50 protein-coding genes, 1 tRNA gene, 1 other RNA gene and 1 CRISPR repeat array (2 of these 53 only partly in view) are annotated in these 57,671 nt (G+C 60.9%); of the genes, 16 read left to right on the top strand and 36 right to left on the bottom strand.

The genetic code is table 11. The annotated features are described in order from the left end of the window. Positions 1-155 carry the 5' end (the start) of a nucleotide sugar dehydrogenase gene (locus BMY52_RS01850; RefSeq protein WP_090250090.1) on the bottom strand. The gene continues 1,126 nt to the left of window position 1, outside the view, so 155 of the gene's 1,281 nt are visible here — the first part of the coding sequence; the start codon lies at positions 153-155; its stop codon lies off the left edge, out of view. A 185-nt stretch (positions 156-340) separates the two neighbouring features. Here BMY52_RS01850 and BMY52_RS01845 point away from each other — a divergent pair. Then, positions 341-417: transfer RNA gene (locus tag BMY52_RS01845), tRNA-Arg, on the top strand. Positions 418-457: 40 nt separating this feature from the next. After that, on the top strand, positions 458-994 hold the full coding sequence (locus tag BMY52_RS01840) for an invasion associated locus B family protein (protein WP_177169801.1): 537 nt from the start codon (positions 458-460) through the stop codon (positions 992-994). 56 nt (positions 995-1,050) lie between these two features. On the opposite strand, the gene bfr is transcribed toward BMY52_RS01840, so the two are convergent. Then, on the bottom strand, positions 1,051-1,533 hold the full coding sequence (bfr, locus tag BMY52_RS01835) for a bacterioferritin (RefSeq protein ID WP_090250085.1): 483 nt from the start codon (positions 1,531-1,533) through the stop codon (positions 1,051-1,053). Positions 1,534-1,687: 154 nt separating this feature from the next. Continuing rightward, positions 1,688-1,906 carry a (2Fe-2S)-binding protein gene (locus tag BMY52_RS01830; RefSeq protein WP_090250082.1) on the bottom strand — a complete coding sequence of 73 codons (219 nt, stop codon included), beginning with the start codon at positions 1,904-1,906 and terminating at the stop codon, positions 1,688-1,690. 359 nt (positions 1,907-2,265) lie between these two features. Here BMY52_RS01830 and BMY52_RS01825 point away from each other — a divergent pair, with 359 nt between their 5' ends. The 3 genes from BMY52_RS01825 (at position 2,266) to BMY52_RS01815 (ending at position 4,665) form a co-directional block, all read left to right on the top strand. Beyond that, positions 2,266-3,564: a citrate synthase gene (locus BMY52_RS01825; protein ID WP_090250080.1), complete on the top strand. Its 1,299-nt coding sequence runs from the start codon at positions 2,266-2,268 to the stop codon at positions 3,562-3,564. Between the two features lie 48 nt (positions 3,565-3,612). Beyond that, on the top strand, positions 3,613-3,813 hold the full coding sequence (locus tag BMY52_RS01820) for a YgaP family membrane protein (protein ID WP_090250078.1): 201 nt from the start codon (positions 3,613-3,615) through the stop codon (positions 3,811-3,813). Positions 3,814-3,960: 147 nt separating this feature from the next. Continuing rightward, the gene (locus BMY52_RS01815) at positions 3,961-4,665 is read left to right on the top strand and encodes an MBL fold metallo-hydrolase (RefSeq protein ID WP_177169800.1); all 705 of its coding nucleotides are present in this window, start codon (positions 3,961-3,963) and stop codon (positions 4,663-4,665) included. Positions 4,666-4,755: 90 nt separating this feature from the next. Here BMY52_RS01815 and nifM read toward each other — a convergent pair whose 3' ends face one another. The 15 genes from nifM to nifH all read right to left on the bottom strand — a co-directional run bounded on the left by nifM (position 4,756) and on the right by nifH (position 19,015). Next, a complete protein-coding gene (nifM, locus tag BMY52_RS01810) occupies positions 4,756-5,607 on the bottom strand; it encodes a nitrogen fixation protein NifM (RefSeq protein ID WP_090250075.1) in 852 nt (283 codons plus the stop codon). Between the two features lie 32 nt (positions 5,608-5,639). Then, positions 5,640-6,095, bottom strand: a complete 456-nt coding sequence (locus BMY52_RS01805) for a nitrogen fixation protein NifZ (RefSeq protein ID WP_090250533.1) — start codon at positions 6,093-6,095, stop codon at positions 5,640-5,642. 59 nt (positions 6,096-6,154) lie between these two features. Next, complete coding sequence (nifW, locus tag BMY52_RS01800; protein ID WP_090250530.1) at positions 6,155-6,487, bottom strand: nitrogenase-stabilizing/protective protein NifW; 333 nt, start codon at positions 6,485-6,487, stop codon at positions 6,155-6,157. 46 nt (positions 6,488-6,533) lie between these two features. Next, a complete protein-coding gene (gene nifV, locus BMY52_RS01795) occupies positions 6,534-7,682 on the bottom strand; it encodes a homocitrate synthase (protein WP_090250528.1) in 1,149 nt (382 codons plus the stop codon). A gap of 309 nt (positions 7,683-7,991) precedes the next feature. Continuing rightward, a complete protein-coding gene (gene nifS, locus BMY52_RS01790; protein WP_090250073.1) occupies positions 7,992-9,200 on the bottom strand; it encodes a cysteine desulfurase NifS in 1,209 nt (402 codons plus the stop codon). A 3-nt stretch (positions 9,201-9,203) separates the two neighbouring features. Further along, positions 9,204-9,878 (bottom strand): Fe-S cluster assembly protein NifU, encoded by a 675-nt coding sequence (gene nifU / locus BMY52_RS01785; protein WP_090250069.1) that lies wholly within the window; start codon positions 9,876-9,878, stop codon positions 9,204-9,206. Between the two features lie 27 nt (positions 9,879-9,905). Then, positions 9,906-10,205 (bottom strand): ferredoxin III, nif-specific, encoded by a 300-nt coding sequence (gene fdxB, locus BMY52_RS01780; protein ID WP_090250066.1) that lies wholly within the window; start codon positions 10,203-10,205, stop codon positions 9,906-9,908. 53 nt (positions 10,206-10,258) lie between these two features. Next, positions 10,259-10,762, bottom strand: coding sequence for a NifB/NifX family molybdenum-iron cluster-binding protein (locus BMY52_RS01775; RefSeq protein ID WP_090250064.1), 504 nt, complete (start codon positions 10,760-10,762; stop codon positions 10,259-10,261). Continuing rightward, a complete protein-coding gene (nifN, locus tag BMY52_RS01770; protein ID WP_090250061.1) occupies positions 10,716-12,134 on the bottom strand; it encodes a nitrogenase iron-molybdenum cofactor biosynthesis protein NifN in 1,419 nt (472 codons plus the stop codon). Before nifN ends, BMY52_RS01775 begins: the two co-directional genes overlap by 47 nt. 1 nt (position 12,135) lies before the next feature. Beyond that, the gene (gene nifE / locus BMY52_RS01765) at positions 12,136-13,554 is read right to left on the bottom strand and encodes a nitrogenase iron-molybdenum cofactor biosynthesis protein NifE (RefSeq protein ID WP_090250059.1); all 1,419 of its coding nucleotides are present in this window, start codon (positions 13,552-13,554) and stop codon (positions 12,136-12,138) included. A 198-nt stretch (positions 13,555-13,752) separates the two neighbouring features. Further along, complete coding sequence (gene nifX / locus BMY52_RS01760) at positions 13,753-14,463, bottom strand: nitrogen fixation protein NifX (RefSeq protein WP_090250057.1); 711 nt, start codon at positions 14,461-14,463, stop codon at positions 13,753-13,755. 37 nt (positions 14,464-14,500) lie between these two features. Further along, a complete protein-coding gene (gene nifT, locus BMY52_RS01755; RefSeq protein ID WP_090250054.1) occupies positions 14,501-14,710 on the bottom strand; it encodes a putative nitrogen fixation protein NifT in 210 nt (69 codons plus the stop codon). Positions 14,711-14,882: 172 nt separating this feature from the next. After that, positions 14,883-16,454 (bottom strand): nitrogenase molybdenum-iron protein subunit beta, encoded by a 1,572-nt coding sequence (nifK, locus tag BMY52_RS01750; RefSeq protein WP_090250051.1) that lies wholly within the window; start codon positions 16,452-16,454, stop codon positions 14,883-14,885. A 105-nt stretch (positions 16,455-16,559) separates the two neighbouring features. Next, entirely contained in the window at positions 16,560-18,011 is a 1,452-nt protein-coding gene (gene nifD / locus BMY52_RS01745) for a nitrogenase molybdenum-iron protein alpha chain (protein WP_090250049.1), read from the bottom strand. A 119-nt stretch (positions 18,012-18,130) separates the two neighbouring features. Then, positions 18,131-19,015: a nitrogenase iron protein gene (nifH, locus tag BMY52_RS01740; RefSeq protein WP_090250046.1), complete on the bottom strand. Its 885-nt coding sequence runs from the start codon at positions 19,013-19,015 to the stop codon at positions 18,131-18,133. Between the two features lie 174 nt (positions 19,016-19,189). Here nifH and BMY52_RS01735 point away from each other — a divergent pair, with 174 nt between their 5' ends. Further along, on the top strand, positions 19,190-20,014 hold the full coding sequence (locus BMY52_RS01735) for an NAD(+)--dinitrogen-reductase ADP-D-ribosyltransferase (RefSeq protein WP_090250045.1): 825 nt from the start codon (positions 19,190-19,192) through the stop codon (positions 20,012-20,014). A gap of 4 nt (positions 20,015-20,018) precedes the next feature. On the opposite strand, the gene BMY52_RS01730 is transcribed toward BMY52_RS01735, so the two are convergent. Genes BMY52_RS01730 through purL form a run of 3 tightly spaced genes read right to left on the bottom strand, consistent with a single transcriptional unit; the run spans position 20,019 to position 25,341 of the window. Beyond that, positions 20,019-20,747 (bottom strand): glycosyltransferase, encoded by a 729-nt coding sequence (locus BMY52_RS01730; RefSeq protein ID WP_090250042.1) that lies wholly within the window; start codon positions 20,745-20,747, stop codon positions 20,019-20,021. Between the two features lie 28 nt (positions 20,748-20,775). Continuing rightward, the gene (locus BMY52_RS01725; RefSeq protein WP_090250040.1) at positions 20,776-21,432 is read right to left on the bottom strand and encodes a TIGR04282 family arsenosugar biosynthesis glycosyltransferase; all 657 of its coding nucleotides are present in this window, start codon (positions 21,430-21,432) and stop codon (positions 20,776-20,778) included. 12 nt (positions 21,433-21,444) lie between these two features. Next, positions 21,445-25,341 (bottom strand): phosphoribosylformylglycinamidine synthase, encoded by a 3,897-nt coding sequence (purL, locus tag BMY52_RS01720; protein WP_090250038.1) that lies wholly within the window; start codon positions 25,339-25,341, stop codon positions 21,445-21,447. 277 nt (positions 25,342-25,618) lie between these two features. Here purL and ssrA point away from each other — a divergent pair. Next, positions 25,619-25,972: a transfer-messenger RNA gene (ssrA, locus tag BMY52_RS01715) on the top strand. Between the two features lie 276 nt (positions 25,973-26,248). Here ssrA and BMY52_RS01710 read toward each other — a convergent pair. Beyond that, a complete protein-coding gene (locus BMY52_RS01710) occupies positions 26,249-27,817 on the bottom strand; it encodes an ATP-binding protein (protein WP_090250036.1) in 1,569 nt (522 codons plus the stop codon). Between the two features lie 35 nt (positions 27,818-27,852). Here BMY52_RS01710 and BMY52_RS15320 point away from each other — a divergent pair, with 35 nt between their 5' ends. Next, complete coding sequence (locus BMY52_RS15320) at positions 27,853-28,287, top strand: hypothetical protein (protein ID WP_177169799.1); 435 nt, start codon at positions 27,853-27,855, stop codon at positions 28,285-28,287. Positions 28,288-28,407: 120 nt separating this feature from the next. Next, positions 28,408-31,182: a CRISPR direct-repeat array (repeat unit 29 nt; unit sequence CGGGTCATCCCCGCGCCTGCGGGGAACGG). Positions 31,183-31,288: 106 nt separating this feature from the next. Here BMY52_RS15320 and cas2e read toward each other — a convergent pair. The 8 genes from cas2e to BMY52_RS01665 form a co-directional block, all read right to left on the bottom strand. Continuing rightward, a complete protein-coding gene (gene cas2e / locus BMY52_RS01700; RefSeq protein ID WP_342707673.1) occupies positions 31,289-31,579 on the bottom strand; it encodes a type I-E CRISPR-associated endoribonuclease Cas2e in 291 nt (96 codons plus the stop codon). A gap of 7 nt (positions 31,580-31,586) precedes the next feature. Continuing rightward, the gene (gene cas1e / locus BMY52_RS01695; RefSeq protein WP_090250029.1) at positions 31,587-32,507 is read right to left on the bottom strand and encodes a type I-E CRISPR-associated endonuclease Cas1e; all 921 of its coding nucleotides are present in this window, start codon (positions 32,505-32,507) and stop codon (positions 31,587-31,589) included. Positions 32,508-32,531: 24 nt separating this feature from the next. Beyond that, positions 32,532-33,224, bottom strand: a complete 693-nt coding sequence (gene cas6e / locus BMY52_RS01690; protein WP_090250026.1) for a type I-E CRISPR-associated protein Cas6/Cse3/CasE — start codon at positions 33,222-33,224, stop codon at positions 32,532-32,534. Then, the gene (gene cas5e, locus BMY52_RS01685) at positions 33,224-33,979 is read right to left on the bottom strand and encodes a type I-E CRISPR-associated protein Cas5/CasD (protein ID WP_090250023.1); all 756 of its coding nucleotides are present in this window, start codon (positions 33,977-33,979) and stop codon (positions 33,224-33,226) included. Before cas5e ends, cas6e begins: the two co-directional genes overlap by 1 nt. Before the next feature lie 9 nt (positions 33,980-33,988). Beyond that, complete coding sequence (gene cas7e / locus BMY52_RS01680; RefSeq protein WP_090250021.1) at positions 33,989-35,062, bottom strand: type I-E CRISPR-associated protein Cas7/Cse4/CasC; 1,074 nt, start codon at positions 35,060-35,062, stop codon at positions 33,989-33,991. 27 nt (positions 35,063-35,089) lie between these two features. After that, positions 35,090-35,746 (bottom strand): type I-E CRISPR-associated protein Cse2/CasB, encoded by a 657-nt coding sequence (gene casB / locus BMY52_RS01675; RefSeq protein WP_090250018.1) that lies wholly within the window; start codon positions 35,744-35,746, stop codon positions 35,090-35,092. After that, positions 35,743-37,425, bottom strand: coding sequence for a type I-E CRISPR-associated protein Cse1/CasA (casA, locus tag BMY52_RS01670; protein ID WP_090250016.1), 1,683 nt, complete (start codon positions 37,423-37,425; stop codon positions 35,743-35,745). The genes casB and casA overlap by 4 nt, the downstream gene beginning before the upstream one ends. 153 nt (positions 37,426-37,578) lie before the next feature. Further along, positions 37,579-40,293: a CRISPR-associated helicase/endonuclease Cas3 gene (locus BMY52_RS01665; protein ID WP_090250014.1), complete on the bottom strand. Its 2,715-nt coding sequence runs from the start codon at positions 40,291-40,293 to the stop codon at positions 37,579-37,581. A 210-nt stretch (positions 40,294-40,503) separates the two neighbouring features. Between BMY52_RS01665 and ilvD the strand changes: the two genes are divergently transcribed. Next, positions 40,504-42,195 (top strand): dihydroxy-acid dehydratase, encoded by a 1,692-nt coding sequence (ilvD, locus tag BMY52_RS01660; RefSeq protein ID WP_090250526.1) that lies wholly within the window; start codon positions 40,504-40,506, stop codon positions 42,193-42,195. A gap of 118 nt (positions 42,196-42,313) precedes the next feature. Here ilvD and BMY52_RS01655 read toward each other — a convergent pair whose 3' ends face one another. Further along, entirely contained in the window at positions 42,314-43,768 is a 1,455-nt protein-coding gene (locus BMY52_RS01655) for a TrkH family potassium uptake protein (RefSeq protein ID WP_218140374.1), read from the bottom strand. A 604-nt stretch (positions 43,769-44,372) separates the two neighbouring features. Here BMY52_RS01655 and kdpF point away from each other — a divergent pair. The 6 genes from kdpF (at position 44,373) to BMY52_RS01625 (ending at position 52,301) form a co-directional block, all read left to right on the top strand. Beyond that, a complete protein-coding gene (kdpF, locus tag BMY52_RS15970) occupies positions 44,373-44,459 on the top strand; it encodes a K(+)-transporting ATPase subunit F (protein ID WP_090250011.1) in 87 nt (28 codons plus the stop codon). Positions 44,460-44,538: 79 nt separating this feature from the next. Further along, positions 44,539-46,251, top strand: a complete 1,713-nt coding sequence (gene kdpA / locus BMY52_RS01645) for a potassium-transporting ATPase subunit KdpA (protein WP_090250007.1) — start codon at positions 44,539-44,541, stop codon at positions 46,249-46,251. A gap of 13 nt (positions 46,252-46,264) precedes the next feature. Further along, positions 46,265-48,289 (top strand): potassium-transporting ATPase subunit KdpB, encoded by a 2,025-nt coding sequence (kdpB, locus tag BMY52_RS01640; protein ID WP_090250003.1) that lies wholly within the window; start codon positions 46,265-46,267, stop codon positions 48,287-48,289. Positions 48,290-48,301: 12 nt separating this feature from the next. Then, positions 48,302-48,904, top strand: a complete 603-nt coding sequence (kdpC, locus tag BMY52_RS01635; RefSeq protein WP_090250001.1) for a potassium-transporting ATPase subunit KdpC — start codon at positions 48,302-48,304, stop codon at positions 48,902-48,904. After that, complete coding sequence (locus BMY52_RS01630) at positions 48,901-51,579, top strand: sensor histidine kinase (protein ID WP_090249999.1); 2,679 nt, start codon at positions 48,901-48,903, stop codon at positions 51,577-51,579. The genes kdpC and BMY52_RS01630 overlap by 4 nt, the downstream gene beginning before the upstream one ends. After that, entirely contained in the window at positions 51,576-52,301 is a 726-nt protein-coding gene (locus BMY52_RS01625; protein ID WP_090249996.1) for a response regulator, read from the top strand. The genes BMY52_RS01630 and BMY52_RS01625 overlap by 4 nt, the downstream gene beginning before the upstream one ends. A 123-nt stretch (positions 52,302-52,424) precedes the next feature. On the opposite strand, the gene BMY52_RS01620 is transcribed toward BMY52_RS01625, so the two are convergent. From BMY52_RS01620 to parS, 3 genes are all read right to left on the bottom strand, one after another. Further along, entirely contained in the window at positions 52,425-54,635 is a 2,211-nt protein-coding gene (locus BMY52_RS01620) for a PepSY domain-containing protein (RefSeq protein ID WP_090249993.1), read from the bottom strand. Between the two features lie 278 nt (positions 54,636-54,913). Then, positions 54,914-55,378 carry an RES family NAD+ phosphorylase gene (locus BMY52_RS01615; RefSeq protein WP_090249991.1) on the bottom strand — a complete coding sequence of 155 codons (465 nt, stop codon included), beginning with the start codon at positions 55,376-55,378 and terminating at the stop codon, positions 54,914-54,916. Next, entirely contained in the window at positions 55,378-55,935 is a 558-nt protein-coding gene (parS, locus tag BMY52_RS01610) for a type II RES/Xre toxin-antitoxin system antitoxin (RefSeq protein WP_090249988.1), read from the bottom strand. The genes BMY52_RS01615 and parS overlap by 1 nt, the downstream gene beginning before the upstream one ends. Before the next feature lie 168 nt (positions 55,936-56,103). On the opposite strand from parS, the gene BMY52_RS01605 reads away from it, so the two are divergent. Further along, positions 56,104-56,856 carry an MBL fold metallo-hydrolase gene (locus BMY52_RS01605; RefSeq protein WP_090249986.1) on the top strand — a complete coding sequence of 251 codons (753 nt, stop codon included), beginning with the start codon at positions 56,104-56,106 and terminating at the stop codon, positions 56,854-56,856. A 28-nt stretch (positions 56,857-56,884) separates the two neighbouring features. Here the strand turns inward: BMY52_RS01605 and BMY52_RS01600 are convergent, their stop codons facing one another. Continuing rightward, positions 56,885-57,637 carry an RES family NAD+ phosphorylase gene (locus tag BMY52_RS01600; protein ID WP_090249982.1) on the bottom strand — a complete coding sequence of 251 codons (753 nt, stop codon included), beginning with the start codon at positions 57,635-57,637 and terminating at the stop codon, positions 56,885-56,887. Continuing rightward, positions 57,637-57,671, bottom strand: partial view of an MbcA/ParS/Xre antitoxin family protein gene (locus tag BMY52_RS01595; RefSeq protein ID WP_090249980.1) — the 3' portion only. Its footprint extends 337 nt past the window's final position; 35 of the gene's 372 nt are visible here — the last part of the coding sequence; the start codon falls outside the window, past its right edge; its stop codon occupies positions 57,637-57,639. The genes BMY52_RS01600 and BMY52_RS01595 overlap by 1 nt, the downstream gene beginning before the upstream one ends.

Raw genomic sequence — 57,671 nt, 5'->3', positions numbered from 1 at the left:
GTGACCTCAGCGGTGTAGTCATGCCCCTCCTTGAGGGTTCTGATACGCCGTTCGCTGATATCAAAACCAATGGTGCCGGGATAGTGACGGGCAAACCCCAGGGCCACGGGCAGTCCCACATACCCCAATCCAATCACGCCGATCTTTTCGCTCATGTGAGCATCCTTCCAGGCCGTTTCCTCGAAGCCGGAAAGATACCGCAAATGCCTCGGTCGCGCGACCGTGCAACACGGATCGGCACCCTGCACTTTCAGGCTCCCGGGATCTTGGCTATCCTATGCACTCCTTGCGCCGGCCCCTGGCACGGCGGGCATTCTCTCTCATCATCCAGGTCCAATATGCCCCGGTAGCTCAGCTGGATAGAGCGTCCCCCTCCTAAGGGGAAGGTCGCAGGTTCGAACCCTGCCCGGGGCGCCATTCCTTCAGGCAGCCATCCTGCCCCACCATGGAGTTTCCAATGTCGAACCACAGTCCACGGTCCCGCACCCAACGAACACGACACTTCACCCTGCTTTCCGGCCTGGCCGCCCTGGCACTGATGGTGCTGCCCACGGGCGCGAGCGCCAACGAGCCCACCCGTACCACCCACCAAGACTGGCAGAGTGTCTGCCTGGAAGTGGACGGGTCCGAGCGCTGCCAGATCCAGCAGACCCTGGAAATGGAAGGTGCTGAGGGCCGCGGGCCGGCCATGCAGGTGAATATCCGCGACATGCGCGATGGCACCCGGATCATCGAGGTACTGCTGCCACTGGGATTGGATCTGCGAGGCGGCATCGTCATGCAAGTGGATGATGGCACCGAATACAACGCCCCCTTCCTGACCTGCTTTGAGCAGGGTTGCCTGACGGCGCGCCCACTCGACCCGGAACTGGAAGAAGCCATGCGCTCGGGAACCAACATGCGGGTGGGTTTCCGCCCCTTCAACAATGAGCAGATCATTGTGGCGGACATTTCCCTGATGGGCTTCACGGCCGCGAGCCGTCAGATCAAGTAAACCAAACCGCACGCCCCTTCTCCCCCCACGGGGAGAAGGGGGACGCAAAGGACCTGTCAGGGGTTGGGCTGATCACCCATCATCTGCTGCTCGTACTGCTGCAGACCAATGCGGTTAATCAGCCCCAACTGGGTCTCGATCCAGTCGATGTGCTCTTCCTCATTGGCCAGAATGCCGGCGAACAGGTCACGACTGACGTAATCCCCCACCTCGTTGCAGTAGGCCACCGCCTCCTTGTACACCGCGTGCCCCTCGTGCTCGAGCTTGAGGTCGCACTCCAGGCATTCGCGCGTATTTTCACCAATGTAAAGCCTGCCCAGATCCTGCAGGTTGGGCAACCCCTCCAGAAACAGGATGCGCTCAATGAGTTGATCGGCATGCTTCATTTCGTCGATGGACTCGTGATACTCGTACTCATCCAGCTTCGTCAGCCCCCAGTCCTTGAACATGCGGGCATGCAGAAAATACTGATTGATGGCTGTCAGCTCGCCCTTGAGTGACTTGTTAAGGTATTCAATGACCTTGGGATCCCCTTTCATGGAATGATCTCCCTGGGTTGTTGTTGACGGTTATCTTGGCGGCTTGGACCCCGCGTGGGTTCCTCGCCCTCGATGATCATGCACAGTCCATGCAAAGAGCCTGACCCCCACCCGCCCTGACGCGGCTGGCGCCGATTCCCGCAGGCCAGGGAGGTCATACCGAAGTATGGCACTCGGGGAGACACAGGGGAGCAGCCACCACGGGGGCCGCCATGAGCGTGTCGCGAAGCACACCATTGATGGAAACCGCACACTTCTTGCACTCCGTGCATACTCCCAACTCGGCACGAAGAGCTGCCATGCTGTGCGCTCCCTGCTGCACCGCCTCGCGGACCCTTGTATCCGTCACACCCTTGCATAAGCACACATACATGGCGGCTCGCTCTCCGGTTTATTTCCTACTAATTTAGTCTGAATCTAGGCCCTCGGCGAATGGGTTGTCAACTCGCGCGGCACTCACACAACTTGCACATGCCCCCCGAACCCGCTAGAAAGCACAAACTGCACCAAAATCAGCAAGCTTGCAGCCCCGGGACGATGGATCTGGCATACTTCTTGTTGAATATCACCAAACCGCCCCGCGGATCCCTTGCGCAAGAAATCATGGACGCTGGGTGCTGCGTCGCAATAAAGTGTGCGCTCGGGGGCCGCCCAGTGGGCTGGTCGCGAAACACAGATCAGGGGCCTGGCCCCGAGACCAATCATCTGAACAACGGACGACGAGGACAACCCATGACATCCCGTACCGTCACGGTTATCGATAACGCCACCGGCAAGCAGGTGGAACTGCCCGTGCTCGAAGGCACACAGGGGCCCGGCACTGTGGACATCCGGCCCTTGTCCCAGGAACTGGGCTATTTCACCTATGACCCGGGCTTCATGTCCACGGCCAGTTGCCGCAGCGACATCACCTACATCGACGGTGATCAGGGCATCCTCATGTACCGGGGCTATCCCATCGAACAACTGGCGGAGCACAGTACCTACCTGGAGACCTGCTACCTGCTGCTCTACGGGGAACTGCCCACCGCGACCGAGTTGGAGACCTTCAGCCGCATCATCCAGAAACATTCCATGCCTCACCAGGCAATCCGTCGCTTCTATGATGGCTTCCGGCATGATGCCCACCCGATGGCCATCATGGTCGGTGTGTTCGGTGCCCTGTCGGCCTTCTTCCACGACACCACCGACGTGCATAATCCGCGTCACCGGGAGATCGCTGCCCATCGCATGATCTCCAAGATGCCCACCATCGCTGCCTGGTCCTATAAATATGCCATTGGTCAGCCCTTCCTGTATCCGGACAACGAACTGGGCTATTCGGAAAACTTCCTGCGCATGATGTTTGGCGTGCCCACGGAACGTTACGAACCCAATCCAGTATTTGCCAAAGCGCTGGACCTGATTCTGATCCTGCATGCGGACCACGAGCAGAACGCTTCCACTTCCACGGTTCGCCTGTCCGGCAGTTCCGAGGCCAACCCCTTCGCCGCGGTCTCCGCCGGTATTGCCTCCCTTTGGGGCCCCTTGCATGGCGGTGCCAACGAGAAGGTGGTCCGGATGCTTGAATCCATTGTCGAAAGTGGCCAGTCGGTGGAGTACTTCGTCAACCGCGCCAAGGACAAGGATGACTCCTTCCGCCTCATGGGCTTCGGCCATCGGGTGTACAAGAACTATGACCCCCGCGCCAAGATCATCCGCAAAATGTGTCACGAGCTGCTGCGGGAAATGGGTGCGGAGAACGAACCCCTGTTCGAGGTGGCCATGGAACTGGAGCGTATTGCCATGGAGGACGACTACTTCAAGGAGCGCAAGCTCTACCCCAACGTGGATTTCTATTCGGGCCTGATCCTGCGGGCCATGGGCATCCCGCTGAACATGTTCACCGCCATCTTCGCATTGGCCCGCATCGTGGGCTGGAATGCCCACTGGTGCGAGATGATGCAGGATCCCGAATCCCGCATCGGGCGCCCTCGTCAGTTGTACACTGGCGCTGCCACCCGGGACTATGTGCCCATTGAGAAGCGCTGAGCGTATCACTATATTAGGAGACCCTAAATCAACGGAGAGGGAAACACCATGACGATCGATCGTGCCGTATTTGCATTTGCCGGCAGCATGATTCTGCTGACCCTGCTGCTGTCGCTGCTCAGCCCCCTGTGGCTGTGGCTCACCGCGTTCGTGGGTCTCAACCTGCTGCAGTCGGCCTTCACCGGGTTTTGCCCCCTGGCCATCGTACTCAAGAAGTTCGGTGTCAAACCGGGCCAGGCCTTCAGCTGATCCCATACGGCCCATGCTCCGCCCGCAGCGCCTGATGTCGAGCCTCCGGGTTGAGCATCCCTCTTCACCATTGGGGGTGAACTGACTTGCCTCCCCTCCCCATGACCGGGGAGGGGTATGGTCTGAATCGCCTTCTGGAGGACTTTCATGACCGCATCCCCCACGCACATCATCCATACCCTGCAACTGGGCCCCATGGATAACTTCATCTATCTGGTGGAAGACAAGGCCACCCGCCAGGCAGCCATCGTTGACCCGGCCTGGGAAGTGGATCAGGCCCTGGAACGCGCCCGATCCCTGGGCCTTGAGATCACCCACATCCTGCTCACCCACACCCATCAGGACCACATCAATGGCCTGGATGAGGTGCGTGAACAGACGGGCGCCGAGGTGCACCTGCTCAAGGCGGAGGCCGATTACTGGGGTCAGGCGCCAGCCGACGCCGTCCTGCACAACGAGGGTGACGAGATTCGTTTGGGCAACACACCGATACAGGTGATACACACACCAGGACATACGCCGGGCGGCACCTGTTACCACCTGGGTGATGACCTGATCACCGGCGATACGCTTTTTGTGTACGGTTGCGGTCGATGTGACCTGAAGCAGGGGGATCCCAAGGCCATGCTCCGTTCCCTGAAACGATTACGGGACGAGCTGCCCGGTCAGACCGTCATCCATCCCGGCCATGACTACGGTGTGCAACCCACCTCCACACTGAGCGAACAGGCCCAGGGGAATCCCTTCATGCATTTTGAAGATGAAGCCGCCTTTGTGCATTACCGCATGGAGGAACACGATCGGGTGCGCAGCGGCCCATATGGGCCGGAGAGGCCTCCCGTCAGCCCCTGAACATCGGGGAGGTGGCTTGGAGCGGCTATTCGCGGCCAGGGCCGCTCCCACGGGAGGGCCAAAAAGAGGATGTGCCCCGCGCGCGCATGCTCAGGAAGCCTCCAGGCTCTTGAGCCACTCGCGCTGGCAGGCGCTGCGGCGACGTTTTTCCAGTTGCTGGCGGATGCGCTCCTCCACCTCCGCCAAGGGTACGGTGCGTGCCGGGTGGATGGCCTCACACAGCAGAACATGAAACCCCACCTCGGTCTCGAGGATCTCGCTCACCTGTCCCGCCTCCAGTGCAAAGAGGGCTTCATCCAGGGCCGTAAACAGTGTGCCCCGGGGTGCCTTGCCCACAAGCCCCCCCTTTATGGCGCTGGGACACTCTGAATGACGCGTTGCCTGGGCGGCAAACTGATCCGCGTCTCCGGTCAGTTCCGCTGCCACGGCTTCCAGTCGTTGTCGCGCCTGCTCGCGGGTGTTCTCCGGGTAGTCCGGGTTGATCGTGATCAGGATCTGACGCACGGTGCGGGACTCGGGTGACTTGAACCGCTCCTGGTGCAAGTAATAGAAGAGCTTCACATCAAGATCGCTGACCTGCCCCATGCGATTGGCCACCCGATCCAGAACGGCCTCCAGGCGTAGCTCTCGATGCAGGGCCTGGCGGAAGGTGCCCAGGTCGAACCCATGGACCTCCAGTTCCGCCGCAAAACTGGCCTCATCCGGATAGCGGCCGCGGATCTCCGCCAGGGCATGATCCAGTGTCTCCCGGGGCACATGCACATCCGGAGCCTGGTCCGACGCCAGTGCCCGGGCACCGATCTCGTAGGCTCGGGCCGAGCGTGCCCGAACGGTTTGACGCTCGGCCTCATCCAGTTTACCCAGGGGCTTTTCGAAGCTGTCCAACGCCGTGCGCAGCTCGATGTAAGCCAACTCCGGGCGATGTTCCAGTGTGGGCGTCATACAGCCTCCCGCTCAGAATGCTTGATGAGAATTCATGATGTCCCGCCTTCCCCGGGAGGATCATCCAACGCCGATTCCGGCACCTGAAGAACCCGCCCGGCAAAGTTCACGTGGTACTCCACGCCGTCCGGCAGATCCCGCAGCACTTTGCAGATTTCACCCACCGCACCGGGCTTCACCACTGGTTGTCCCTGGATGCCAAGCGGTACCCGGGGCATCACCTTATCGCGGAACTCGTAACGGGTAGGTACCCAATGGGCATTGGCATCCAGTAATTCCTCCTGGCGACAACCGACAATGCGACCGTGCTCCATGAAGTTGATCGTGTAGATAATCTGATCCTGCAGGAATCGACCCATGTCGATCACCACGCCAACGCTGCCCCGTGGTACCAGCAGACTGCCCCGATCCATGCCCGGATAGCTTCCATCATTCCGGATGGGGCGCACCACGCGCACCCGTTCGCCGTATTCATACAGGGGTTTCATGGGTTGCTCCTCATCCTTGCCAATCCTTTGAGTGGCGGGCTGCTCGCCCGTTGCCAGGTTCATGATTGACGGCCAAAGGCCTCGTCCAGGGAAACATAGGCCACGCCCGGCGGAGGCCGCTGGAAAACCTTGAAGACCTTTTCGGTCTGGGCATCGGAATTCACGAAATCACTGTAGGCCTGACTCAGTAGGCCCCGGTACAGATCATGCGTAGCCCTGGCATCGCTGGGCTCACCCGGTGTCTGGGCGCTCAGGTAGTCGTGAAAGCGCTGCAGGATGTGCAAGCGATTCACCTTCACCACGGCCTCGTTATAGGGGATGTCGAAGTACTCCAGAAAATCCTCGGCGGATTCCAGATCCTGGAGGTCGTCCTGCAAGGTTTCGGAATTCATGGTGTGATCCTTGTAGCGGGTTTCAGGTGAGGACAAGCGGTGCGATTCATGCGGGGATGGCGTCGGTCAGGGCGGTCAGTTCCCGGTGCCAAAGCGCCAGTTCCTGATCGGTGGGTGCCCGCTTGGTACGCGAGGCAGCGCTGCGGATCCTCGCCAGCAGCAGGGTGGCCTCGGCACGTCCCAGGGGGATCCCCAGACGTGCATAGGCCTGGATCACCGCGCTGGTGCCCGAATGCTTGCCCAGCACCAGTCGATGTTCACGGCCCAGTTCTGCCGGGTCGACACCCTGGTAGTTGGCTGGATCCTTGAGCAGGCCGTCCACGTGGATGCCCGCCTCGTGAGTAAAAACGCCTTCCCCCACCAGGCTCTTCTGCCAATGGATGGGGTGGCCGGTGGCGGTTTCCACCAGGTGGGACAAATTTTGAAAACGGCGCAGATCCACCCCCGTCTCGATGCCGTGCAACTGCCGCAAACCCAGCACCACCTCTTCCAGGGCGGCGTTCCCGGCCCGCTCACCGATGCCGTTGACTGTGGTGTTTAAATGAGTCGCCCCTCCCAGTGCCGCTGCCAGGCTGTTGGCAGTAGCCAGACCCAGATCGTCATGGGCATGCATCTCGATCTCCAGGTCCGAATGGGCACGAAGCCGGCGCATGCGCTCCAGCACGGTGAAAGGTTCGAGGATGCCCACGGTGTCGGCAAAACGAAAACGCCGGGCGCCCGCCTGTTGTGCCGTTTCCATCACCTGCACCAGAAAATCCATGTCGGCTCGGGAGGCATCCTCTCCGCCCACGCTGACCTCCAGGTTCAACGCCTGAGCCTCGTCCACATGGCGCCGAATACAGTCCAGCACCCAGTCGCGGCTACGACCCAGCTTGCGGGTGATCTGTTGATCGGATACGGGAATGGACAGGTCCACCATGTCCACGCCCAGATGGGCGCAGGATCTCAGATCATCCGTGCGCATGCGGCTCCAGACCAGCAGGCGGGCGTTGAGTCCCAGGCCCGCCAGCAAACGAATGGAGTCCCGCTCCTCGTCCCCCATGGAAGGGATACCCACTTCCAGTTCCGGCACACCCAGTTCATCCAGCCCGCGAGCGATGGCGATACGCTCGGCATCATTGAAGGCAACGCCGGCGGACTGTTCACCGTCCCGAAGGGTGGTGTCATCGATGACGATGGTAGGGGGGTGGGTCATGGGCAGCTCGCTCAGCACAGGTTCCAGGAATGATTAAGCGAGTTCCATGCCAAATTATAGATGACTGATTACGCGAAATTTTCTGTGTGATCGCCGTGTTTCCGGGTGTCGTTTTGCGACCTCCGGGAGGGAGTTGTGGGATTTGCTACATGGGTCGGGGTTCGGGGTTCGGGGTTCGGGGCTCCGCGCCCCTCATCCCCGGCCCTTCTCCCACCGGGGACACGGCAGACAGTGAGACAGGAGTGAACGCTTCACGCCCGTGAGCCCCTCTCCCCTTTGGGGAGAGGGGTTGGGGTGAGGGGAAAACCATCACGCATAAGCCGGTGCAAACGCCTGCTCGGGATCCTCTACCGGACCGTCCTCACCCCAATAGGGCGACAGCTTGCGCAACCGGGCCACGATGTCGGGCATGACCTGGATCACACGGTCCACCTCCTCCTGCGTATTGAAGCGGGATAAGGAAAACCGTACCGAGCCATGGGCGGCGGTGTAGGGAATCCCCATGGCCCGCATCACATGGGAGGGCTCCAGGGAGCCGGAGGTACAAGCCGATCCACTGGATGCCGCGATACCCTGCTGATTGAGCATGAGCAGGATGGACTCACCCTCGATGTACTCGAAGGCGATATTCAGGGTATTGGGCAGGCGATTGTCCACATCCCCGGTGACGAAGGCGTGGGGGATCTGCTCCAGCAGCCCCGTTTCCAGTCGATCCCGCAAGACCCGCACCCGGCGGCGCTCATCATCCATGTGAGTCAGTGCCAGTTCAGCGGCCCGACCCAGGGCAATGATGCCAGGCACGTTCTCCGTGCCGGCACGCCGGCCCCGCTCCTGGTGCCCACCGCGCAACAAGGGCCGAAACCGCAGACCGCGTCGCACGTACAAGACGCCCACGCCCTTGGGCGCATGCAGCTTGTGACCCGACAGGGAGAGCATGTCGATGCAGGTGTACTTGAGATCAATGGGCAGCTTACCCACGGCCTGAACCGCGTCGGTGTGGAACATCACCCCCTTGGCACGGGCCATTTCGGCCATGCTCTCCACCGGGAACAGGGTGCCCGTCTCATTGTTGGCCCACATGATGGAAGCCACAGCCACCTGGTCGGACAAGACCTCACGGTAATGGGCCAGATCGAGGCGCCCCTGACCATCCACGCCCAGGCGGTGGATGGTGTAGCCCTCCTTTTCCAGCTGCTCGCAGACATTGAGCACCGCCGGGTGCTCCACCTCGGTGGTAATGATCTCCCGACGCTGGGGCTGGGCCCGTACCGCAGACAGGATGGCCGTGGAGTCCGACTCGGTGCCACAGGAGGTGAAGATGACCTCGGAGGCGTGTTCGGCACCGAGCAGGGACTGCACCTGTTCGCGTGCCCGCTTGAGGGCACGACCCACCTGGTCGCCAAAGCGGTGCATCGATGAGGGGTTGCCAAACTGCTCGGTGAGAAACGGCAGCATCGTCTCCACCACCCGGGGGTCCACACAGGTGGTGGCATTGTTGTCCATGTAGATGGGCTTCATGCGCTATTCCCCCATGGCCATGGCACGGATATTCATCGGCGGCAACCCTGCGGACTTGGCGGAAGCCGATGCCTCCGTGGCATGGTTTTCCGGGTCGAAGGCCTCGCCCTTCTCGCTCAGCACCCGGGTGAGCAGTTCCTCGATCCCCTCGTGACAGGTGGAGCAACCGCCCCCCGCCTTGGTGTATCCGGTCACGTCCTGGACGGTGCGCAGGCCGTGGTCACGAATGGTCTGCTCGATCTTCACGGCATCGATGGCAAAGCACTTGCAAATCAAGGCACCTTCCTCGTGATCGTCCTTCCAGACCTCGCCCCGGTAGTTGGCGATGGCGGCCTGCAGGGCCTCATGCCCCATGACGGAGCAATGCATCTTCTCCGGTGGCAGGCCACCCAGGGCATTGGCGATGTCGTCATTATTGATGCGCTCAGCCTCATCCAGGGTGAGACCGATAATCATCTCGGTGAGCACCGAACTGGAGGCGACCGCGGAACCGCAGCCGAAAGTCTGAAAACCGGCCTCCTGAATCACACCGCTCTCCGGATCCACCTTGAGCGTGAGCCGCAAAGCGTCGCCGCAACTGATGGAACCCACCTCGCCGGTGGCATTGGCGTCGCGCACCACACCGACATTGCGGGGGTTGAAGAAGTGCTCTTTGACCTTCTCGGAATAGTCCCACATGATTCTGACCCTCCAGGGTGTGTGCCGTCAGACCGCCAGCGCGGCGGGGGCATGGGTGTGACATTTCTTGGGGCAGACCTGAGAACAGGCCTGACACCCGATACAGTCCATGGCATCGGCAAGCCGCATGACCATGGAGGTATCGTCGGAAAATCCATCATCATCGTCCTCGTCGTCATCCATCTCCCGCTCCACCAGTTCAAAGCAGTTGCGGGTACAGACCTTGAAACACCGACCGCAGCCGATGCAGTTCTCCTCCTTGAGCTCCATGATGAAGGCGGGTGTCCACTGGGTGCCGCCACGGGTGACGCCGGTAATGGGAGTCATGGTCGTATGCCTCTTCTCAATCAGTCTTATGTCATGTTCGTCTTTGGGAGGAATCAACCTTCCTCCTCCCAGGGTTCGCTGGCCATGGCATCAAAACGACGGGCGTCGTCCTGACGACGCTGCACGGCCTTGGCCATCCACGGGGGCGGCGTGTGCTCCCGCAGACAGGTCTGCAATTCGCGCAGCAGGTCCAGAATGCGCGTGCCGTGGGCCACCCGCACCGGCTGAATACCCAGGGCCAGCAGTTGTTTCACTGCCGATGATCCGGCAGCGGCGCAATACACCGCATGGCAACCCTGCAGGCACTCGAACTTGGGCACCAACTTGTCTTCACCGCCATCCTGAGCCTGGTCACCGAACTGAGCAGCCTCCACCAGTTCGGCGCTCTCCTGGGTGAGACGGTAAATGGCCATCCCCCGGGCCGAACCAAAATGCTGGTCCACCCGGGCCATGTCGGTGGTGGCAAAGGCCACGCGAATCAGGGCATCCCCCGCCTCCACGACAGCCAACTCAGTGCCACGTGGCGTGATCACCTGCAGACGACGCTGTAGTGCCATGTGGAGGTTCCTCCCAGGATTGTGCTTCGGGTTCAGCGTAGATGGAGCGGTAAGGGGCCACGCCATGGGACGGGCTCAAGACCTGCAGATTGGCCAGGTCGAACAAGGCCTGGCGGGCACCGGCGTAACCGATCCAGGTGCGCTGAAAGCCCCCCAGCCAGTCATACTGGGGAAAACCTGCCCGCAGCAGCGGAATACCCAGACGTCGGGCGGGTTCCACCCCATGGGTGTTGGCAATCAGATACTGGGCACGCCCCTCGCGGGCAAGATCTTCCAGATCCTGCAGGTCGCCAATCTTCACGGCTTCCGCCGCCACTCTTTCCAGCACCGGCGCGCGGCTGGGGGCCACCGCCGCCACCACTTCGCCACCGATCTCGCGCACCAGGCTGGAAAAGCCATGCAGCAGGTCCGGATCGCCGGCGATGGCTACGCGGGAGAAACCCAGCGTGAAATGGGCATCCAGCATGGCGTCCTGGAGGCGCGCCCGTTCCCGCTGTAAGCGCAAAGGCACCGGATTTCCGCTTAACCGGGACAGGGTGAGCATGAGTTCATCCATGGATTCCATCCCCATGAGGCTATCGAAATGCACATTGGGCACGCCGGTGCGGGCCTGAAGATGTTCCGCCGGGCTGGTCATGGAGGCCCCGATCACCAGGGTGGCCACAGAAGACCCCAGGCGCTGCAGATGACTCAGCGGCGTACCGCCGGTGGTCAGTGGGGATAACCGGGCCTCCGATAGATGCCCATCCAGGGAGCCGGACAGATCCGGCACCATCAAGGGTTCCAGACCGAAGGCCTCCACCATGTCCTTGAGGGCTTCCACATCGCCCGGCGTCAGTGCAGAGCCGGCCAGGATATTCACCTGCTCCGGTGCTCCACCCACCTGACGTGACTCGGGCACCAGATGATCGATCAGGGCCGTGACTGCCAGGGCAAACCCTGTCTCGGCTGAGCCGGCAAAGTCGGGCGTCGACACCGGAACCACGGCCACATCGGCAAATTCCGGGTGCTCCAGGCGAAAATCCCGTACCACGCGCTCCACATCGGCACCCTCTGTTTCCGACAGGCCCGTGGTGAGCACGCCGATGAGATCAGGCCGGGACTTGCTACAGACCGTGGCCAGCCCCTCGATCAGACTCTCATCGGCGCCCATGACGGCGCTGACCTGATCCATGGCGGTGGTCTGCAGCGGAATGGGTTCACGGAAGTGCCTGACCAGAAAGACCTTGGCAAAGGCCGTGCAACCCTGGGCACCATGCAGCATGGGGATGGCCCGCTCCATGCCCAGCATGGCCAGCGCCCCCCCCAGAGGCTGACTGGCCTTCACCGGACTGACGGACAAGGCCTTGTTGCGACGAATGATACGGGCCATGTCAGCAGGCCTCCGTGTGGGAATGGGTTTCAAAGGGCACACCGGCGTTGTCCCAGGGCGCGGGCTCGCGCACCCGGGGCCAAATGGGGCTTTCCAGCGTGAGGGCCAGTTGGCGGGCCAGTTCCAGCATCCCCTGATAACCGGCATAGGCGGATTCGCGCTCCTGGTTGATGTCCAGGAAGGGGATACGTGCCTTGAGGGCGGTGTACATGTTGCGCCCCCCGGCAATCAGCACATCCGCCCGGCATTCCTCGAAGATCCCCAGCAGTGCCTTGGGGTTGCCATCCTCGATCATGCGGGCATCCTCCCCCATGAGTTCGCGGATGCGGGCCTTGTCCTCCTCGGTGGATTTGCGGGTGCCCGTGGCCACCACCTCCATGCCCAGGTCCTGCAGGGCCGAGACCACGGACCAGGACTTGACGCCCCCGGTGTAGAGCAGCACACGCTTGCCCGCCAGCCGCTCCCGCCACGGGGCCAGTTCGGCGCGAATACGCGCCTCCTCGCGGTGGATCAGGTCTTCCGTACGTTGCGTGAGATCCGCATCGTCCAGCAGGCGGGCGAATGCACGCAGGGCATGAGACATGTCATTGATGCCGTAGAAACTGCCTTCGAACCAGGGTGTGCCGTAGGCCTCCTGGAGCTTTCGGGCCACGTTGATCATGGCCTTGGAGCACACCATCATGTTGGCCTCGGCCCGGTGCATGGTCTGCACCTGGTGATAGCGGGCGTCCCCGGACAGGGTGCACAGCACTCTCAGGCCCAGTTCATCCAGCAGCGGCAGCACATGCCAGAACTCGCCGGCAATGTTGTATTCGCCGATCAGGTTGATGTCGTGCACCGTGATGCCGGGGCGCTGAGCAGCCTCGGGCGGTGGGTCCGGTTCACGAGTCCCCACCACCTGCTTGACCATGGACTCGCCGGCGATGCGATTGCCCAGGTTCTTCGAGCCGTAAAAGCCGGCGGCGTCCACAAACACCACCGGCACGCCCCAACGCTCCTGAGCCACCTTGCAGACCGCCTCCACATCGTCACCGATCAGAGCGGGTACGCAGGTGTTGTAGACGAAGATAGCGGGCGGGTTGAAGGACTCCACTGCCTGGCGGATGGAATGCAGCAGGCGCTTCTCGGAGCGCCCCATGATGACATCCTGCTCGGTCAGATCCGTGGTCAGGCCCAGGCGAAACAGATCGGGTCCTGAAGAGCGGGTGCCGCGGTTATCCCAGGAGTTACCCGCGCAGGCGATGGGCCCATGAACGATGTGGGCCACATCCGCCACCGGCAGCAGCGCGATCTGGGCCCCGTCGAAGGCGCACCCCCCGGCTGCGGCCCCGGGCTTGGGGCGGGCACAGCCGGATTTTTCCTTGGTGTTGTGGTCGCATGCCGGCTCGTCCAGCAATGCCTTGATGTCCTGTGCCTTCATTGTCTGCTCCGCTGCGAAATCGGCTTTACAGGGAGTACTGCAAGAGGCGGGCCATCTTTAAGTTATTGTTTATTTTAGTTTTATTGAGTTTTTGATGTGTAGGAAAGGCAACAATGGGAGGAAGTCAGGCAACAAAGCCACGAAGAGCCCCTCTCCCCACTGGGGCGAGGGGAACCCCCCGGCACGATGCGGAGCCTTTCAGCCCTCACCAAACCGAGCCATCGTCCCCGGCTCCCGCCCCATCACCTTCGCCAGCCAGGGCGGCGGCGTACCCTCCAGTACCGCTTGCAGACGCGCGATGACCTCAGAGGCCACGGGACCATCCGGCAACTTGATGGGATGCACGCCAACACGAATCACCTTGGCCGCCGCCGGGCCACCGATGCTTTCCACATACAGCAACTGGCAATCCGCCAATAGCTGGGCCCGAGCCGCATTGCGGTCCTCGGCCTTGTCGGCCTCCTCGGTGAAACGGATCTCCACCAGCCGTGCCGCCTCGTGGGACACCTGGTAGATCAGAAAACGGGCGCAGGACCCAAAGTGACCATCCAACTGATCACCGGTATTGGAAGCCAGGGCGATACGGATGGAACCCGGCATCTCATCTTCACCAAGGGCATCCACAGCGGGCAAATCCGGCTCCACCTCACGTTCTCCAGACAAATAGCGAACCGCCATCTCCAGGCTTTGGCTGTTGCATTCATCCTGTTCGATATCGGGGTGGCGGGTGCGTTTGAGACCCATCCTGAGATCCTTGACTGTCATCGCGGCCAGCGCTTCCACCGTGATGGGTGCACCAATGCGCTCGATGATGATCTCGAGCAATCGGGGTAGTTCAATCCCGGGCAGGACCTTCTTGGCCAGGGCAATGCGCAGGGCGCATTCACGGTCGAGGATATCGGTGGACATGGGGGTACCTCATCGGGGTTTGATTCGCTAGATTGAGTCAGAGACGCTTGGCCCGCAGGGTGATGGGCAACCGCGGGGCCTCGTCCATGGGCTCCAGGAAATAACGGGAGCCATCGGCCAGAGTGATCTCGCCACCCCAGCGCCCCGGCCCTTCGTGCTCCATGGAGACGATGGTCTCTTCCAGGTCCTTTTTGGGGACGTAGAAGGACATCCCCGACTCCGTCTTGTTGATCATGACGCTTGGCATGGTGTGTTCTCGCTTGGAAATATTTGGGAAGGCTTCCTGCCCTCCGTTTCCCCTCATCCCCGGCCCTTCTCCCCCCAGGGGAGAAGGGGGAACTCACCTCCCCCGAGGAGAAGCGAGCCCCTCTCCCCCATGGGGAGAGGGGTTGGGGTGAGGGGCGAGGAGCCAGCAACCCTTACCGCACCAGGTCGTAGTTGTAGTCCGTCACACCCATCTCCTGGGTCTCATCATCCAGCTGCTCCAGCACTGCATTCACCAGGGTGGTGAGGATGTACATGCCACCCTCATAGCCCAGGGTGGTCATGCGATGCAGGTGGTGACGATCAAAGATGGGGAAACCGATCCGCACCAGCGGCACCTTGAACTCCTTGCCCTTGGCCACCGTGTCACGCTCGATGAACTTGCCGTAGGAATTCCCGATCAGGAAGTCCGGCTTGTCGGTGAATACCAGAGAGCGCAGGTGCCACAAGTCCTTGTTGAAATACACTTCGGAGTTCGCGCCGTAAGGGCTTTCGGAGAGCATCTGATCCATGGCCTTCTTCCAGCGCTTGTTGGCGTGGTTGCACAGGATGTGACGCGGCTCGGCGCCCAGTTCCAGCAGGAAGCGGGTCATGCCCATCACGAAGTCCGCATCCCCGTAGAGGGCGTACTTCTTGCCATGCAGCCAGGTATGAGAGTCGGTCATCATGTCCACCAAGCGACCCCGCTCCTTTTCCAGGGAGGCGGCGATGGGCTTGCCAGTGATCTCCGACACCTTCATCAGGAACTCATCCGTGCCCGTCAGCCCCATGGGGATGTTGATCTTCGGGGCCTCGTGCTGCCAGGTGTTCTTGACGAACTTGCGGGTCTTGTCCAACTGCCAGGGCTGCAGCAACAGGGTGTCGTGGGCGTTGGGCGCATCCTTGAGCTCGTCCTGCGTGGTGCCACCGGCGTACATGCGGTATTCGCCATCAGCCGGGGTGTCCAGCACCTCCTCCGGATCGCACAGCAGGCTGTAGTCCACGCCCATCTCATTCATCATGCGCTTCATCACCCGGTAGTTGCCCAGGTAGGTCTCGAACCCCGGCACCAGGTTGATCTTGCCGTTCTTGCCCGGCTCCTTGTCTTCCATGTGGTTGAGGGTGAAGTAACGGATGGTGCCCTCGAACATATTGTCCCAGCCCGTGGTATGGCTGCCCACAAAAGAAGGCGTGTGGGCGTAGGGCGTGGGGAAGTCTTCCTCGATAAATCCTTCCTTGCGGGCATTGCCGATGAAGGCATTCAGATCGTCGCCGATCACCTCAGCCATACAGGTGGTGGACACGGAGATCATGTCCGGCTTGTACAGGGCCTTGGCATTTTGCAGACCATCCATGATGTTCTTCTGGCCACCGAACACCGCGGCGTCCTCGGTCATGGAATCGGACACACAGGCGATGGGCTCGCGAAAATGCCGGTTGAAATAGGTACGGAAGTAGGCCACGCAACCCTGGGAGCCATGCACATAGGGCAAGGTCTTCTCGAAACCCAGGGAGCAGAGCACCGCGCCCAAGGGCTGGCAGGCCTTGGCCGGGTCGACGGTGAGGGCCTCACGCTGGAAGTTCAGCTCCTTGTATTCCTCGGTGGTGGTCCACTCGAAGACCTCGCGGATCTTCTCGGGGCTGTGGGCCTCTTCGCTGGTTTCCCGCTTGCGGGCCAGCACTTGCTGATAGTCATCCTCCTGGAACAAGGGGTAACAGGGCTTGATGTTTTCGGGGTTCTGGCTCATGGTCTTCTCTCCTGCCGCGCCACCAATCTGTGGACTACGGTCTGGGGAACATCATCGGGTGGTCACCGTGGCGCCGTTTGCGGCGGCGCCACGGGCAGGTTCTGCTCAGGCGGCCTTTTTCCACGGGGCCTGCAGCTTGTCCCAGCAGGGGTTGTTCAGGGTCATGTCCATATCCCGCGCAAAGATGGCAAAGCCGTCATAGCCGTGATACGGGCCTGAGTAATCCCAGGAGTGCATCTGGCGGAAGGGGATGCCCATCTTCTGGAAGATGTACTTTTCCTTGATCCCCGAGCCCACCAGGTCCGGACGTACCCGCTTGACGAATTCTTCCAGCTCATAGCCGGTCACGTCGTCGTACAGCAGCGTGGCGTCCCCCATCTCCTTGATGGTGCGGTCGTAGTCATCGTTGTGGGCAAACTCGTAGCCGGCACCGACGATTTCCATGCCCAGGTCCTCGTAGGCCCCGATCACGTGGCGGGGACGCAGGCCACCCACGTAGAGCATGACCTTGCGGCCTTCCAGGCGCGGACGATACTTGGCAATGACCGCGTCCATCTCGCTCTGATATTTCTCGATGACACGCTCAGCGCCTTCCTTGATCTTGTCGTCGAACAGCGAGGCGATCTTGCGCAGGCTCTCGGCGATCTTGGTGGGGCCGAAGAAGTTGTACTCCATCCAGGGCAGTCCGTATTTCTCCTCCATGTGCCGTGCCAGGTAGTTCATGGAACGGTAGCAGTGGAGCAGGTTCACCTTGGCCTTGGGTGCCAGTTCCAGTTCCGACAGCGTGCCGTCCCCGGACCACTGGGCGATCACCCGCAGGCCCATCTCCTCCAGCAAGATGCGCGAGGCCCAGGCGTCACCGCCGATGTTGTAGTCGCCGGTGAGGGCCACATCGTAGGGAGTGGACTCAAAGCTGTGATCATCGTCCCGGCGCGGCAGAACCGAATCCCGGATGGCATCGTTGGCGATGTGGTGGCCCAGGGACTGGGACACACCCCGGAACCCTTCGCAGCGCAGGGCCACCACCGGCTTGTCCGTCTCCTTGGTCTTCTTCTTGGCCACCGATTCGATGTCGTCCCCGATGAGCCCGACGGGGCACTCGGACTGGATGCTGACCCCCTTGCTGAGAGGGAACAGGGTCTCCATCTCGTCAATCATCTTCTCCAGCTTCTTGTCGCCACCGAAGACGATGTCCTTTTCCTGGAAGTCGGAGGTGAAGTTCATGGTGCCGAAGGTGTTCACACCGGTGTGGCCGGTGTAGTAGTTGCGGCGACCGGCACGGGAATACTGACCGCAGCCCACGGGCCCGTGGGAGATATGGATCATGTCCTTGATCGGGCCCCAGACCACACCCTTGGAACCGGCATAGGCACAACCACGGATGGTCATGACGCCGGGCACGGACTTGCGGTTGGACACGAGGCACTTCTTGGCCTGTTCCACATTGGGATCATTGACCGTCAGATGCTTGGCCCGATCCTTCCTGGCCTTCTCCGGATAAACCTCAAGCACTTCCTGGATGAGGGCTTCAGCCTCTTCACGTTTCATAGCGCACATTTCGATGGACTCCTCTGTTCGCCGCCACTCATCCGTGGACATGCGTCAGGTGGAATGGGGTGGGACGGGGATTACCGCCGGGCCGCCCCGTGAGGCCAGCCCGACCGCTGCTTGGGGACTCAGGCCGTGGCCTGGTCTGCCTCGACCGACTTGCCGACGATGCTCTCGTCCTCCACATCCATGATGCCGAACTCCATGAGCAGGTCTTCCAGCTCATCCATACTGCACGGGGTGGGCACAACGAAGTGCTTGTTATCAACCACCTTCTGGGCCAGCGCACGATACTCGTCCGACTGCTTGGACTTGGGGTTGTATTCCACGCAGGTCATGCGACGGATCTCGGCACGCTGCACATCGTTGTCGCGGGGCACAAAGTGAATCATGGTGGTACCCAGCTTCTCCGCCAGCGCCATGATCAATTCATCTTCCCGGTCCGTATTACGGCTGTTGCAGATCAGACCTGCCAGACGCACGCTGCCGGAGCTGGCATACTTCACAATGCCCTTGGCGATATTGTTGGCGGCGAACATGGCCATCATCTCGCCAGAGACGACGATATAGATCTCCTGGGCCTTGTTCTCGCGGATGGGCATGGCGAAGCCACCGCAGACCACGTCACCCAGTACGTCGTAGAACACGAAGTCCAGGTCGTCCTCGTAGGCGCCCTCCTCTTCCAGGAAGTTGATGGCCGTGATCACACCGCGGCCAGCGCAGCCGACGCCCGGCTCAGGGCCGCCGGACTCGACGCACTTGACGTCGCCGAACCCGCTTTTAAGAACATCTTCCAATTCCAGATCTTCAACGCTGCCAGCATCAGCAGCCATCTGCATGATGGTATTCTGCGCCTTGGCGTGCAGGATCAGACGCGTGGAGTCGGCCTTGGGGTCGCAGCCGACGATCATGACCTTCTTACCGGACTCGGCCAGGGCGGCGACCAGATTCTGCGTGGTGGTGGACTTGCCGATACCGCCTTTACCGTAGATTGCACATTGACGTGTGGGCATGGCTTTCTATCTCCTCTGCCTGAGCTGTGGACTGTGTGTGTCTTCATCAGGAGGGATTGCAAGCCACGTGCCAGCAACAAAAAAACACCTCAACCCATTGTTTTAATTTATTTTTAAATTAAACAACCGGACCCACAATACGCGTGGGATACACGACAAAGACCCTCACTCTGTATGGATAACGACACGTCTCCCTCCCCTACCCTGCCCACCCGCGCCCGCCTGCCCATCAACCGCTGCAACCTGCCGGCCGTGATCCTGGGCAGCCTCACCTATCAACGGCATCCAGCACCGCTGATGCTCGATGGCGTGGCTGATCTGCATCGGGACCTGTGGCAACACCTGGACAGCCTCGACACGCCGGAACTCAGAGCCGAGGACTTCAAGGCCTACATGCGCGGTCATTTTTGCCTGGATGACCTGTCAGCCTGCGGGCTGGAGGGGGACGAAGGCCGTGGCAAGGCGGATTACCTGCGCCTGGTGCGGGGCTGGTGGTTCAACCCGGACGGACGCGAGGCGGCGGTGCTCAAGGGCTGGGTGGAGTCCCGCTTCGGGCTGATCACCCGGTTTCACCGGCAGCCGCTGAAGGACAACGAGGGGGAAGACTATGCCCGTTTCATGCACGAGCGGACTTGTGGGCTTTACAACACCAACGCCCTGGAATCGCAACTGGACCTGCTATTCGGCTTTTGCCAGTACGAGCTGGGGCGGCAATACCCGGGACAGACCCATCTCACCCTGTACCGAGGGGTGAACGGTCTGGCAGATCATGAAGTCCTTTGGCGCCAGGGCAAGCGGGCAGTCGTGCTGTTCAACAACGTGAATGCTTTCTCCAGCCACCGGGAGCGGGCCGATGAGTTCGGAGATTACATTCTCACCGTGGAGGTGCCAGTGGCCAAGGTGTGCTGTTTCCAGGAACTATTGCCCGGACTGCTGCGGGGGGAAGGAGAGCATCTGGTGGTCGGTGGGGTGTACGAGGTCAGCTTGAGCACCCTGTAGGTGATCACTTCGGGCGGCGATACCAGAACCAGCTCAACCGCCTTGAACGCAGGGCGAACGGCACCAGCAACACCACCAGGGTCATGAGCAGATGCTGCCATGGGCCGAACCATTCGGTCTTGCGCCCCGAGGTGAGTACCGGGGGGTCGTCCAGGATGTGAAAGACCTGCCCCCGATGCCGACCATCCCGGGCCAGACGCCGGGAAAGGAACACCTCCTCGCCGGCATAGACCTTCTCGGTGAAACCCCCGACCCGCTCGAAGGCATCGCGAGTGCAAAAGAGATAGCACCCGGCCGCCAGCCCCAGTCGGGAGGAAAGCGCATTCCAGGCCATCATGCCCAGACGGTAAGCTGACAGGGAGAGACGGTCAAAACGGATACGCGCCCCGCCCCCACAGACCTGACCGCTCCCCAGCGCCGTCAGCGTGGCCTGAAGCAACGGGCCATCGGGCCAGGTATCGGCGTCCACGAAGATCAGCCATTCGCCACGGGCCGCGGCGGCCCCGGCATTGCGGGCGCGGGCAATGCGCTGTTCCGGCTCGAAGACCACCCGGGCACCGGCAGCCTCGGCGATGGCGGCGGTATCGTCCGTGGAGGCGTTGTCCACCACGATCACCTCCGAGGGCTCCGGCTGCCGTGCCCGGGCGGCGTTCACAGCCTCCAGGGTCCGACCAATCCAGCCGCCCTCATTCCAGGCGGGGATGATGATGGAGACTTGGGGGTGTGCTGTCATTGGGGAAGGGACACTCCTCCGGACACGGTTACTCGTTCAGGGCCAGTGCAGCCGGGCTCAGCCAGGGATAGGTCTCCCTCAGAATCTCCCAGTCCTCCGGCGTATCCAGATCCCGCCGCGACTCCAGTTCATGCCAGGACCACCCCAGGGACTCGAACCGCGACCGGGTCTGCGCCAGTACCTGATCCGTTCCCCATTGGATGCCCTGGAATACTTGCGGTTCCATCCGCCGCATGCCGATCAGCACATACCCCCCGTCATGGGCCGGGCCCAGCACCGCATCACAACCCGACCGCAGGCTGTCTGCCGCCTGACGGATGTCCTGCACCGTCATCTCCGGGCAGTCGGTGCCGATGACAATGGCTCCGCCGAAGCACTCCAGAGCCCGTCCCAGGGCCTCCTGAATTCGATCGCCCCGGTCAACACCCTCCTGGGAGGTGAGCGCGCAACCATAATCCACAGCCAGCTTGCGCAGGAAGGGGTGACTGGAATCCGGGGCGCCGTGGATGATCACCGAGCCGCAATCGGCAGCGCAGGCCACCATCATGGCATGACGCACCATGGCCTTGTGGATGCGGCAGGCATCCTCGGCGCCCACGGCCGGGATCAGTTGGGTCTTGGTACGCCCCGGCACCGGTGCGCGGGTGAAGACCAGAACCGGTATTTCCTCAGCCATTGCAGACATGACAGCGCCTCCTCATCCGACCCACCGCCGGGCATTGCGGAACATGCGCAGCCAGGGACCATCCTCACCCCACTCGGCCGGGGCCCAGGCATGCTGCACGGTACGGAACACCCGCTCCGGGTGCGGCATCATGATGGTGGCACGACCATCACTGCTGGTCAGCCCCGTGATGCCCTCGGGAGAGCCATTGGGGTTGAAGGGATAACGCTCCGTCACCCGGCCGAAGTGGTCCACATAACGCAGCGACACCAGCCCGGCACCCGACACGGTATCCACATCCGCGTTGCCCAGGGCAACGCGGCCCTCACCGTGCGAGACAGCCACCGGCAGACGCGAGCCGGCCATCCCCTGGAGCAGGATGGACGGGCTGTCCGTCACCTCCACCAGGGACAGACGCGCCTCGAACTGCTCGGAGCGGTTGCGCACAAAACGGGGCCAGTGCGTTGCACCAGGGATGAGACCCTTAAGCTGCGAGAGCATCTGACAGCCATTGCACACCCCCAGTGAGAAGGTGTCCGGGCGCTCGAAGAAGGCCTGGAAGGCCTCGCGCAGACGGGCATTGAACAGGATGGAACGGGCCCAGCCCCCTCCGGCACCGAGCACATCCCCGTATGAGAACCCGCCGCAGGCGGCAAGCCCCTGGAAGCTGGCCAGATCCACTCGCCCCTCCATGAGATCGGTCATGTGCACATCCACAGCACAAAAACCCGCCCTGTGGAAGGCCGCCGCCATCTCCAACTGACCATTGACGCCCTGCTCCCGCAGGATGGCCACCCGGGGACGCGCGCCCGTCTGGATGAAGGGCATCGCCGGGTCATCCGCCGGATTGAATGTCAGTCGGGCATTGAGGCCCGGGTCATCATCCGGCACCAGGGCCTCAAACTCCTCTCGAGCACAGTCCGGATCGTCCCGCAGGGCCTGCATGTGGTGACTGGTACGGGCCCAGCACTGCTGCAGGCGGGCCCTGCTATCGGCAAAAACCACCTGTTGACCGCGTCGGAACTCGATCTGACCGGTGTCATTCAAGGTGCCAATCACATGGCTGTGGTGCGCCAGGCCCGCGCCGTGCAGCATGGACAACACCTCTTCCGTGTCGTCATGACGCACCTGGATGACCGCCCCCAGTTCCTCACAGAACAGGGCTGCCAGAGCATCATCACCCAGATCATCCAGGTGCACGGTCATACCCGTGCGCCCGGCAAAGGCCATTTCGCACAGGGTTGTCAGCAACCCACCGTCGGAACGGTCGTGATAGGCCAGCAGATGCCCCTCGCGCCGCAGATCCCGGATGGCGGCGAAGAAACGCTTGAGGGTGTCCGGATCATCCAGGTCCGGTGCGTGATGACCCACCTGGTTGGTGACCTGTGCCAGGGCCGATCCGGCCAGGCGCTGCCGACCCTTGGCCAGATCCACCAGGATCAGATCGGTATCCCCCTGATCGGTGCGCAGGGTCGGGGTGAGCGTCAGCCGGATATCCGTGACCGGCGCGAACGCCGAGATGATCAGCGACAAGGGCGAAGTCATAAGGCGCTGTTCGCCATCCTGCTCCCAGACCGTGCGCATGGAGAGGGAGTCCTTGCCCACCGGGATGGCGATCCCCAGACGCGGGCACAACTCCTCACCCACGGCACGCACCGTATCGAACAGGGCCGCATCCTCACCCGGATGCCCGGTGGCGGCCATCCAGTTGGCGGAGAGGCAGATTTGCGACAGATCATCCACGGCAGCTGCCGCCATGTTGGTGATTGCCTCGCCGATGGCCATGCGGCCCGAGGCCACCGGGTTGACCATGGCGATCGGGGTACGCTCACCCATCGCCATGGCCTCACCGGTATGGCCGTCATAATCACTGGCGGTCACCGCCACATCGGCCACCGGCACCTGCCAGGGGCCCACCATCTGGTCCCGCGCCACCAGGCCGGTCACCGTGCGATCGCCAATGGTGATCAGGAAGGACTTGGAGGCCACCGCGGGCAGTTGCAGCACCCGCTCCACGGCCTCGGCCAGATCCACCACCCCGGTATCCACCTCGGGTTTCTGGAAGGTTTGATGGTGCACATCCCGCAGCATCTTGGGAGGCTTGCCCAGGAGCACCTCCATGGGCATATCCACGGGGGTTTCATTCAACAGGGCATCACCCACCAGCAGGCGTTGTTCGGCAGTGGCGGTGCCCACCACCGCAAATGGCGCCCGCTCTCGCTCGCACAGGGCCACGAAGTCATCCAGGCGGTCGGCCTCGATGGCCAGCACATAGCGCTCCTGGGCCTCGTTGCACCAGATCTCCATGGGAGACAAGCCGTCCTCGTCGGAGGGCACGGTGCGCAATTCGATACTGCCACCGCGACCGGCATCGTTGAGGATTTCAGGAATGGCGTTGGACAGGCCGCCCGCACCCACATCGTGAATGGAAAGCACGGGGTTGGCCTCGCCCAGGGCCGTGCAGCGGTCAATCACCTCCTGGCAACGCCGCTGGATCTCCGGGTTGCCTCGCTGTACGGAGGCGAAATCCAGTTCCTGGGCACTCTCGCCGCTGGCCATGGATGAGGCCGCGCCGCCGCCCAGACCGATCAACATGGCGGGCCCACCCAGCACCACCACGGGGGTGCCCTCGGGCAGGGCCTGCTTCTCGATATGCTCGGCGCGCATGCTGCCCACCCCGCCGGCAATCATGATGGGCTTGTGATATCCCTTGAGCTCAGGGCCCGCAGGCCCGGGCACCTCGGCCTCCAGGGTGCGGAAGTAACCCGCCAGCGCCGGTCGCCCGAACTCATTATTGAAGGCCGCCGCGCCGATGGGGCCTTCCAGCATGATGTTCAGGGCCGACTCGATCCGCTCGGGCTTGCCAAAATCTTCCTCCCAGGGCTGTTCCAGGCCGGGAATGCGCAGATTGGATACGGAGAACCCGCTCAGCCCCGCCTTGGGCTTGGAACCCCGCCCGGTGGCGCCCTCGTCGCGGATCTCGCCGCCGGAGCCGGTGGCGGCCCCCGGAAAAGGTGAGATGGCGGTGGGATGGTTGTGGGTTTCCACCTTCATGATGATGGGCAGATCCATCTCCACAGGCTGGTATTCCCCGGTGCGGGGATCAGGGATCAACCGATGGGCCCGATGGCCTTCCATCACCGAGGCGTTGTCACGGTAGGCCGACAGCACCCCATCAGGCGATTGTGCATGGGTGTTACGGATCATGGCGAACAGGGACTTGTCCTGAGGACGCCCGTCGATCACCCAGTCGGCATTGAAGATCTTGTGCCGACAATGTTCGGAGTTGGCCTGGGCGAACATCATCAGTTCCACGTCCGTGGGATCGCGGCCCAGGGCCTCGTAGGCCTCCACCAGGTAGTCGATTTCGTCCTCGGTGAGCGCCAGGCCCAGTTCCGAGTTCACACGCTGCAGGGCCCCTTTGGGATCAGCACCGCGTTCCACCACGCGCAAGGGCGCCGGAGAGGCCGTGGAGAACAGGCCCTCGGCTTCATCCCGGTCGGTGAGCACGGTCTCGGTCATGCGATCGTGCAGCAACGGCATCACCCGGCGCAGTTCCGCCAGACTCAGCGAGGCATCCGACTCCAGCCAGTAAGCCGTGCCCCGCTCGATGCGCCGCACCACGCCATCCAGCCCGCAATTGCGGGCGATGTCGGTGGCCTTGCTGGACCAGGGCGAGATGGTGCCCAGGCGAGGCACCACGAGCACCAGCTGACTCCCGTCCTCCTGCCCATCATCCATTGCCTCACCGTAGCAAAGCAGTTGCTCCAGCACTTGGTGCTCATCCGCCGAGAGTTCTCGCTCGGTCTGCACAAAATGCTCGAACCGGGCCCACACCCCGCGGATCCCCGGCACCTGACGACGCAGATCCTCCAGCAGGCGTTGACGACGGAAACTGGACAGGGAGGGACTACCCGGAAGACACAGCATTGAAGACCCCGAACTCAGGCTGGAAAAGCCGTCCATGATACTTGAAAAGCGCCTTGAAAGCCCCCGATTGCCCCTACTGGAACCACAGCAGCTCCCCATGGGAGTTGCTCCCGGAAAAGCCCCCACCCCATGCCACTTGCATACCTCCGTGGGAGCGGCCCTGGCCGCGAATCCCCTTCAGAACACGATCAGGAAAGAGCAGCCACCCCTTTTTTCTTCCGGACGCGCTAGTGACAGGGAACTCCCCCCCGGGTACCATGTCTATTGTTACAACACCGGGGGCGACCTGGCTTCGACGTGGGTCGTGAAACCTGAGGTGCATGCCGAGGATACAGCTTACCTCGTAAATCATGCTGTAACGCTATAGTTGCCAACGACGACAACTACGCTCTGGCCGCTTAAAAACCGGTCAGCCTCTGACGGGACCTGCTTGTGGGTTCTACTCAGAGGTCATCGCACACAAGCTCGCGGAGCGGACCTGCCCGGGTCTTAACCGTTAAAACCAAGCGGGCTCGCGCCAACGCATCCTGTTCGTCGGAGGCCGCGGCGTTAACTGAAAAGACGAACTAAGCATGTAGTACCAATGGCGTAGGGCTTGCGGACGCGGGTTCGATTCCCGCCGCCTCCACCAGCAGAAGGTTTCTGGACATTCCAGAATGCACCAGAAACCGCACGAACAGGGGCCTCCGGGCCCCTTTCTTGTTTCAGGGCCGCCCACCCCCACCTGGGAGATGGGAGCCATTGTGACTGCACTCCAAAGCCCTGAAACCCGACGATTCCTCACCGTAGCTGCACTCCCCCTTCAGACCCTCATCCGTTAGCACCGTGGTCTGCCGAGGCATCTAAAACCAGAACGTCGAGCCGCCGACTTCGCAACATGACGGGCCCGTTCCCACCAGGCCCGCAATCAGATCGTTTCCACCTCAAACGCCACGATCTGCCGCTGCTCACTGGAGAACTCCACCCCGATCAGATGGATCGGCTTGCCACTGGCCCGGTGCTTGTCGGCATAGCCCCTGGCCTTGATCTGCTGCAGCGCCCTGCCCTCGGGGAGCTGCTCCACCACCTTGAATTCGAACAGATAGATGTGGCCGCTGAAGTCCACCGCCATGTCCACCTTGCCGTGGTGGCTTGAATCTTCCACCGTGACCTGGAGCCCCAGGGCGGCGAAGTGACTGTAGAACACGCTGGCATAGTGGCCCTCATACTGGGCGATGGGGTTGTTGCGATACCAGTCGTGGGGCAGGCCGGCGTAGAGCGCCTTGAGGTGAGCCTCCAGGCCTGCCAGGTCGTGTCGCTGCAGCGTGTCCATCAGCCTCAACTGGTGGGTCTGGGCCTCGCTGTGGCCAATGCCCAGCACCGGCAGTAGCAGATCGTTGAGGCTGCTCTCCACCTCCAGGTTGGGGAAACCCAGCGTGTAGAGCCGGTAGCCCAGCATGGGCTCGTGCATCTCCTTGATGGTGATATAGCCGGTCTGGAACAGCAGTCCTTCGGTGGTGATGTCATCCACATCGAAACGCCCGAGCAGCTGGGCCCTGGCCTGGAGCCGGTCCAACTGAGGGGTGAAAATGCCACGCCTCCTGAGCAGATCAATGAGGAAGGTGGGCGTGGCGCTCTCGAACCAGTAGGGGCCGAACTCGCGCTTTTGGAGCAGCAGCAGCACATCGAAGGGGTTGTAGACCGATGTGACCTCGGCGCCACCCCAGCGGTAGCCGTTGTACCAGGCGCGGATCGCGTCGCGGTCCATGCCGGGCAGCTCCGGGGCGAATACCGTGTCGATGTCGTCATCGGTATAGCCGCAGATCGTGCTGTAGGGCGCATCCAGGGTGATGTCGTTGAGGTTGTTCAGCCCCGAAAACAGGCTGACCTTGCTGAACTTGGACACTCCGGTGATCAGCACCAGATGCAGGTGTGGGTCGGCGTCCTTGATCACGCTGTAGAGGTTTTTCAGCCCCTCGCGCAGCTCTCGGGCACGCTCCGGTTCCAGAATGTTGTCCAGAATCGGCTTGTCGTACTCGTCAATCAGCAGCACGACCGGCTGACCCGTTTCCCGGTGGGTGAGCTCCAGCAGGTCGGAGAACTCGCCGGGAATATCCGTCTCGGGGGAGGTGGCCTGGGTGAAGCGCCCACGCTCCTTGCGTAGCTGGTGGCGAATGCGCGTGTCCAGCTCCTCGCGATTGCGCATCACGCCGCTGCCGAAGCTGAGGCGAATCACCGGGTGGGTTTGCTGCCAGTCCCATCGGTCGTGGATGTAGAGCCCCTCGAAGAGCTTTTGGCGACCCTCGAACAGGCAGCGCAGGGTATCGAGCAACAGGCTCTTGCCAAAGCGGCGGGGGCGGGAGAGGAAGTAATACTTGTTCTGGTGGACCAGGCGCTCGATGATTGGCGTCTTGTCCACGTAGTAGTAGCCCCCCTCGCGGATCTCGGAGAAGGTTTGAATGCCGATGGGGAGTCTGAGGCGCTGTTGGTCAGCCATGCCTGGCTCTCCAGGGACACTGGAAATGACTCAGTATGAGCGTTTCAAACCTCATCAGTTGCCTGGCCCATCAGGGAGCTGTCTTCAATAAAGTTCGCATTTTCCACGAAAACCACCCTCCCTGGGAACTGGCCTGCCAGCAAATCGCTGCGACAGCAGCGACCTGTCCATCCGTCCCCAGGCCCTACGCCTGCAACGATTCGTGGTATGCCCACAATGGCCCGATGCAACCGGATCGACTGATAAGGAGTGTAGCTGTGATCGAAGCGCAGATCGATGGTGCCGAACTGACCGCCGCCCTGGAGCCGGACTACATTCAGGATGCGGGCGCCAACAACAGCGGCATGCCGCTGATACGCTACGTCAAGGAATTCAACGGGAAGCGCTACAGTGCTGTGTGCAGTGCACGTAAGATGCGCCGGATGCTGGGCCTGGAGACGTTTTACATCGGTAGGAAAAAGCAAGATTGACCTAGCCGCCCCGGGCCTACGTCCGAAACGAATCCGTGGTATGAGCACAGCGGCCCCATGCCCGGCCAAGTCGAATAGGAGTATAAAAAGTGATCGAAGTGCAGATCAATGGAGGCCGAACGGGTCATCTCCGCGCCTGCGGGGAACGGACTCAGGGCCCGTGGCGGAATTCTCCACATGGCGGGTCATCCCCGCGCCTGCGGGGAACGGGTACAGACCAGGATGGGTGCGGCAACCAGTGCCGGGTCATCCCCGCGCCTGCGGGGAACGGGTTCCAGAATGCCCAGCTGCGCGCCGAGGAGACCGGGTCATCCCCGCGCCTGCGGGGAACGGTCCTTCTCGTAGTCGTTCTGGACCTGCATCACCGGGTCATCCCCGCGCCTGCGGGGAACGGGTGGATGCATCAGACGCCTCTGCGTTGAACCCCGGGTCATCCCCGCGCCTGCGGGGAACGGCTCCGCTATGGGAGCGCAGTCCTCAGATGGATCGGGTCATCCCCGCGCCTGCGGGGAACGGGCGTGGTGGGCGATCTTGAGCACATGGCTATGCGGGTCATCCCCGCGCCTGCGGGGAACGGAGCGCCCGAACAAGCGACCCATTATGTCGGACCGGGTCATCCCCGCGCCTGCGGGGAACGGGCCTCCCGTTCTTCCTTGCTCAGGCGGACGGCCGGGTCATCCCCGCGCCTGCGGGGAACGGGCCCCCTCTGACTGTCCACATTTGATTCGATGCGGGTCATCCCCGCGCCTGCGGGGAACGGTCCTCCTCCAGGAACTCATCGAGCCACTGCGGCGGGTCATCCCCGCGCCTGCGGGGAACGGAGCTCATCAGCCGCCACTTTCATCGCTTCTTCCGGGTCATCCCCGCGCCTGCGGGGAACGGCTACCCGGTGACTAACTGATGGCTATCATCAACGGGTCATCCCCGCGCCTGCGGGGAACGGTTCGGGCATGCAAAGTTCAGATCAGAAAACGCCGGGTCATCCCCGCGCCTGCGGGGAACGGACCCGAAGCGATGGGGCGGGCCTTATTACGGGCGGGTCATCCCCGCGCCTGCGGGGAACGGTCCACGTTGGGCGTCTGCACGGCGGTGTAGGCCGGGTCATCCCCGCGCCTGCGGGGAACGGACCACCTGCAGGAGAAGCGTCAGGAATTCGAGCGGGTCATCCCCGCGCCTGCGGGGAACGGTTTGCCAGTCTGTACACCTACAGCAATAGCGACGGGTCATCCCCGCGCCTGCGGGGAACGGGTTGCCGGGCCGGACGAAGGGAACGCGGCCATCGGGTCATCCCCGCGCCTGCGGGGAACGGCCCCTCGTTTCTGATTTCCTCATTTAGGTTCCCGGGTCATCCCCGCGCCTGCGGGGAACGGAGTAATGAGAAGGTTAGGGGCGGCACGTTCACCGGGTCATCCCCGCGCCTGCGGGGAACGGCGGATATCTTGAGCCTGTTCGTCCCCGAAACCCGGGTCATCCCCGCGCCTGCGGGGAACGGAAACAGGAATATTAGGCGGGAACCTCATCTGGCGGGTCATCCCCGCGCCTGCGGGGAACGGAGGGAAGTCAACGCGCCACTGGTCAAGCTGTACGGGTCATCCCCGCGCCTGCGGGGAACGGCCCGAACCACTGGATGCCGTTTCTGATGAACTCGGGTCATCCCCGCGCCTGCGGGGAACGGGAGCGCGCTGTCGATATTGCAAAGCGCGTTGGCGGGTCATCCCCGCGCCTGCGGGGAACGGCTGAGGGCCACTTCTTCATTCACGTCGGCCTGCGGGTCATCCCCGCGCCTGCGGGGAACGGAGCACATCGGTATCGGCGCTGCCCAACGCGAACGGGTCATCCCCGCGCCTGCGGGGAACGGCCGGTGTTTGGCTCACTGTCTGAGGTTGAAGACGGGTCATCCCCGCGCCTGCGGGGAACGGCTCCAGCCGGGGCTACACGGATTCTCGTCTGCCGGGTCATCCCCGCGCCTGCGGGGAACGGGCGTGGCGCTGCGCAATGTCGTCCCGGTGGCCCGGGTCATCCCCGCGCCTGCGGGGAACGGTTTCGCTGGATGATCTGCATAGGGTTATCATCCGGGTCATCCCCGCGCCTGCGGGGAACGGCGCTCCCCTATTTTTTCGATGAGGTCATGGCACGGGTCATCCCCGCGCCTGCGGGGAACGGTTGTCAGATTGTCATGCCCTCACCTCCACAGGCGGGTCATCCCCGCGCCTGCGGGGAACGGTGCGGATGCCTTTGCGGAGCAGTGGGATACGCCGGGTCATCCCCGCGCCTGCGGGGAACGGATCAGTTCCAGTTGTCCAGCTAGTCGGGTCGTCGGGTCATCCCCGCGCCTGCGGGGAACGGTGTGGCGGCTGGTAATTGAGAAGGTCGCCACACGGGTCATCCCCGCGCCTGCGGGGAACGGGTACCTTGAGGGCATCGTGGGTGCGCTACTGTCGGGTCATCCCCGCGCCTGCGGGGAACGGGCACTCTCTGCAAAGCAGAACCAGGTTACTAACGGGTCATCCCCGCGCCTGCGGGGAACGGTCGGATTGAGCCAAGTGAGAGACACAGACCAGCGGGTCATCCCCGCGCCTGCGGGGAACGGATAACCCATGGTGCCCGGATGAAGCAATTGATCGGGTCATCCCCGCGCCTGCGGGGAACGGGATGAGTTCGATGTAGGCCGGGCAGTCATTATCGGGTCATCCCCGCGCCTGCGGGGAACGGCGTCGAAACTCACGCGCATCAGCCCACGCCATCGGGTCATCCCCGCGCCTGCGGGGAACGGTCACGCCAGACCTGATCCGGGCCATCCGTGAGCGGGTCATCCCCGCGCCTGCGGGGAACGGGCCTCCCGTTCTTCCTTGCTCAGGCGGACGGACGGGTCATCCCCGCGCCTGCGGGGAACGGACCAATTGTAGCCACCTGTTTACAAAGAAGAAAATCGCAGGGGGAATTTCCACCAGCAATTTAGCTTACTTTTTAACCAGACCGAATTGTTAAAGATCTAGGCAAATCAATCAGTTGACTGAGGGGGCAGAAATTTCACCAACCTTAGCCCATCATGATCGATCGCCTCACGTCGGTTGGAGCCATAGGTCTGGAACTCGAAACCGGATTCATGGTTGCTGGCCCAAGCCATGGCGACATTGCCATCGTCGGCCAGGGCATCGACCTGCTCCCAGATCATCTCGCGTACGCGCTTGCTCACATCGCCAACATAGACGCCGGCGCGAATCTCCAGCAACCACACGGCCAGCCGGCCGCGCAGGCGCGGCGGCACCGCCTCGGTTACCACAACCAGCATCGCCATATCATTTGCTCCGGTGTCCCTGGTCGCCGATGGACTCCGGCTCGGGAATCGCCGGTGGCATGGCCTCGGGCGCCGGAAGAGGTGGATCAATCTCGCCAGCCGCCAGCACCTCCTCGATCATCGGAATCAGGCGCTGCAACAGTTTTGTCTTCTTGAAGGCGTCACGGCAGGCAATACGCACCTCGCGTTCAGGTGCCACCGGGCTCCTCTTCGCGACCCCAAAGGCAGCGGGAACCACCGTCTCGAATTTTACGATATCCGCGATATCATAGACGAAGCTCTGGGGCTTTCCGGTATGCAGGAAGCCGATTGCCGGCGCATACCCCGCCGCCAGGATCGCCGCCTCGGTGATGCCATACAGGCAAGCCGTTGCAGCAGACAGGCACTGATTGGCCACGTCCGAGGCATCCCACTGATTCGGGTCGTAGCGCCTTCCATGCCATTTGACACCATACTGCTTGGCGAGCAGCTGATAGGTCTTGCGGACCCGAGCGCCTTCCATGCCTCGGAGTTGATCCACGCTACGCCGCAAGGGTGGAGGCTCACCGAAACGCAGCTCGAACATCTTGCGCACGACCTTCAAGCGCAGCTGCTCATCCAGCGCCAACTGCGCCTGATAGAGCAGCCTGTCAGAGCGTGCCCCACCAGGCTGACCGGCGCTGTAGAGACGAACCCCTGCATCGCCGACCCAGATCAGCAGGGTCCCGACGACCGATGCCAGTTTGACGGCGGCATGCGAGATTCGCGTGCCGGGCTCCAGCAACAGGCAGGCCACCGAACCTACCGGAATATGCATGCGCTCGCCGTTCACCTCATCGATGACGACAAAGGCTCCATCACGCACGTCGAGCTGTCCCTTGCGAATGAAGATCATCGACATGCGATCTTTCTCGGGGATGGGTTTGAGCGGAATGTATCCCATCTCGGCCTCCTTACCGGGTGACAATCAGGGACGGCGCAACAGCAGCAACCCGCAGCCGAACGCTTTTGCTCGTCCAATGCCCTGGGCCAGCGTTTCGATCAATCGACCCGGGTCAGAGACCTCCAGCAGGCCTTCATAGTCGACGCTGGAAAAGCGGATGGATCGACCTTTTTCCTTGGGCAAGGCATGCTGACGATAGGCGCCCACTTCGGGTTCTGCCGGCAAGCGGAATCCCCAGGATTCGGCGCGCTCTGCCAGCCACCCACGCGCGGCATGATCCATCGCCTCCGTGCAGGCCTGGCTGGTCCGACCCTTACCGGCCTCAAAGGGGTACTTGGCCGCCATCAAGACATCGGCACGCCGCCCCCGCTCACCTTCCGCCGACTTGGCCACGGTAGGGTTGGCCCGCAGGCGAAAAGCGAGTTGATCACCGACTTCCAGTGCCGGCGTTAACCGCTTGCACTGCGCCTCGAGCAAGCCAGAAACCGGCACCGGCTCGCGATCGGACAGCACATAGAACAACGGCAAGCCTCGCGGTGCTCCGCCGCCCTCGGGGTCTTCCATTTCCTGGCGGAACAGGAACGGCCGTGCGCCTTGGTGATTCGGGAATAACCGCCAGAGCAATTGATGGGCGCCATAGGCCCCGCCCCCCATGATTTCGAACAAGGCCCCCCGAGAGAGGCCGTTGAGATCGACAACTACACGAGAAAGGTACATCAGCGTTCCTCCGTTGCCCGCACCACACGGCGGTACTCCACCCGCGGCCCGAACTGCCAACGGCGGCGATTCAATGGCATATCCCAGGCCTCGCTGGACTCCACGCCCTGACCATTGCCGTCCAGAGCATCGGCGGCTCCTTCCCAGGCATAGAGCGCGCTTTCCGGCAATCTCAGGGTCCTGCTTTCGTCACCCTTATCCTTTCCGCATAGTGGAGGAAAGTCTGCATCGAGAACATCTCGCAGCTGTGCGGATACTTCCCGACGTGGTGCCAGTGGAGCCGCCGGTGGGCACGACTTGCGCCCCAGGTAGAGCGGGAAATGCGGCGCCTTGAGTGCCTGCTCCAGCTGTTCGAGCGTCAGCTCTGCCTGCGGTATCAACCATACGGCAACCGTCCAGAGCCCGTCGCAGCGGTAATCACGGCTGGAGAGAATGGTATTGATGACCTTACGTGGTGCGCTCAATTCTTCCCGCCGGGTGCGGTAGGTCACCTTGGCTTGTGACGCTGGCACCTGCACGGTGTGGTAATCGCGCATCAAGCTGCCGGGGGAGCGCTGCTTGATGGCGATAGCGACACTATCGCGCAGTCGGCGTTGACCCTCATCATCATCCCGACGCACCCCCAACGCCGCGCCGAGTAGCCCGATGATGGCACTTCGCCCCGGATAAGTGGCTGTAGGGCGTGACTCGCCCACCGCCGCCTCGCCCCAGCTTGCGAGCGGCGCATAGAGCCGGAAGACCAGATACTCCGTCATGACGGCTCCTTACTGCTCGATGGAGAGAAAATCGATCAGTTCAGGGAGGTTCCCCATGACCACTTTTCCGGATAGACATGGCTCCCGGTAGTCGGGGTCGGCGGCCACGACGAAGCGTTGCTCGGCGCCTGGCCCATAGGCATCGTCGAAGGCCTGCGCTTGGCGCTCCATACGTGTGATGGCATCCCGCGCCTGGTCCTGTCCCGAGATAGGGCGAAGAAAGGCGGCCGAGAGTGAACGCGGCTGCTGGTCGCCCTTCTCGGCCAGCACGTAGCTGGCGTGAGCACGGGAGCCAAAGCTGTTCTGCTTGCCCTTCGGCGAGGTCTTCACGGCAGCTTCCACCAGGGCCGCAATGGCGCGATCCGCCAGGGCATCATCACCCTTGAGGTTCTCTATCAACTGCCGCCGATCGATACACACATAGCTATAAAACAGGCCGGCACCGAAACCGGCCTCTCCCACGTGAGCTGCGCCTCGATGCTTGTCACCGGTATTCAGGTCGTCCACGGCCGTGAAGTAGTCGTCCTCGACCTCGGCGGCATGCACGGTGATCGCATGGGCGACCTGGCAGGCGGCATCGACGTTGAAGGCTGGAGATGCCGCCAGCATGCGACCAAACAGTGCAATATCCACGGCGGACGGCTTATGGCGGAGCAGGTCGAGATCCTCCTTCTCCGGCGCACGATCCTCGTCGGCCAGCTTTTCGACCAGCGCATCGACTGCGGCCTGCTCCTCGGGGCCAACGTGCACCAGCTGGCTGGTTTCCAGTTCGCCCTTGGCCACATCGCCGAAGACCTTGGCGATGTCCGTTGCCCAGGCGCGGGCGTCCTTTTCCTTGACACCCTTTTCCATCAAGCGCTTTTCCGCCTCGATACCCACGCGCTTGGTGCGCATGCCACGATGCTGCCCTACCGCCTCTTCGAATACCGCCGAGGTGCGCCAGGTGCGCTTCAGACTCTGAGATGACACTCGCAGTCGCTTGGCACCGCCCATGATCGCGGTCTTGGGTCGCCCCAGGTCGTCACGGTTGAGGTTCGCTGGCGGATAGGCGGTCAACAGATGCAGTTGGATGAAGTGGGTCATTACTTGGCTCCCTGTATGATGAACGGATCACTCGTTGTCTTGCCGATAGCCGGCCGTGGCGCCGAAATAGTCATTGGCCCACACAAACCCCAGACGCCGGGTAGGTTGGGGCGATGCTCCGCCCTGATATTCGCGCCACCAGAGCGCGATGTTGTCGGCGAGATGCACAATGCTGACACCGCGCTTGTCGATCAGCGCCAGGGCACGGCGCAGGCGTTGCACCAGCTCCTCCGGCGTGCCAGCGGTCATCAGCTGCTGGAAGCGCAGCTCGCTCATGTACGGCTTTCCGGTTTCGCGCTTCTGCCGACCGAGACCGGCGCCAAGCGGCATCCTGGGCTGTTCCTCGCGAAGCTCAGCCACGACCAGGGCGATACAGGTCCAGACCTGCAAGCGCTGATCACGCTGGTGTTCTGGCTGTTCGTCTTGTGCCGGCAACCAGCGCCACAGGTGGCGGAAAGCCTCTGTGAGCATGGCCGCCTCAATGGTGTCGCAACGTCGCAATGCCGCCCGCATCCCCTTGGGCCAGGGGGGAGCGTCGGTATGGGCCTTCAACGCCTCGGCGGAAAGCGTCAAGCGCTGCCACCAGCGCCGCAAGGCATCGGCTTCTCGACGTTCGATGGCATACAGCCGCTCGGGCACGCGTGGTGGCGCCTCTGCTGGGGGTGCGAGTTCCGTTTCACTCATGACACACTCTCTTCGGTAGTTGCCGGCTTGGCGCTCAAGACGAAGCCACCGGTCTCGGCAAATTGACGAATGGCCTTGCTGCCCTTGCTGCGCCCGGCCAGAAAACTCAGCAACTGACGCCTTGCCGCAGTGGCCCGCTGCAGGTCGACGGCTTCCAGCGCACCACTCAACGCTTGCTCCTCGAATAGGGCCAAGGCTTCATGTTTCAGCGTGAGGTACCATGCCTCAGCCACCCCGGAAGGCAGGCGCGGGGTGTCATCGACCTCCGTCAGTGCCTGCTTGAAGGCGTGCAATGCATGAAAGAAGGCACCCTGGGTGGCGTCATAGAACTGCAGGTCGATATGGCTCATATCGCCCTTGGCATCGGAAGGGCGGGCGAACCAGGCATTCTTGACCTGGGTGCGCACCATCCAGGCCACCTGGCGAGCCAATTCAGTGTACTGTTGCACCCAGCTACGCAGTCTTTCCTGCTGGGCGGGGGGCACGGCCACCAGCGGCATCTCGACGCTGTACCAGCCGCGCGGCTTCATGTTGTCCATGTCGTGGCCGAACGCCCACAAGCGGGCATGCTTGAGCAGGGCGACGATCTCTTCGCCGAAGCGGCGCTCTTCGTCGACGACCGGCACCTTGCCGGCGATGTAATCCTGCACCACCAGAGCCGGTAGCGCGCCGCTGGTATCGGCATCGTGCAATACCAGGTTCGACCAGTGCTGATAACCCAAGCCGCCCGGCTGCCCCTTGGTGGACAGAGGGGGCTCTGAAGGTTTCTTGGGATCACGGCGGTAAGGGGTCAGCGGGTGCAGCCAGGGCCCGTCGTAGTTGGTGCCTTGCTTCTTGGCGCGGATCTGACGTACGGCGCGTGTAGTTTCCCGTCCGCAGATGTCGCAGCGACACGACGCTTCCTCGAAAAGCAGCCGGAAGCGACGGGGCATCGACCAGTAGGGATGGAGCGGATGCATGCCATCGGGCAGCACTTCCGTGCCTTTCTTGTCGCTGACCCGGGTCGGTGCCATCCACAGAAACAAAGTGTTGTCATCGGCGCGTGGCGCCTTCCATGTCTGCCCGGATCGCGTCAGCGCCTTGGGCGTCAGCACGTTCAACCACAGGCGAGACCACAGGCTGGCATCGGGCAATTCGGGCAGCACCAGCGTCGTCAGCGGCCCGCCACCCCTCAAGCCGACGCGAATGCCTGCCCCACCGGCCGGTGCATTGATTTGCATGGTGAACAAGGCCAACGCCGAGCAGTCTTCGCACATCGCATCGACACGCCCGCGCTTGACGAAGAAGTCGGTATTGTTCTTGACACCGTTCGCCCCGGGGGAGTCGATCAACAATCCACTGACCGTGGTCTCGTTGACGTCCTTGAGTGGATCGAGGTCCTGCATGAACCGCGCGCTCTCACCATCCAGCTCGAAGGCCGCTTTGAAAGGCGCAAAGACACTTTCCAACTCAGCGATACTCGGCGGCTGGATCAAACGATCCAGCCAGTCGCCGTGATCCTGCGGTGGCAGTGCGGTCTGCAAAAGGCCGATCAGGAACTGGTGGGCGGCCCCCTGCAAATCCGCCCGGGGCAAAGCGAGATCAATGATCTCCGGGTCGGCCACCGCGCTGGGCGGACGGTAGGTAGTGGTTCCATCACGGGTACGGAAAGGCAGCCAACATGCCGTTAATAGATTCATCGCCGCTCCTTGCATCTCGAAAAACCAGAAGGTTCATATCAAATCTTATTGCAATATCCTTTAAACGCAACAATTAGTAACCCACCTGGAGGATCCTGTCAACCTGAGCGATAATGAATCATGCGTTCACCGCCTTCGCGGTGATGGACCGGTTCAAAGCAACTCTAAGGCTCGTTCCCCGCGCCAGCGGGGATTCCCGTCCTTTGAAAACACCACACCCCACCCACCGTCATAGGTGCAGGCAGTATCGGCTTCGACCAGCCACGGCTGGGTAAAGCGCAGCGCCTTGTAGCGTTCCTGAAGGGCCTCCCACTGGGGCTGCCGGTCGGTGGGCAAGCCCGCCAGCTTCTCAGCCTGGCTCTGGCGCAGCTTGACCTGGCTGAGCATGTCGGCGTGGAACTCCCCCTCCACCCAAAGCGCCAGCTCGCCATCTGCACGATGCTTGAGCAGTACCACGTTGACCGTCGGCTCATCGACCAGGCGCGTCCCGATCTCCTGCTCCTCCTGCCACTGATCAAAACCGGGATGGCGAAGGTAACCCTGCTCCAGCGACAGGACATTGAAGCCCGCCATCGAGACCGCATGGCGCCTCATGCCATGCTGCTCGAAACGCGCATCCAGCAGACCATCCGGCACCCAATCCGCAACCGATCCGTAGACACTCTCGATCAGGGTCCGCGCCTCATCGGGCATACGGATCGCCCCGAGCTCGCGCAACACGCGCTGCGTCAGCCACAGCAGGGACGTATCGCGATAGACCGCCTGAGTGCCCGGCAAGGCACGTTTCAGCCATTGTGAATCCGGCGCTTCGCTCCATTCCGGCGCCAAAATGGCGAGCAGGGGCTGACGACGCGGGCCACGTTTATGGCGCTGAAGACGCCCGGCCCGCTGAATCAGCAGGTCGATCGGTGCGAGATCACTGACCATATAGTCAACATCACAATCCAGTGATTCCTGGAAGACCTGTGTACTGATCAGCACCTGGCCGCGTCGCTGCTCAGGGTTGGATGCCTTGCCCAGCCGCCCGATCACATCCGACTCAATGCGCTGACGGTCTATCATCGCGAAACGGCTGTGGAAGAGCATGCATCGCACTGGGTCAGGATGGCGCGCGCGCAGCTGCTCGAAGGCACGAATGGCATCGTCCACGGTGTTACGGACCCAGGCAACGCACTCCCCTGCCTCGACCGCCGCCATCACCGTTTCGAGCGCCTGCTCCTCGGTTGTCAGCCAGTCGACACCCACCTCACGCGCCACCTCGGGACGTGTGGACAGCGGGACTTCCCGCGCCAAGCCATGGCCGATCTGGGTCAACAGCGGGAACGCCTGTTCCTGCATCAAGACCGGGGCCTGCCCCAATCCCTCGCGCCATGCCACAGCCAGGTCCTCGCGCATGCCGTGTGGCAAGGTGGCCGTGAGCAGGATGGCACTCCCGCCCTGGCGGGCGTGATGGGTCAGCAACTGCTGTAGCAGGGTCTGCATGTAATGGTCATAGGCATGCACCTCATCAACAATCAGTACCTTACGCGCCAGGCCATAGAGGCGGAGCGACTGATGCCGAAAGGGCAACAGTCCCATCAGTGCCTGATCGATGGTGCCGACTCCGACGTCGGCCAATAGGGACTTCTTGCGCGAGTCGGCCAACCAGCGATTGCAATATGTCGTCGCCGTCATGTCATCGGCGGCATAGTTCTGGTCTTCAGGCTGCTCCGAGGCCACGGATTTAACGAATCTGTCGTTCAGGTCGCGGGCGCCATGAGCCAGTACCAAGGAAGGACGAGACGTCGCGACATAGAAACGTTGATGCAGATTCCCCAGTCGCTCGTACATGGCATTGGAGGTCGCCATGGTCGGCAAGGCGAAGTACAACCCCTCGCCATGCCCTGCCGCCAGAAGGCGCTGGTTAAGAATGCAGGCCGCCTCTGTCTTGCCGGAACCTGTCACGTCCTCAAGGATGAAAAGCTGGGGGCCGTCCCCAATAGTCAGGGTTTCGACCTCCCGCTGCAGTGGGGTTGGCGTCACCGACTCGCCGTCGAACCAACTGGCCAGACCGGCATAGGCCACCGGTTTGGGTGGCTCGGCAAACCCGGACTTTTGGAGCGCCTGCTGGGCGCGCTCGAGGGCCAGTGGCCAGTAATCGTCCAGTGGCATTTCATCTTGGCAATACTCGAAATGATCTCGATTGGAGCCCAACCAATCGCTTAGAGTGGCCCAGCCGGCGATCGTCCAACTCAGGGCGAAAAAGGCTTCCCGCCATTCCGGTGAGACAAGATGCTGAACCGGCCAGTCAGGATCGAGCAGCGTGGCCCAGTCCGCGACAAACTGACGCGCAGCCTCACAATCCGATGCGCTGCAGTCATCGCCGAAGAAGTCTGCCGGCTCAAGCCGGCCAGCCTCTACAGGCTGACCATGATGTCCGAACATCGGCGCCAGCACAGCGCGAAGGGTCTCGCTGAGTTGCCGGCGTGCCTTGCGGTCAAGGTCGCAGTCGGGCCAACGCAGGGTGCCATCCTGCAGCCACTCGATCCAGGATGCGTGCCACAATAAGGCCCCCAGGCGATCGTGTCGTTCGGTATAGGCCAGTCCCTCTATTGGAGTCACCAGTTTGCCGCCTTGCAGCCGGGCCACACCTTGAAAAGCACGCGCAAACTTACCTAGATCATGGAGCCCCAAGAGAAATACCAGGAATCGACGTAGTCTTTCAGGCGGCAAATCCAGCCGCGCCGCCAGCAACCGGGTCAGTGGCCGCTCGGGAGCCAACAAAAGCCAGCCCACTGCTGCCACATCCAGACTGTGATAGGGCAGAAGATGGCAGCTATCGCCTCCGTCCGCCGGTATCGCCTTGCCCCAGTAGAGGTAATACGACATTCCTGTCTCTCCGAATGGCATTCACGATCTTCATCCAAGCACTTCTGGGGGGATCGTCACAAGATCCTCGCACAAATTGCAACGCACATTCCGGCATCATACTGAGGTAACGCACCCCCACCCCGCTTCCCAGTGAAACCGAATCCGTAATATCGTGAGCCTATCCCTGTGTTGATTCAGGGCCTGCGCTGGACATTCCCAAAGGGCGAGATGATGGCAAACAACAGACGAAGCAAAGCGGTCACCGAAGGCTTTCAGCGCGCCCCCAATCGGGCCATGTTGCGGGCGGTCGGCTTTGAGGATGGGGATTTCGACAAGCCCATTGTCGGTGTGGGCAATGCCCACAGCACCATTACCCCCTGCAACATCGGTATCGGCGCCCTGGCGCAGCGGGCCGACGAGGCCCTGCGCGCCGCCGGCGCCATGCCGCAGCAGTTTGGCACCATCACCATCTCCGATGGCATCTCCATGGGCACCGAGGGCATGAAGTATTCGCTGGTGTCTCGAGAGGTGATCGCCGACGCCATCGAGACGGTGGTCCAGGGACAGAGCATGGATGGCATCCTCGCCACCGGCGGCTGCGACAAGAACATGCCGGGTGCCATGATCGCCCTGGCCCGCATCAACGTCCCGGGCATTTTCGTCTACGGTGGCACCATCAAGCCAGGCAAGTACAAAGGCCAGGATCTGACCATCGTCAGTGTTTTTGAAGCGGTGGGCCAGTACGCAGCGGGTAACCTGAGCGATGAGGATCTGCAAGGGGTGGAAAAAAATGCGTGCCCCGGGGCGGGCTCCTGTGGCGGCATGTACACTGCCAACACCATGTCCAGTGCCTTCGAGGCCATGGGCATGAGCCTCCTGGGTTCCTCCACCCAGTCCGCAGAGGACAAGGAGAAGGGCGATTCCGCCGCACGTTCTGCCGAGGTGTTGCTCGAAGCCATCAAGGCGGATCGCAGACCCCGACACATCATGACCCGAAAGGCATTCGAGAACGCCTTCGCTGTGACCATGGCCCAGGGCGGTTCCACCAATGCCGTCCTGCATCTGCTGGCCATTGCCAATGCAGCAGAAGTGGACTTCTCCATCGACGACGTCGAAGTGATCCGCCGCAAGGTGCCGGTGCTATGCGACCTCAAGCCCTCGGGTGCATACGTTACCAGCCAGTTCCACGCCGCGGGGGGCACACCCGTGGTCATGAAGATGTTGCTGGAGGCCGGGCTGATTCACGGTGACTGCCTCACCATCACCGGCCAGACCCTAGCCGAAACCCTGGCAAAGGTGCCCGCGACACCGCCGGCTCATCAGGACATCATCCGCCCCATGGATGCGCCGCTATACAGTCAGGGTCATCTGGCCGTGCTCAAGGGCAACCTGGCCGAAGAAGGCGCGGTGGCAAAGATCACGGGATTGAAAAAGACTGCCATCACCGGTCCTGCGCGGGTTTTCAACTCCGAAGAGGAGTCCATGGAGGCCATCGTCAATGACAGGATCCGGCCCGGCGACATCCTGGTCATCCGCTACGAGGGGCCCAAGGGGGGCCCGGGAATGCGCGAGATGCTCTCTCCCACCTCGGCCATCATCGGCGCCGGCCTGGGCGATGAGGTGGGCCTGATCACCGACGGACGCTTTTCCGGTGGAACCTACGGCATGGTGGTGGGCCATGTGGCACCGGAAGCCTATGTGGGGGGCACCATCGGCCTGGTCGAGGAAGGCGACACCATCACCATTGATGCTGAGCAGAACCTGCTGCAACTCAATGTCCCTGACGCTGAGCTGGCCAAGCGGCGGCAACGGTGGCAAAAGCCCGAACCACGTTACCGCCGCGGCGTGCTGGCAAAGTATGCCAAGCTGGTTTCCTCGGCCAGCCAAGGTGCCGTGACCGACCGGGATCTGGAACTCTAAGGCGCCTGATCCACCGTCCAGGTGTTCAACGCGGCGGCCATTCCACCGTCAGGTCGTGTACTTTCCATCCGGGCAGTGAAGGAATTCCGCACGCGAAAACGTGGGGATATCCCAGCCCTTAACCCCGCCAAAAATGCGGTGAAAACATCACTAACACACTCAGCAACTCTAGCCGCCCCAGAAGCATGGCCACCATGAGGACCCATTTCGCCGCATCCGGCAATGGTTGGAAGTTCCCTGCTGGCCCGATGGTATCACCCAGTCCCGGCCCGACATTTGCCAATGCCGTAACTGCGCCGCTCAGGCTCGTCGTCAGATCAAGCCCTAGCAACGCTAAAACGGACGCTACAGCGGCCAGGGTCGCCAGGAATATGAAAGAAAACGCAACGCTGGATGCGACAATTTCATCACTGATAATGCGCCCATTGTAGCGTCTCGCGATGACTGCACTCGGATGCAGCAACCGAAACATCTGCTCCCGCAAAAGTAGCATCGACAACTGGAAGCGGAAGATTTTCATTCCACCGCTTGTGGACCCAGAACACCCACCCACAAATGTCAAGAAAAAGAACAGCACGACTACGAACGGTCCCCACAAAGAATAATCTTGAGAGGCGTACCCTGTTGTGGTAACCACCGATGTCACATTGAACAGTGCATGGACAAAGGCATCCAATGGAAAGGTTCCTTCAGTCACAACCCGGTAAAGCGCGATCACACTCGCTATCAACAGTAGAAATTTAAGGAAGAAATGAACCTGTTGATCTCCCAGTAGTGGCTGAGCCTGACCATCCAGCAGTCTGACAAACAAGAAAAATGGAATGCCGCCCAGCATCATAAAGAAGGCTGATGCAAAAAGAATAGAGGACTGATCGAACTGCCCCATCGAACTGTCGGACGTAGAGTAACCGCCTGTCGACACAGTCGTGAGGGCGTGATTGAAAGCATTAAATAAATCCATTCCCAACAACCAATAAACGGAAATGCAACTTACAGTGAGAATCAGATAACTGAATACAAGACCGCGAGCCAATCGATTAGTGCGTGGTAGCGCTTTTTCCGTCCACTCAGAGGATTCTGTGGCAAACAGCCGCATACCACCAATTCTCAAAAAAGGAAGAATCGCCACAGCCATGCCAATGATTCCGATCCCGCCCATCCATTGCATTATTGAGCGCCACAGTAAAACATCGTGCGGCAAATGGTCGAGTCCACTCATGACAGTGGAACCTGTGGTTGTCACACCCGAAATACTCTCAAAAAATGCGTCGGTAACACTGAGTTCCAAGTCGCTCAGCAATAGTGGCAGGCTTGAAAACAAGGGAATAACAATCCACGCCGATACGGTGAGGATAAACATCTCTCTCTGTTTGAGCGCATGCCTCTCGCGACCGGCACTCAGGAAGCAGAGTAAACCAACGCTAAAACAAATAATCCCAGACTTAACAAAGGCCAGCCAATCTGGAGTGTCGCCAAACATAAGCAGATTCACCGGCAGGGTCATCAGAAAGCTGAGCAGAATCAGCAAGAATCCAAGAATTTGGACAATAGGCCGTACATTGAAAAGAGCCATAATCAGGGTTGCCCAAGCCTCTCACTCGTCGTTTTCATTAATAAATCCTTGAGTCGAAAAAAGGGCGAACAGAAGCCCCATTGAGCACATTCCAAACAAGCAATAAGAACGGTTAGAGCCTGACACGGGGAAAAACCATACCAATGGCCGCGATATCTATCAGTTTGCCATGACCAGAAAATCAAGCACACTTAGACAATCACGATATGTTCGATCATGCCTGATTCAATTGGAATGGTCCCATGGCACGCGGCCCCATCTTGGAGACAGAATCTACTTTAAAACGGTAGGCATCCGCTACCCCCTCCCCAGTATAGCCAGCCCTCATCCAGCACTGCCATCCTCCCCGGAAACCCTGGGCGCCCTGAACAGCTTATGGGATAAACTCCTGGCAGCTTGGTTTCAGGGGGTGACGCCCTACACCCTGACCGTACGGCTTAAATCCCACGTGCGCTACGCCAAGACCGAGTTTCCTCTCGGCTAACGCCGGAGGGCAACCCGTCCAACCTGTCTTTTAACGCTATTTTTACGACTCCCCCCCGGCTTGGTCGTAGAATTTTTGCGCCCCGCCCCAGCACCATAGAGACACACTCACTGAAGGAGTATGAGCGTGTCCACCTTCCTTTTGATCATTTCTTTTGCACTTGGCGCCTACTTGGTAGCTGCTCTGCTCTGGCCCGAAGGGTTTTGACCATGGCACTGATCGGTATAGGCATCATCATTGGGCTTTTCGGCCTATGTTTCCTGTTCATTGATCTGGAGGAGCGACTGTGAACGAGGTCATTATCATCTATGCAGTCACGCTCCTTTTAGCGTGGCCATTAGGCAAGTACATTGCCGGAGTATTCAAAGGTGGTACCGGCACAGGAGGAACGATCTTTCTACCACTAGAAACCGGTCTTTACCGACTATTTGGCGTCGATCCATCTCAACCGATGAGCTGGCAGGGTTACGGCAAGGCCTTACTGAAACTGCACTTGGTTCTGGTGCTGATTGTATTTGGGCTATTAATGGCTCAGGGCGCTCTTTTTCTCAATCCGGATGGCATTGACGGTATGAGCTGGGATCTTGCACTGCACACCGCCGTCTCATTTCTCACCAACACGAACCAACAGCATTATTCCGGACAGGCCCAACTCAGCTATCTGGCCCACACATTTGGCATTGTGACCCTTCAGGTGGTTACACCGGCTGCGGGCATGGCGGCACTGATCTCGATTGTTCGCACCCTCCTGAGTCGCTCCGATAAAAAACCCCAGACCTCATCAGACGGCACGATCTCTGTCGGCAACTTTTACGAAGATATTACGCGCGCCATTGTTCGCGTAATGCTACCTGTTGCAACGGTGATTGCCTTGATACTGGCGTCTCAGGGTGTTCCCAATACCTATGAGGGTGCCCAAACCGCTACCCCACTGGATCAGACCGCTGGAATGGCTGTACAAAACATCCCCATCGGGCCAGTCGCGCCGATGGTTGCCATCAAGCAGGTCGGTACCAATGGCGGTGGCTGGTATGGCCCGAACTCCAGCGTGCCACTGGAAAACCCCACACCTTTGAGTAACTTCGTTGAGACTGTCTCGATTGTCCTGATCCCCGCGGCGCTGGTTTTTGCTCTTGGCTTTCTGACAGGTCGCCGCCGTCTGGCCCTAGTGGTCATGGGCGTGATGGTGTTGATGTCTGTATCTCTCACGTCCGTCGCTATCTGGTCCGAAAACCAGCCAAACGCCGCATTCGCCGGCCTGACTGTAGAGGGAGCAAATCTGGAAGGCAAAGAAGTCCGGTTTGGGGCCACGGCGACCGCGCTCTGGGGCAGCTGGACAACCCAGACATCCAACGGCTCCGTCAATGGCATGCACGACAGCTTCAACCCCATTGGCGGAATGATTCCGATGGTCGACATGTTCATCAACGTCACCTTTGGTGGCATCGGTGTCGGGCTGATTGGCTACCTTTTGTTCCTGCTACTGGCAGCGTTTCTTGGCTCGCTGATGATCGGGCGAGCACCGGAAATTGCCGGAAAGACCCTGGAAGCACGGGAAATGAAGCTTGTGTGTATCGCTCTACTGATCCAACCCCTGCTGATTCTGGGTTTCAGCGCCATCACCGTGGCTTTCCCGGCGCTTACCGGCAACTCCAATCCAGGCTTCCACGGGATCAGCCAGGTCATTTACGAGTACACCTCAGCATTTGCCAACAACGGATCGGGTTTCGAAGGCCTTGGAGATGACACGGTCTGGTGGAACGTCACCTGTGCTGTCAACCTCGCACTTGGCCGTTTCATTCCAATCCTGGCTCCTCTGGCGATTGCGGCGTCACTCGCTGCGAAGCGCTCTGCACCAGAAGGGCGCGGCAGCCTCGGCATCGATACTGCCACCTTTGGCCTGATGACGCTGGCGGTGATTGTGATGTTCACCCTGCTGAGCTTTATGCCGGTGCTGATTCTAGGCCCTATCGCTGAAACCCTGGCGCTGATGTCCTGATTGGAGAAGGATCATGTTTAATCAAACCCCAAAAATGACCGACTCACTGGAAGTCGGCAGCATTGTCCGCCAGTCCTTCAAGCGCTTGTCACCGCAAAGCCTGGCCCGTAACCCAGTCATGATGGTGGTCGGCACTGGAACCCTGGTGACTGCCTTGCTGGGCATTACTCACCTGACTCAGGGCGAGCCTGCGGCACTCGATTTTGCCATCTGCGCCATTCTGCTGTTTACCGTTCTATTCGCCAACGGGGCCGAATCAGTTGCCGAGGCACGAGGAAAAGCACAGGCAGGTGCCCTAAGGGCCACCCGAGAGAGCCTCAAAGCACGAAAAATTGATATTGATGGTGATCGGGTGCGGGAGGTGCCAGCAACAACCCTCCGCAAAGGCGATCGGGTGCTGGTAAAACCCAACGAACTGATACCGGCTGACGGTGAGATCGTCAATGGCGCTGCCACAATAAATGAATCGGCGGTTACCGGCGAATCCGCCCCCGTACTCCGTGAGGCGGGCACTGATAACAGTGGCGTCAGTGCAGGCACCAAGGTGCTCTCGGACGATATCGTCGTCGAGGTTACCGCTGACCCCGGTAACTCACTGCTGGACCGAATGATCGCACTGGTGGAAGGTGCCAAACGTCAGAAGACCCCAAGCGAATTGGCGCTCTCTGTTCTGCTTGCCGCCATGACACTGATCTTCCTGATTGTGGTCGTCACCTTGGTGCCCTTTGCAGGCTTCGTTGGCGCTGATCCTTCCTTCTCTGTGCTGGTCGCGCTGCTAGTGTGCCTAATCCCCACCACCATTGGTGGACTGCTGCCGGCCATTGGCATCGCTGGAATGGACCGTGCCATGCGCGCCAATGTGATTGCTAAATCTGGTAAAGCGGTTGAGGTGGCAGGTTCCATCGATACACTTCTGTTGGATAAAACCGGCACCATTACCTTGGGTGATCGCAAAGCTATCGCTTTTGAAACGGTCCAGGGCGTGGCAGCTGGCACCCTGAGAGATGCTGCTCTGCTTACCTCCTTGGCAGACCCCACCCCCGAAGGCAAGTCCGTCGTCGCTCTGGCCAGAAACCAAGGTTCCGATGTCGAAGCTTCGGAAGGTACCGACTTCATCGAATTTTCCGCCAGTACTCGTATGTCCGGCATTGATATGCCCGATGGTCGAGTTCTCCGTAAAGGCGCGACCGACGCGATCCGCAAGTTTGTAACTGAGAATGGCGGCCACTATCCAGATGAGACGGACCGCCTTGTTGAGAGAGTCGCAAAAAATGGCGCGACGCCCCTGGTGGTAGCCGAGGCCGATCGGGTATTGGGTATCATTGCCCTGTCGGATGTCATCAAAACCGGCATCAAGGAGCGGTTTGCGAAACTGCGGGAAATGGGTGTGAAAACTGTAATGATCACTGGCGACAACCCGTTGACCGCAGCCGCCATTGCAGCGGAGGCCGGTGTCGATGATTTCGTGGCAGAAGCAACGCCGGAACAGAAACTGGATATTATCCGCAAGGAGCAGGCCGAAGGGCGAATGGTTGCCATGATGGGTGACGGAACCAACGATGCACCGGCCCTGGCGCAGGCAGACCTGGGTCTGGCCATGAACTCTGGTACTCAGGCGGCCCGTGAAGCTGGCAACATGGTCGACTTGGACTCTGACCCTGGAAAACTGCTGGAAGTGGTTGAGATCGGCAAGCAACTTCTGATCACGCGTGGCTCACTGACCACCTTCTCACTTGCCAACGATGTGGCCAAGTACTTTGCCATTCTCCCAGCTTTGTTTCTAAGCAGTCTTCCGGCGCTGGGGGTACTCAATATCCTGAACCTTTCAAACCCGATGAATGCAGTGCTAGCAGCAACAATTTTTAACGCGCTGATCATCCCGGCTTTGATTCCATTCGCTTTGAAAGGTGTGCGTTACACCCCAGCCAGTGCGACTCAACTACTACGCCGAAATCTGCTGATATTCGGGCTTGGGGGGCTGTTACTACCCTTCCCTGCCATCAAGGCGCTGGACCTCATGCTTACCGTCGCATTGTAAGGAGATACGAAAATGGCTGCTTTAAATTCTGTCTTTGTCTGTCGTTCAGCGTCGTGGCTTGCCGCGGCGAGAGCCGCAATTGTCTTCATACTGCTGTGCGGTGGGTTATACCCCCTATTGGTAACCACCGTCGGCAGCTTGCTATTCCCGCATCAAGCCACCGGAAGCCTGATTGTGGTTGATGATACCGTGGTGGGATCAGAATTGGTTGGGCAACTTTTCAAAGCCCCGGAATACTTCCACGGACGGCCTTCAGCAGTGGATTATGATCCATTCTCCGTAGGCGGTTCCAACTACGCTGCCAGCAACCCGGCCCTTCGAGACCGGGTAGCGGAGGACTCCCAAACAATCGCACTACGGTATGGCGTTGAATCCAGCTCTATTCCGGTGGATTTATTAGCGGCTTCAGGCTCCGGCATAGATCCACACATATCGCCGGAATCGGCTCAGTTGCAGGCCGAGCGGGTGGCGACGGCGCGGGGGATTACGGTCTCACAGGTTAATGAACTCATTGTGGATTTTACAGAAGGTCCCACCATAGGGGTATTCGGACAGCCTCGGGTCAATGTCTTACGGATCAATCTGGCGCTGGATGGTAAGGAGGCTTCAGATTGAAAAAAGACGATCACAATCGCCCCAACCCTGACGCGCTCTTGAAAACTCATCAGCGCGAATCGGGAGGCGGGCTGAAGGTGTTTCTGGGGGCAGCTCCTGGAGTTGGTAAAACCTACCAAATGCTTCAGGCTGCGCATGAGCTACGGCGGCAAGGGGTTGATATAGTCGTTGGCGTTGCGGAAACCCACGGGCGATCGGAAACCCTCGCTCTATGTGAAGGCCTTGAGCAATTGCCGGCAAAAGAGATCGAATACTCGGGCAAGGGCTTCCGTGAATTTGATCTGGACGCGGCACTCAAACGCAAGCCAGACGTGCTGGTGTTAGATGAATTGGCTCACAGGAACATCCCTGGTACTCGTCATGCACGACGTTATCAGGACATCGAAGAATTGCTGGACCAGGGCATTACCGTCTGGACAGCGATCAACATTCAGCATCTGGAGAGCCTTTCGGATGTGGTTGCGGGTATCACCGGCGTACGTATGCGGGAAACCGTGCCCGATTCGATTTTGGAACGGGCCAGAGATATTGTGCTGGTGGACCTTACCCCCTCAGAACTCTTGGAGCGGCTGAGACAGGGCAAGGTTTACGTGCCTGAACAGGCCCGTGCGGCCATGGATGGCTATTTCTCACCATCGAATCTGTCCGCCCTGAGGGAACTGGCGGTTCAGGCCATCGCCGAGCGTCTGGATGCGGATGTCCGCGAGAACATGCAGTCCCGTGGTATTGAGGGTCCGTGGCACATTCGATCACGAATGCTGGTAGCCGTCGATGGCTCAGGACAGGGAGAAACATTGGTTCGGGCTGGACGGCGAATAGCGGATCGCCGCAAATCGCCCTGGACGGTCGTTACCGTCGACAACGGCCGTGCGGGGGCTGACGAGCGCCAGCGCTTGAAAAAGGCATCCGATCTGGCTTCCAGGTTGGGAGCAGAGGTCAGGACCCTTCGTGGTTACGATGTGGCGGAAGAAATACTGGCGTTTGCAAGGGAGCAGAATGTCACCACACTGATTCTGGGCCGCTCCCATAACCGTTGGTGGCACTTCCGAAAATCCACCAGTCGCCGTCTTATGAAGCAGGCTGAGGCCTTTGAGGTTACTTTCATTCCGGTGCCGCGCAAGCAGCGTCGGCGCTTGATCGAAGTTTCTGGAAAATCCCCAATATGGAGCGATTATGCTTGGGCAGTCGCCAGTGTTGGTGCCGCAACGGCTGTGTCCATGGGGCTTCAGGATATACTGCCTCTCGGAAATCTGTCTCTGGTCTTTCTGACCTCGGTACTTTGGGTGGCCGCGCGAACCGGCATCCGCCCTGCGCTATTGACGGCCCTGCTGAGCTTTCTGACCTACAACTTCTTCTTCACCGAGCCGCGCCTGACCTTCAACATGACGGAGACGGACGAACTTCTGACCGTTGTTTTCTTCCTTATCATGGCAGTGAGTGCCGGTAATCTCGCTGGCAGGCTCAGAGACCAGGTTCAGATGTTACGTGCCTCGAATGACCTGACAGACGCGCAGCTGCGATTCACGCGTCGCCTCGCATCTGCTCCGGATATTAAATCGGTCCAGAATGAAGCCAGCGAAACGCTTTACACCCAACTGAAGATACCACTCGTTATTGTCCACCGAAATCCAGACAATGCTGATCTCGAAGTGGTCGCCAAGGGCGGGCCAATCCAGGCGCTCAATGAAGCAGCCTATTCGGCTATTGACTGGGCAATGCGCAATGGAAAACCCAGCGGTGCTTTCTCAGATACCCTGAGCAGCCTGCCTTGGCGCTTCGAACCTATCGAGGCCGTTGATGAGGTCTATGCAGTCCTCGGGTTATGGGTGGACGATATGGCTCCTGAGTATTATCGGGGGCTGGCCATCGGCGTCTACGTGCATCAGTTGGGACTGGCGTGGTTTCGAACCCAGTTGGCCGCCAATCTCTCCGCCTCACAAATTGCCGAAGAAACCGAACGGCTGCGCTCTGCCTTGCTATCCTCGATATCGCACGACCTCCGTACCCCTCTTGCCTCCATGATTGGGTCGGCGAGCACATTGAAGTCCATGTCAAATCGGCTGTCGGCTGAAGACCGCGAAAGCCTGCTGGATTCAGTTCTTGGCGAGGGTGAGCGGCTGGACCGTTACATCCGCAACCTGCTTGACATGACGAAACTTGGCCACGGCACCCCCAAGATAGAACGAGACTGGATCGCATTGACTGACATCCTGTCATCCGCCCTGAGACGGACCAGGAATTTAATGACGAAAGTCCAGATAGAGCGGGATGTGGCCGACGATTTGCCTTTGCTTTTCGTGCATCCCGCACTGATCGAGCAAGCGCTGGTAAACGTCCTGGAAAATGCAGCGAAATTCTCCCCTGACGGATCCACTCTGAGCATTCGTACCCACAAGGCCGGCGATGAACTCGTCATCGCTATTTCCGATGAAGGACCGGGGATACCCGAAGACCAACGGGAACAGGTGTTCGATATGTTCTTCACCGGTGGTGAGGGGGATCGCGGCCCTCATGGCAGCGGCCTCGGTTTGGCCATCTGTAACGGTATGGTCGGCGCCCATGGTGGCCGTATTCGGGCACTGCCAGGCGCGAATAATCGAGGAACCTCCATCGAAATTGTACTTCCCCTGATAGAATCACCGGAACAAGAGTCCAACGCGGAATCCAGTGAATGACTGTTTCAACAAAAAACCGGGAAAAGCCCTGCATTCTGATCATCGACGATGAGCCGCAAATTCGGCACTTCCTGCGCATCAGCCTGAAAACCGAAGGGTACGAGCTGCTGGAAGCGGAAAATGGCGAAACCGGGTTAGGTTTGTGCGCCAGACACTCGCCTGATCTCGTCATTCTGGATTTGGGTTTGCCAGATATGGATGGCTCTGATGTCCTTGCCGCTCTTCGTGAGTGGTCATCTGCTCCGGTCATCATTCTGTCGGTCCGTGACCGAGAGCTGGAAAAAGTAAAAGCTCTCGACCTGGGCGCCAACGACTACGTAACCAAACCGTTCGGTGTAGATGAACTGCTTGCCCGAGTCAGAACACAGTTACGCAACCTTGATCGCAGTAACAGGCGCTCCACGGATGCTATGGTAATTTTTGATGATGGCACATTGCGTATTGATCTCTCCATGCGAAAAATCACGGTCAATGGCGACCCGATTAAGTTAACACCCAAAGAATTCGCCGTTTTAAAGATTTTGATGCTGGCATCTGGAAAAATTGTCACGCAATCGCAATTATTGAAAGATATCTGGGGACCGACCCACACCAAGGATACTCATTATCTGCGCATCCTGATCGGTAGGCTGAGACAGAAGCTGGGAGACGATCCGACAGAGCAGCAGTACATCCAGACTGAGCAAGGAGTCGGTTACCGCTTTATGGAACTTGATGGGTGAGATTAAGGCAAGTGAATTTTCTTAGCCAACTCAAGCGACAAAAAGGTGCCGTTCAGTCGACCAAGAATCGAGTATGGGGGAGTTAACTCCCCCGTACGGAAACTCACCTAATGCACCAGCCGCTCAGTCAATCAGGTCCATGCGCAGCTTCCCCCGGGCCTCCCACTGCTGCAGACGCCGGATTGCCTGGTCCTCATCAAGCCCCTCATGCGCTGCCAGGATCTCGGCCAGGGCTGCGCGCACGCCCTGCCCCAGGCTCCCCGCATTGCCGCACACATAGATCACCGCGTCACGCTCCAGGGCCCAGACCATCAACTCATCGGCGGCGGCATGCAGCCGGTCCTGTACATAGCCGCCCCCATCTGTATCCCGGGAAAAGGCCGTATCCAGCCGGTTCAGATACCCGGCCTCATGCCAGGCTTCCAGCTGCTGCCCATAGAAGAAATCCCCGGCCCGCTTGCGATTACCGAAGATCAGCCAGGTGGGGCCCGGGCGTCGCAGACAGGCCTGCTCGGCCATGAAGCCCATGAACGGGGCAATCCCGCAGCCGGCGGCCAGCATGATCATGGGCCGCTTGGCATCCTCGGGCGGATTGAAGTCCGGATGGGCGCGCAGGTGCCCCTCCAGCACATCCCCCTCCTTGAGCTGCCGGCACAGCAGTTCTGAGGCCTTGCCCAGACGCTGCGACCCGTCCGCCTGCCGATGGCTCACCAGGGCCACGGTCAGCAGGAGGGACCGGGGATCCTCCTGCGGCGTGCTGCCGATGGAATAGGGCCGCGCCGGCTCACCGGCACCGGGCCGCACCAGCAGCAGGTCCCCCGGCCGGAACGCCAGCGGCTCGGGACTTTCAAACCGCAGGCTCCAGACCTCGTGGGTATCCGGATCGGCGGGATCATTGAGCTGATGCCGCTCCCGCAAGGTCAGCCGGACCGACGGGTCCCCCTGCGGCGCGGCCACGTCCCCCAGCCCGATGTCCAGTTGGGCGGCCACCTGATCCAGCCAGCAGCGCCAGTCCGCCGCGGGATCGCCATCCACCTTCACCATGGGCAGGACCTCCTCCCCCCCGGCGGCCAGCAAGGCTTCACGCAGCTGCTCGCCGCCGCGACAGAAATGGCTATAGCTGCGATCCCCCAGCGCCAGGATGGAAAACCGGCAGCCCGCCAGGTCCGCTCCAGCCAGCGCCTTGAGGAAAGCCCGGGCCTGTTCGGGCACCTGCCCGTCTCCCGCGGTGGAGGTGATCAGGAACACCTGGCGGAATCCCTTCAACTCCGCCATGGACAGCCCCGCCACCGAGGCATGGAGTACCCGACCGCCGCCAGCCTGCAGGGCCTGGCGAGTCAGATCCGCCAGCTTCGCGGCCGTGCCGGTCTGACTGGCATGGGCCACCAGGATATCCGCACCCTCGTCCCCGCTGCGCTGGCGCCCCTGGCGGATGCGACGAGCCCAGGACCACAGCCCCGTGCCCATCAGCCCCACCAGGGCCAGCGAGGCCAGCAGATTGAGCATGCCAGACCAGGCGCCGGCCCAGGTCCCTTCATGCAGGGCCTTCACCAGGCCCGGAAAGTTTTCCTGCCGGATGACCCCATGGGGGCTCACCACGTGGACTGCCTCACCGACCGGATCGACACCCCATACGGCGGCGGCCGAGTTCTTGACCCGGGTCACCTCCCGCACCCCCGACAGGTCGCCCGTCACCATGACCGCTTCAATGGCAGGCGCCATGCCCATGCGGGGATCATCCGGATGCAGGCGGGGCAACTGCGGAGTCCCAATATGCAGGGACATCAAGATCCCGGTCACGGAAACCATCAGCACCAGCGGCAAAACCACCCAACCCCCCAGGGTATGCCATCCCACAAGGGTCCGGCGCAGCCGGGGCCATGCCAGGAAGGGGCCAACGATCATCACCAACACCATGAGATAGGTGGCAATCTCCACCACACTCTCGGCGCCCAGCAGAAGATCCTTGTGCAGGTGCTTGACGATATTAAAGAAATCACCCTGCTCACCGCGTTGTTCCAGCTGTTCTCCAGTGTCCAGGTCAAAGCTCCTGAACTGCGATCGGCCCTGCTCACGAAACTCCAGCATGACCACACCGCCCTCTTCCACCGCCACCGACCGAACCCGATGCCCGGGATCGACCTGATCCAGCAGCCGCACCAGGGTGGCGGCATCTGCCGGCGCCTCAGCCGCCTGTCCCGAGCGCAGGTCATCGAGAATGGGATCAAGAGACAGGATGGCCCCGGTGATGATGATCAGGGCAAAGAGGGGCAGCAGGATCAGGGTGAGCCAGCGATGCAGCCAGCCCAGTATCCGTCTGTAACGAGGGTTCATTGAGTGTGTCCTTGTTGGTTTCGTGTACTGGAGATGCCATGGGTGAGCCACCTTGGAACCCTTCGCGGCCGGGGGCCGCTCCCACGGGACCGCACGGTCACTGCCGGTGAGGAAGTCGGTCTGCCGCCGAAGGTATTCGCTGCATCTGTCTGCCACATACGCATCAGGGGACAATGCGTTGACACAACCAGTCATCTGTCTGCCCAAGGTGGGCTCTATCTGGAAGTCACCACAAGGGAAAGGGATGGATAAGGCCACGGGGCTGGCCTGAAAGGAGCCTAGCTTTTGAGCAGTCGCGTGTCGAAAAGGTAGGGTTCGGCGGCACCGACGGTGATTTTCGCGAAGTCCTCATGCCGCGGGTTGATAATGATGTTCCGCTCTTGCGGTACCACGGCGCTGGGGACGATCAGGATGGCGCTTGAACCGCGCTCAATCCACTCCGCCCCCACTTGCTGTAACTCACGGTCCTCGAAACGACTCCGCCAGTCCTCCGGCAGATCGGCCAGTGAGACCTCATCCATGGGGATAGGCTCGGGGATCTCGGCCCTGATACAGACGAAGTGGCTGCTGAAGTGGTTGGGGTTGATGTGTACCAGCGTCTCAAGCACCGCCGTTGAAAGGTTTTCGGAAGTATAGACCGCCAGCAGACCTTCCGGCACCCACCGGCTGCCCACCTTGCGATTTCCCATGCCCGAGAAGGCGGTTTTGGCGTGCCTGCTGGTCGTCAGCCGCCATACCTGCACTAGCTGTAGACCCCATGCTCGATCCGGGTCAGTACGCGCTCCACCATGTCGGTACCGGCCTCGGTATCGAGCAACATGAGCGGGACATCGCCCAGGGCCCGATTCCCGGACTTCAGCCAGTCCAGCGCCACTTCCTCGTCCTCAAAGACCTCATGGGCGCGCGCATAGACCTTGGCCAGCCGATACAGGCGATCCGACTCCACTGGATCCAGCAGTTTTTTTTCCTTTCGTCGGCGCTGCAGGGTGCGGTCGGAAATACCGATGATCGGCAGCAAGTAGTTCTCGGTGGTCTGCAGGCTCCTGGCCAGGTTCAGAACACTACTCACCGGAAGCCCTTTGCGTATCTCACTAACCGGTTTGTAATCTTTCTTCACACGACCATACAGCGCACGGGCCACCAGATCGGCAGGGTTCCCGCTGACCTCCGGCGTGCTCGGCAGAACACGGTGTACTTGCGTCTCCTCCCCCTGATGATAGGTTCTCACCAGGATGCTGGAGGCCTTGGAGCACTGTGCCACCCCGGCATCTTCTGTGTGCTTGATCTTTGCCGTGCTCATCTGCCACTCCCGTCACCTGTCGCCAATATAGCGACATCTGTCAAGACGCTCAACACCTATCGGTGGCGGGGCTGTGCGCGATCGAGAGCAGCACTTGACCCGAGCCCGTAGGCTCCCGCAACGTTGAGGCTGTCCGCTTGGCTTGTTCCCCATCACGAGGATTCTCGCATGCACTTCCGACAGCTCATTGAACCGGACTCTTCCACTTTTACCTACCTGCTGGCTTGCCCCGATACCGGGGTCACGGCCCTGATCGATCCCGTACTGGAAACCGTGGAAAGGGATCTGGAAGTGCTGCAGTCCATGGGGCTCACCCTGGATTTTGCGGTGGAAACGCATATCCACGCGGATCACATCACCGGGGCGCGGCGGCTCAAGCAGGCCACCGGCTGCCAGATCGCGGGACCGGCCCTGGACGAGATCCCCTGCCGCGATGTGGGACTGCGCGAGGGCGAGCCCTTCAAGCTGGGCAGCATCACCCTGAATCCTTTATTCACACCCGGACACACCGACACCCACCACGCCTACCTGCTGGATCATCACGGACTCAAGCTGCTGTTCTCGGGCGATGCCCTCTTGATCGAAAGCTGCGGACGTACCGACTTCCAGTCCGGCGACGCCCATGTGCTCTATCACAGCATCCAGGACAAGTTCTTCAGCCTGCCTGATGAAACCCTGGTCTACCCTGCTCACGATTATGAAGAACGGCGCATCACCACGGTCGGCCAGGAAAAACTGCGCAACCCCCGTCTGGGGAAAGGCCGCAGCGAGGCCGAGTTCGTGAAAATCATGCACGACATGGACCTGCCCTACCCCCGCAAGATCGACTTTGCGGTACCCGGCAACGAACAATGCGGCGCCTGCCCGGACAACGTGCCCGAAGAAATGCGGGGTCTGTGCGAGGCGAGTCGGCAGGGGTGAGTCGGTCATGGAGTGCAGCAGCCGACGGTCAGGGCGCAGGCATCGGCAGCTGTCCGTCGGCGGTGAATGTATCGATCCCAAAGCGGGTCACGGGCCCCTCCCCCAGTGACTTGAAAAGCACCTCGTGGGCAGTGAGTTCACAGAGCCATGGGGTCATTGCATCGGGCTGCTTTCGGGCAAAGGCCCAAGGCGTGAACAGTCCGATGCACGTGTCTTGGTCTGGGTCCCGCGCCGAACGATACTCAAAGGCCTCCACGCCCGCATCCCTCATGGCCGTCCCCAATGGCTGGGTGTGACTGTAGTCATGGGGATGCGTCAATGTATCGAGATGATCGTCGAAGGGGGGTGCCTGGAGGCGTATGCCCTGTCTCGTCCGATAGCCCACCGAGAACAGGGTATGTTCCGTGCAAATCCGCTCCTTGACTGGAGCGCCTTCCATGGAATGCCAGAAGATGAGGCGATAGTAGGCCGCTTCTGCGAGTGTGACGCTCGGGCCGCTACCGCCGTAGAAGATGCCACGCTCATGCACCCGGCCAAAGCGTGACCCCCAAGGGAGCGGCGGATAGCGAAACGGGGGCCTGAGCAGATAATGATACGCCTGGGCATGGTCCAGGCCAGGAGGCTTGGCTGCCTCCAGCATGGATTCCAGCAGGGCCTGTTCTTCCAGCGTGTCCACGTAGCCCAGGGTCGCCACCTGCTCCTGACTCTCCACCAGCCGGTAAAGGGTGCCGCGGATGGGGCCGACCTGGCGCGATCCTTCGCAGACCTCCCAAAGGTTCATCAGACCTTGCCTCGAATGGCATCAACGAACTGGA

This window comes from Ectothiorhodospira marina (genome assembly GCF_900109495.1).
Classification (GTDB): domain Bacteria; phylum Pseudomonadota; class Gammaproteobacteria; order Ectothiorhodospirales; family Ectothiorhodospiraceae; genus Ectothiorhodospira; species Ectothiorhodospira marina.
The sequence above is the reverse complement of the archived record's forward strand: the minus strand, read 5'-3'. Positions and strand labels throughout refer to the sequence as shown.

What these genes read in the sequence shown, in the direction of transcription:
- cas7e (WP_090250021.1), bottom strand. Translation starts at nt 35,062, where the DNA reads ATGACCCACTTCATCCAACTGCATCTGTTGACCGCCTATCCGCCAGCG.
- BMY52_RS01665 (WP_090250014.1), bottom strand. Translation starts at nt 40,293, where the DNA reads ATGTCGTATTACCTCTACTGGGGCAAGGCGATACCGGCGGACGGAGGC.
- BMY52_RS01605 (WP_090249986.1), top strand. Translation starts at nt 56,104, where the DNA reads ATGCACTTCCGACAGCTCATTGAACCGGACTCTTCCACTTTTACCTAC.
- fdxB (WP_090250066.1), bottom strand. Translation starts at nt 10,205, where the DNA reads ATGACTCCCATTACCGGCGTCACCCGTGGCGGCACCCAGTGGACACCC.
- nifT (WP_090250054.1), bottom strand. Translation starts at nt 14,710, where the DNA reads ATGCCAAGCGTCATGATCAACAAGACGGAGTCGGGGATGTCCTTCTAC.
- BMY52_RS01625 (WP_090249996.1), top strand. Translation starts at nt 51,576, where the DNA reads ATGACTGTTTCAACAAAAAACCGGGAAAAGCCCTGCATTCTGATCATC.
- BMY52_RS01820 (WP_090250078.1), top strand. Translation starts at nt 3,613, where the DNA reads ATGACGATCGATCGTGCCGTATTTGCATTTGCCGGCAGCATGATTCTG.
- cas2e (WP_342707673.1), bottom strand. Translation starts at nt 31,579, where the DNA reads ATGCTGGTTGTGGTAACCGAGGCGGTGCCGCCGCGCCTGCGCGGCCGG.
- purL (WP_090250038.1), bottom strand. Translation starts at nt 25,341, where the DNA reads ATGCTGTGTCTTCCGGGTAGTCCCTCCCTGTCCAGTTTCCGTCGTCAA.
- nifM (WP_090250075.1), bottom strand. Translation starts at nt 5,607, where the DNA reads ATGACGCCCACACTGGAACATCGCCCGGAGTTGGCTTACATCGAGCTG.
- nifV (WP_090250528.1), bottom strand. Translation starts at nt 7,682, where the DNA reads ATGACCCACCCCCCTACCATCGTCATCGATGACACCACCCTTCGGGAC.
- ilvD (WP_090250526.1), top strand. Translation starts at nt 40,504, where the DNA reads ATGATGGCAAACAACAGACGAAGCAAAGCGGTCACCGAAGGCTTTCAG.
- bfr (WP_090250085.1), bottom strand. Translation starts at nt 1,533, where the DNA reads ATGAAAGGGGATCCCAAGGTCATTGAATACCTTAACAAGTCACTCAAG.
- BMY52_RS01655 (WP_218140374.1), bottom strand. Translation starts at nt 43,768, where the DNA reads ATGGCTCTTTTCAATGTACGGCCTATTGTCCAAATTCTTGGATTCTTG.
- kdpF (WP_090250011.1), top strand. Translation starts at nt 44,373, where the DNA reads ATGAGCGTGTCCACCTTCCTTTTGATCATTTCTTTTGCACTTGGCGCC.
- casB (WP_090250018.1), bottom strand. Translation starts at nt 35,746, where the DNA reads ATGAGTGAAACGGAACTCGCACCCCCAGCAGAGGCGCCACCACGCGTG.
- nifK (WP_090250051.1), bottom strand. Translation starts at nt 16,454, where the DNA reads ATGAGCCAGAACCCCGAAAACATCAAGCCCTGTTACCCCTTGTTCCAG.
- cas5e (WP_090250023.1), bottom strand. Translation starts at nt 33,979, where the DNA reads ATGACGGAGTATCTGGTCTTCCGGCTCTATGCGCCGCTCGCAAGCTGG.
- cas6e (WP_090250026.1), bottom strand. Translation starts at nt 33,224, where the DNA reads ATGTACCTTTCTCGTGTAGTTGTCGATCTCAACGGCCTCTCTCGGGGG.
- BMY52_RS01725 (WP_090250040.1), bottom strand. Translation starts at nt 21,432, where the DNA reads ATGTCTGCAATGGCTGAGGAAATACCGGTTCTGGTCTTCACCCGCGCA.
- BMY52_RS01730 (WP_090250042.1), bottom strand. Translation starts at nt 20,747, where the DNA reads ATGACAGCACACCCCCAAGTCTCCATCATCATCCCCGCCTGGAATGAG.
- BMY52_RS01825 (WP_090250080.1), top strand. Translation starts at nt 2,266, where the DNA reads ATGACATCCCGTACCGTCACGGTTATCGATAACGCCACCGGCAAGCAG.
- BMY52_RS01735 (WP_090250045.1), top strand. Translation starts at nt 19,190, where the DNA reads ATGGATAACGACACGTCTCCCTCCCCTACCCTGCCCACCCGCGCCCGC.
- kdpB (WP_090250003.1), top strand. Translation starts at nt 46,265, where the DNA reads ATGTTTAATCAAACCCCAAAAATGACCGACTCACTGGAAGTCGGCAGC.
- nifD (WP_090250049.1), bottom strand. Translation starts at nt 18,011, where the DNA reads ATGTGCGCTATGAAACGTGAAGAGGCTGAAGCCCTCATCCAGGAAGTG.
- casA (WP_090250016.1), bottom strand. Translation starts at nt 37,425, where the DNA reads ATGAATCTATTAACGGCATGTTGGCTGCCTTTCCGTACCCGTGATGGA.
- cas1e (WP_090250029.1), bottom strand. Translation starts at nt 32,507, where the DNA reads ATGGGATACATTCCGCTCAAACCCATCCCCGAGAAAGATCGCATGTCG.
- BMY52_RS01830 (WP_090250082.1), bottom strand. Translation starts at nt 1,906, where the DNA reads ATGTATGTGTGCTTATGCAAGGGTGTGACGGATACAAGGGTCCGCGAG.
- BMY52_RS01620 (WP_090249993.1), bottom strand. Translation starts at nt 54,635, where the DNA reads ATGAACCCTCGTTACAGACGGATACTGGGCTGGCTGCATCGCTGGCTC.
- BMY52_RS01775 (WP_090250064.1), bottom strand. Translation starts at nt 10,762, where the DNA reads ATGGCACTACAGCGTCGTCTGCAGGTGATCACGCCACGTGGCACTGAG.
- nifH (WP_090250046.1), bottom strand. Translation starts at nt 19,015, where the DNA reads ATGCCCACACGTCAATGTGCAATCTACGGTAAAGGCGGTATCGGCAAG.
- BMY52_RS01710 (WP_090250036.1), bottom strand. Translation starts at nt 27,817, where the DNA reads ATGGCTGACCAACAGCGCCTCAGACTCCCCATCGGCATTCAAACCTTC.
- kdpC (WP_090250001.1), top strand. Translation starts at nt 48,302, where the DNA reads ATGGCTGCTTTAAATTCTGTCTTTGTCTGTCGTTCAGCGTCGTGGCTT.
- parS (WP_090249988.1), bottom strand. Translation starts at nt 55,935, where the DNA reads ATGAGCACGGCAAAGATCAAGCACACAGAAGATGCCGGGGTGGCACAG.
- BMY52_RS01840 (WP_177169801.1), top strand. Translation starts at nt 458, where the DNA reads ATGTCGAACCACAGTCCACGGTCCCGCACCCAACGAACACGACACTTC.
- nifS (WP_090250073.1), bottom strand. Translation starts at nt 9,200, where the DNA reads ATGAAGCCCATCTACATGGACAACAATGCCACCACCTGTGTGGACCCC.
- nifX (WP_090250057.1), bottom strand. Translation starts at nt 14,463, where the DNA reads ATGTCCACCGATATCCTCGACCGTGAATGCGCCCTGCGCATTGCCCTG.
- nifE (WP_090250059.1), bottom strand. Translation starts at nt 13,554, where the DNA reads ATGAAGGCACAGGACATCAAGGCATTGCTGGACGAGCCGGCATGCGAC.
- BMY52_RS15320 (WP_177169799.1), top strand. Translation starts at nt 27,853, where the DNA reads ATGAGCGTTTCAAACCTCATCAGTTGCCTGGCCCATCAGGGAGCTGTC.
- nifN (WP_090250061.1), bottom strand. Translation starts at nt 12,134, where the DNA reads ATGGCCCGTATCATTCGTCGCAACAAGGCCTTGTCCGTCAGTCCGGTG.
- nifU (WP_090250069.1), bottom strand. Translation starts at nt 9,878, where the DNA reads ATGTGGGACTATTCCGAGAAGGTCAAAGAGCACTTCTTCAACCCCCGC.
- BMY52_RS01815 (WP_177169800.1), top strand. Translation starts at nt 3,961, where the DNA reads ATGACCGCATCCCCCACGCACATCATCCATACCCTGCAACTGGGCCCC.
- nifW (WP_090250530.1), bottom strand. Translation starts at nt 6,487, where the DNA reads ATGAATTCCGAAACCTTGCAGGACGACCTCCAGGATCTGGAATCCGCC.
- BMY52_RS01600 (WP_090249982.1), bottom strand. Translation starts at nt 57,637, where the DNA reads ATGAACCTTTGGGAGGTCTGCGAAGGATCGCGCCAGGTCGGCCCCATC.
- BMY52_RS01805 (WP_090250533.1), bottom strand. Translation starts at nt 6,095, where the DNA reads ATGAAACCCCTGTATGAATACGGCGAACGGGTGCGCGTGGTGCGCCCC.